The 56455-nt window shown below is 67.6% G+C and carries 52 protein-coding genes, 1 tRNA gene and 2 pseudogenes (1 of these 55 cut by a window edge); 26 read left to right on the top strand and 29 right to left on the bottom strand.

The window, feature by feature from the left end; genetic code table 11:
* A pseudogene (locus F3087_RS46630) lies at positions 1 to 219 on the top strand (hypothetical protein); the annotation flags it as partial.
* Between the two features lie 160 nt (positions 220 to 379).
* Here F3087_RS46630 and F3087_RS19000 read toward each other — a convergent pair.
* The 3 genes from F3087_RS19000 to F3087_RS19010 form a co-directional block, all read right to left on the bottom strand.
* Positions 380 to 781, bottom strand: a complete 402-nt coding sequence (locus tag F3087_RS19000) for a hypothetical protein (RefSeq protein WP_150403343.1) — start codon at positions 779 to 781, stop codon at positions 380 to 382.
* A 136-nt stretch (positions 782 to 917) separates the two neighbouring features.
* Positions 918 to 2360 carry a carboxylesterase/lipase family protein gene (locus F3087_RS19005; RefSeq protein WP_150403344.1) on the bottom strand — a complete coding sequence of 481 codons (1443 nt, stop codon included), beginning with the start codon at positions 2358 to 2360 and terminating at the stop codon, positions 918 to 920.
* A gap of 23 nt (positions 2361 to 2383) precedes the next feature.
* Positions 2384 to 3289 carry an MBL fold metallo-hydrolase gene (locus tag F3087_RS19010; RefSeq protein WP_150403345.1) on the bottom strand — a complete coding sequence of 302 codons (906 nt, stop codon included), beginning with the start codon at positions 3287 to 3289 and terminating at the stop codon, positions 2384 to 2386.
* Positions 3290 to 3424: 135 nt separating this feature from the next.
* Between F3087_RS19010 and F3087_RS19015 the strand changes: the two genes are divergently transcribed.
* The gene (locus F3087_RS19015; RefSeq protein WP_150403346.1) at positions 3425 to 4330 is read left to right on the top strand and encodes a helix-turn-helix domain-containing protein; all 906 of its coding nucleotides are present in this window, start codon (positions 3425 to 3427) and stop codon (positions 4328 to 4330) included.
* Positions 4331 to 4388: 58 nt separating this feature from the next.
* Here F3087_RS19015 and F3087_RS19020 read toward each other — a convergent pair whose 3' ends face one another.
* Complete coding sequence (locus F3087_RS19020; protein ID WP_150403347.1) at positions 4389 to 4748, bottom strand: chitin binding peritrophin-A domain-containing protein; 360 nt, start codon at positions 4746 to 4748, stop codon at positions 4389 to 4391.
* Positions 4749 to 5495: 747 nt separating this feature from the next.
* Between F3087_RS19020 and F3087_RS19025 the strand changes: the two genes are divergently transcribed.
* From F3087_RS19025 to F3087_RS19035, 3 genes are all read left to right on the top strand, one after another.
* Positions 5496 to 6092 (top strand): transglycosylase SLT domain-containing protein, encoded by a 597-nt coding sequence (locus tag F3087_RS19025; protein ID WP_150403348.1) that lies wholly within the window; start codon positions 5496 to 5498, stop codon positions 6090 to 6092.
* A 105-nt stretch (positions 6093 to 6197) separates the two neighbouring features.
* Positions 6198 to 6512, top strand: a complete 315-nt coding sequence (locus tag F3087_RS19030) for a hypothetical protein (RefSeq protein ID WP_150403349.1) — start codon at positions 6198 to 6200, stop codon at positions 6510 to 6512.
* An 83-nt stretch (positions 6513 to 6595) separates the two neighbouring features.
* On the top strand, positions 6596 to 7093 hold the full coding sequence (locus F3087_RS19035) for a DnaJ family domain-containing protein (RefSeq protein WP_150403350.1): 498 nt from the start codon (positions 6596 to 6598) through the stop codon (positions 7091 to 7093).
* A 184-nt stretch (positions 7094 to 7277) separates the two neighbouring features.
* Here the strand turns inward: F3087_RS19035 and F3087_RS19040 are convergent, their stop codons facing one another.
* Positions 7278 to 7745, bottom strand: a complete 468-nt coding sequence (locus F3087_RS19040) for a MarR family winged helix-turn-helix transcriptional regulator (RefSeq protein WP_150403351.1) — start codon at positions 7743 to 7745, stop codon at positions 7278 to 7280.
* Between the two features lie 62 nt (positions 7746 to 7807).
* Between F3087_RS19040 and F3087_RS19045 the strand changes: the two genes are divergently transcribed.
* Together F3087_RS19045 and F3087_RS19050 are read left to right on the top strand one after the other, a co-directional pair.
* Entirely contained in the window at positions 7808 to 8785 is a 978-nt protein-coding gene (locus F3087_RS19045; RefSeq protein ID WP_150403352.1) for a pirin family protein, read from the top strand.
* Positions 8786 to 8919: 134 nt separating this feature from the next.
* Positions 8920 to 9216, top strand: coding sequence for an excalibur calcium-binding domain-containing protein (locus tag F3087_RS19050; protein ID WP_150403353.1), 297 nt, complete (start codon positions 8920 to 8922; stop codon positions 9214 to 9216).
* A gap of 65 nt (positions 9217 to 9281) precedes the next feature.
* On the opposite strand, the gene F3087_RS19055 is transcribed toward F3087_RS19050, so the two are convergent.
* Complete coding sequence (locus F3087_RS19055; protein ID WP_150403354.1) at positions 9282 to 9503, bottom strand: DUF3618 domain-containing protein; 222 nt, start codon at positions 9501 to 9503, stop codon at positions 9282 to 9284.
* A 244-nt stretch (positions 9504 to 9747) separates the two neighbouring features.
* On the opposite strand from F3087_RS19055, the gene bcp reads away from it, so the two are divergent.
* Positions 9748 to 10221, top strand: coding sequence for a thioredoxin-dependent thiol peroxidase (gene bcp, locus F3087_RS19060; protein ID WP_150403355.1), 474 nt, complete (start codon positions 9748 to 9750; stop codon positions 10219 to 10221).
* Here bcp and F3087_RS19065 read toward each other — a convergent pair.
* Positions 10218 to 10964: a TetR/AcrR family transcriptional regulator gene (locus tag F3087_RS19065; RefSeq protein ID WP_223885197.1), complete on the bottom strand. Its 747-nt coding sequence runs from the start codon at positions 10962 to 10964 to the stop codon at positions 10218 to 10220. The two genes, bcp and F3087_RS19065, sit on opposite strands and share 4 nt — an antisense overlap.
* A 99-nt stretch (positions 10965 to 11063) precedes the next feature.
* Between F3087_RS19065 and F3087_RS19070 the strand changes: the two genes are divergently transcribed.
* Complete coding sequence (locus tag F3087_RS19070; protein ID WP_150403356.1) at positions 11064 to 12020, top strand: ATP-binding cassette domain-containing protein; 957 nt, start codon at positions 11064 to 11066, stop codon at positions 12018 to 12020.
* 47 nt (positions 12021 to 12067) lie between these two features.
* A complete protein-coding gene (locus F3087_RS19075; RefSeq protein ID WP_150403665.1) occupies positions 12068 to 12796 on the top strand; it encodes an ABC transporter permease in 729 nt (242 codons plus the stop codon).
* Between the two features lie 87 nt (positions 12797 to 12883).
* Here the strand turns inward: F3087_RS19075 and F3087_RS19080 are convergent, their stop codons facing one another.
* On the bottom strand, positions 12884 to 14125 hold the full coding sequence (locus F3087_RS19080; protein ID WP_150403357.1) for a hypothetical protein: 1242 nt from the start codon (positions 14123 to 14125) through the stop codon (positions 12884 to 12886).
* Between the two features lie 288 nt (positions 14126 to 14413).
* On the opposite strand from F3087_RS19080, the gene F3087_RS19085 reads away from it, so the two are divergent.
* Positions 14414 to 15034, top strand: coding sequence for a TetR/AcrR family transcriptional regulator (locus F3087_RS19085; RefSeq protein ID WP_223885232.1), 621 nt, complete (start codon positions 14414 to 14416; stop codon positions 15032 to 15034).
* Here the strand turns inward: F3087_RS19085 and F3087_RS19090 are convergent.
* Entirely contained in the window at positions 15031 to 15843 is an 813-nt protein-coding gene (locus F3087_RS19090) for an alpha/beta fold hydrolase (RefSeq protein WP_150403358.1), read from the bottom strand. The two genes, F3087_RS19085 and F3087_RS19090, sit on opposite strands and share 4 nt — an antisense overlap.
* Positions 15844 to 15980: 137 nt before the next feature.
* On the opposite strand from F3087_RS19090, the gene F3087_RS19095 reads away from it, so the two are divergent.
* The gene (locus F3087_RS19095) at positions 15981 to 17135 is read left to right on the top strand and encodes a PucR family transcriptional regulator (protein ID WP_150403359.1); all 1155 of its coding nucleotides are present in this window, start codon (positions 15981 to 15983) and stop codon (positions 17133 to 17135) included.
* 9 nt (positions 17136 to 17144) lie between these two features.
* Here F3087_RS19095 and acpS read toward each other — a convergent pair whose 3' ends face one another.
* Positions 17145 to 17576 carry a holo-ACP synthase AcpS gene (acpS, locus tag F3087_RS19100; protein ID WP_150403360.1) on the bottom strand — a complete coding sequence of 144 codons (432 nt, stop codon included), beginning with the start codon at positions 17574 to 17576 and terminating at the stop codon, positions 17145 to 17147.
* Positions 17577 to 17587: 11 nt separating this feature from the next.
* Positions 17588 to 26947: a type I polyketide synthase gene (locus F3087_RS19105; protein WP_150403361.1), complete on the bottom strand. Its 9360-nt coding sequence runs from the start codon at positions 26945 to 26947 to the stop codon at positions 17588 to 17590.
* Positions 26948 to 27334: 387 nt separating this feature from the next.
* Between F3087_RS19105 and F3087_RS19110 the strand changes: the two genes are divergently transcribed.
* Positions 27335 to 27416: transfer RNA gene (locus F3087_RS19110), tRNA-Leu, on the top strand.
* 700 nt (positions 27417 to 28116) lie between these two features.
* Here F3087_RS19110 and F3087_RS19115 read toward each other — a convergent pair.
* The 3 genes from F3087_RS19115 to F3087_RS19120 form a co-directional block, all read right to left on the bottom strand.
* The gene (locus F3087_RS19115) at positions 28117 to 31140 is read right to left on the bottom strand and encodes an ATP-binding protein (protein ID WP_150403362.1); all 3024 of its coding nucleotides are present in this window, start codon (positions 31138 to 31140) and stop codon (positions 28117 to 28119) included.
* A 252-nt stretch (positions 31141 to 31392) separates the two neighbouring features.
* Positions 31393 to 31524 carry a hypothetical protein gene (locus F3087_RS47140; protein ID WP_263407218.1) on the bottom strand — a complete coding sequence of 44 codons (132 nt, stop codon included), beginning with the start codon at positions 31522 to 31524 and terminating at the stop codon, positions 31393 to 31395.
* A gap of 108 nt (positions 31525 to 31632) precedes the next feature.
* Positions 31633 to 31914, bottom strand: a complete 282-nt coding sequence (locus tag F3087_RS19120; protein WP_150403363.1) for a hypothetical protein — start codon at positions 31912 to 31914, stop codon at positions 31633 to 31635.
* Between the two features lie 208 nt (positions 31915 to 32122).
* Between F3087_RS19120 and F3087_RS19125 the strand changes: the two genes are divergently transcribed.
* On the top strand, positions 32123 to 32749 hold the full coding sequence (locus F3087_RS19125) for a TetR/AcrR family transcriptional regulator (RefSeq protein ID WP_191094045.1): 627 nt from the start codon (positions 32123 to 32125) through the stop codon (positions 32747 to 32749).
* 239 nt (positions 32750 to 32988) lie between these two features.
* Here F3087_RS19125 and F3087_RS19130 read toward each other — a convergent pair whose 3' ends face one another.
* The 3 genes from F3087_RS19130 to F3087_RS19140 form a co-directional block, all read right to left on the bottom strand.
* Complete coding sequence (locus F3087_RS19130; RefSeq protein WP_150403365.1) at positions 32989 to 33621, bottom strand: HIT family protein; 633 nt, start codon at positions 33619 to 33621, stop codon at positions 32989 to 32991.
* A gap of 39 nt (positions 33622 to 33660) precedes the next feature.
* Positions 33661 to 34152, bottom strand: coding sequence for an HIT family protein (locus F3087_RS19135; RefSeq protein WP_150403366.1), 492 nt, complete (start codon positions 34150 to 34152; stop codon positions 33661 to 33663).
* Between the two features lie 232 nt (positions 34153 to 34384).
* On the bottom strand, positions 34385 to 34873 hold the full coding sequence (locus F3087_RS19140) for a MarR family winged helix-turn-helix transcriptional regulator (protein ID WP_150403367.1): 489 nt from the start codon (positions 34871 to 34873) through the stop codon (positions 34385 to 34387).
* 78 nt (positions 34874 to 34951) lie between these two features.
* On the opposite strand from F3087_RS19140, the gene F3087_RS19145 reads away from it, so the two are divergent.
* The 5 genes from F3087_RS19145 (at position 34952) to F3087_RS19165 (ending at position 37715) form a co-directional block, all read left to right on the top strand.
* A complete protein-coding gene (locus tag F3087_RS19145; protein ID WP_191094046.1) occupies positions 34952 to 35332 on the top strand; it encodes an antibiotic biosynthesis monooxygenase family protein in 381 nt (126 codons plus the stop codon).
* A 115-nt stretch (positions 35333 to 35447) separates the two neighbouring features.
* Positions 35448 to 35873 carry a DUF4267 domain-containing protein gene (locus tag F3087_RS19150; protein WP_150403369.1) on the top strand — a complete coding sequence of 142 codons (426 nt, stop codon included), beginning with the start codon at positions 35448 to 35450 and terminating at the stop codon, positions 35871 to 35873.
* Positions 35874 to 35913: 40 nt separating this feature from the next.
* Positions 35914 to 36339, top strand: a complete 426-nt coding sequence (locus F3087_RS19155; protein WP_150403370.1) for a DUF2871 family protein — start codon at positions 35914 to 35916, stop codon at positions 36337 to 36339.
* Positions 36340 to 36511: 172 nt separating this feature from the next.
* A complete protein-coding gene (locus tag F3087_RS19160) occupies positions 36512 to 37009 on the top strand; it encodes a hypothetical protein (protein ID WP_150403371.1) in 498 nt (165 codons plus the stop codon).
* A 31-nt stretch (positions 37010 to 37040) separates the two neighbouring features.
* Complete coding sequence (locus tag F3087_RS19165; protein WP_150403372.1) at positions 37041 to 37715, top strand: RNA polymerase sigma factor; 675 nt, start codon at positions 37041 to 37043, stop codon at positions 37713 to 37715.
* 3 nt (positions 37716 to 37718) lie between these two features.
* Here F3087_RS19165 and F3087_RS19170 read toward each other — a convergent pair whose 3' ends face one another.
* The 3 genes from F3087_RS19170 to F3087_RS46635 form a co-directional block, all read right to left on the bottom strand.
* Entirely contained in the window at positions 37719 to 41933 is a 4215-nt protein-coding gene (locus F3087_RS19170) for a serine protease (RefSeq protein WP_191094047.1), read from the bottom strand.
* Positions 41934 to 42088: 155 nt separating this feature from the next.
* Positions 42089 to 42907: a hypothetical protein gene (locus tag F3087_RS19175; protein WP_150403374.1), complete on the bottom strand. Its 819-nt coding sequence runs from the start codon at positions 42905 to 42907 to the stop codon at positions 42089 to 42091.
* 1207 nt (positions 42908 to 44114) lie between these two features.
* The gene (locus tag F3087_RS46635; RefSeq protein ID WP_223885240.1) at positions 44115 to 44276 is read right to left on the bottom strand and encodes a hypothetical protein; all 162 of its coding nucleotides are present in this window, start codon (positions 44274 to 44276) and stop codon (positions 44115 to 44117) included.
* On the opposite strand from F3087_RS46635, the pseudogene F3087_RS47145 reads away from it, so the two are divergent.
* Positions 44248 to 44325: pseudogene (locus tag F3087_RS47145) on the top strand (winged helix-turn-helix transcriptional regulator); the annotation flags it as partial. The gene F3087_RS46635 and the pseudogene F3087_RS47145 sit on opposite strands and share 29 nt — an antisense overlap.
* Before the next feature lie 73 nt (positions 44326 to 44398).
* Here the strand turns inward: F3087_RS47145 and F3087_RS19185 are convergent.
* Complete coding sequence (locus F3087_RS19185) at positions 44399 to 45004, bottom strand: dihydrofolate reductase family protein (protein ID WP_150403375.1); 606 nt, start codon at positions 45002 to 45004, stop codon at positions 44399 to 44401.
* Between the two features lie 54 nt (positions 45005 to 45058).
* Positions 45059 to 46324: an amidohydrolase family protein gene (locus F3087_RS19190; RefSeq protein ID WP_191094048.1), complete on the bottom strand. Its 1266-nt coding sequence runs from the start codon at positions 46322 to 46324 to the stop codon at positions 45059 to 45061.
* Positions 46325 to 46386: 62 nt separating this feature from the next.
* Here F3087_RS19190 and F3087_RS19195 point away from each other — a divergent pair, with 62 nt between their 5' ends.
* Positions 46387 to 46878, top strand: a complete 492-nt coding sequence (locus F3087_RS19195; protein ID WP_150403377.1) for a MarR family winged helix-turn-helix transcriptional regulator — start codon at positions 46387 to 46389, stop codon at positions 46876 to 46878.
* 61 nt (positions 46879 to 46939) lie between these two features.
* On the opposite strand, the gene F3087_RS19200 is transcribed toward F3087_RS19195, so the two are convergent.
* Positions 46940 to 47557 carry a dihydrofolate reductase family protein gene (locus tag F3087_RS19200; RefSeq protein WP_150403378.1) on the bottom strand — a complete coding sequence of 206 codons (618 nt, stop codon included), beginning with the start codon at positions 47555 to 47557 and terminating at the stop codon, positions 46940 to 46942.
* Between the two features lie 121 nt (positions 47558 to 47678).
* On the opposite strand from F3087_RS19200, the gene F3087_RS19205 reads away from it, so the two are divergent.
* Positions 47679 to 48554 (top strand): LysR family transcriptional regulator, encoded by an 876-nt coding sequence (locus tag F3087_RS19205; protein ID WP_150403379.1) that lies wholly within the window; start codon positions 47679 to 47681, stop codon positions 48552 to 48554.
* Between the two features lie 349 nt (positions 48555 to 48903).
* On the opposite strand, the gene F3087_RS19210 is transcribed toward F3087_RS19205, so the two are convergent.
* Positions 48904 to 49710: an alpha/beta fold hydrolase gene (locus tag F3087_RS19210; RefSeq protein WP_191094077.1), complete on the bottom strand. Its 807-nt coding sequence runs from the start codon at positions 49708 to 49710 to the stop codon at positions 48904 to 48906.
* Positions 49711 to 50149: 439 nt separating this feature from the next.
* On the opposite strand from F3087_RS19210, the gene F3087_RS19215 reads away from it, so the two are divergent.
* Positions 50150 to 50932, top strand: coding sequence for a winged helix-turn-helix transcriptional regulator (locus tag F3087_RS19215; protein WP_150403381.1), 783 nt, complete (start codon positions 50150 to 50152; stop codon positions 50930 to 50932).
* A gap of 307 nt (positions 50933 to 51239) precedes the next feature.
* Here F3087_RS19215 and F3087_RS19220 read toward each other — a convergent pair whose 3' ends face one another.
* Positions 51240 to 51419, bottom strand: a complete 180-nt coding sequence (locus tag F3087_RS19220; protein WP_150403382.1) for a hypothetical protein — start codon at positions 51417 to 51419, stop codon at positions 51240 to 51242.
* A gap of 85 nt (positions 51420 to 51504) precedes the next feature.
* Complete coding sequence (locus F3087_RS19225) at positions 51505 to 51996, bottom strand: hypothetical protein (protein ID WP_150403383.1); 492 nt, start codon at positions 51994 to 51996, stop codon at positions 51505 to 51507.
* A gap of 349 nt (positions 51997 to 52345) precedes the next feature.
* Between F3087_RS19225 and F3087_RS19230 the strand changes: the two genes are divergently transcribed.
* Together F3087_RS19230 and F3087_RS19235 are read left to right on the top strand one after the other, a co-directional pair.
* On the top strand, positions 52346 to 52576 hold the full coding sequence (locus F3087_RS19230; RefSeq protein WP_150403384.1) for a hypothetical protein: 231 nt from the start codon (positions 52346 to 52348) through the stop codon (positions 52574 to 52576).
* Positions 52577 to 52771: 195 nt separating this feature from the next.
* A complete protein-coding gene (locus F3087_RS19235; RefSeq protein ID WP_150403385.1) occupies positions 52772 to 53164 on the top strand; it encodes a hypothetical protein in 393 nt (130 codons plus the stop codon).
* Positions 53165 to 53434: 270 nt separating this feature from the next.
* Here the strand turns inward: F3087_RS19235 and F3087_RS19240 are convergent, their stop codons facing one another.
* The 3 genes from F3087_RS19240 to F3087_RS19250 form a co-directional block, all read right to left on the bottom strand.
* The gene (locus F3087_RS19240; protein ID WP_150403386.1) at positions 53435 to 54307 is read right to left on the bottom strand and encodes an alpha/beta fold hydrolase; all 873 of its coding nucleotides are present in this window, start codon (positions 54305 to 54307) and stop codon (positions 53435 to 53437) included.
* A gap of 510 nt (positions 54308 to 54817) precedes the next feature.
* The gene (locus tag F3087_RS19245) at positions 54818 to 55372 is read right to left on the bottom strand and encodes a DinB family protein (RefSeq protein ID WP_150403387.1); all 555 of its coding nucleotides are present in this window, start codon (positions 55370 to 55372) and stop codon (positions 54818 to 54820) included.
* Between the two features lie 129 nt (positions 55373 to 55501).
* The gene (locus F3087_RS19250) at positions 55502 to 55813 is read right to left on the bottom strand and encodes an EthD family reductase (protein WP_150403388.1); all 312 of its coding nucleotides are present in this window, start codon (positions 55811 to 55813) and stop codon (positions 55502 to 55504) included.
* A gap of 179 nt (positions 55814 to 55992) precedes the next feature.
* Between F3087_RS19250 and F3087_RS19255 the strand changes: the two genes are divergently transcribed.
* On the top strand, positions 55993 to 56455 hold the 5' portion of the coding sequence (locus F3087_RS19255; protein WP_150403389.1) for a LysR family transcriptional regulator. Its footprint extends 440 nt past the window's final position; only the first 463 of its 903 coding nucleotides appear in the window; it begins with the start codon at positions 55993 to 55995; its stop codon lies off the right edge, out of view.

The following is a 56455-nucleotide window of genomic DNA, read 5'->3' on the forward strand; positions in this document are numbered from 1 at the left end:
TGCACCGACCAGATCAACTACAGCAACGACCCGCGCTCGAACGCCGAAATCAACAGCATCGGCGAACAAACCGGACAATGCCCGCCACCACAGCCCCCGCCGACCTCACCCGCGAAATGCACCGACCAGATCAACTACAGCAACGACCCGCGCTCGAACGCCGAAATCAACAGCATCGGCGAACAAACCGGACAATGCCCGGACCCGATGGGGTCTTGATTCGGATGTTGTGCGAAACGGCAGCGCCGCCGGGCAGGCCAGGTCGCGGCACAGCCGACACAGCTCCGAACAGGCGACGTCAAAGGGGCATTTGGCGACAGGATGGATCGGGGGGTCGGTGGGGCAGAGTTCGCTCGCCCCACCGACTTCCAGCAGTGGTCTAGCCCAAGGTGACGGTGCCGAAGCGGCCCGCGCCGGGGACGCTGTCGCCGAGACCGTCGACCAGGTCGGTGGCGATCTTCGCGGTATCGCCGTGGTTGAAGGCGCCGGCGCTCGGACTCACCGGGACGTTGACCGTGTGACTCTGCGAGTTGCACGTGGGCTCGACGAAACCGGCGCCGAGCCCACCCGAGGTCTTGTCCTCGATCACGGCCGTCAGCCGCCGGGCATCACTCGACGGATCGCAGCTGTAGGTCACCGAAACGGTCGCGCTGCCGCCGCCGACGGCGGTGGCGCCGTTGATCGCGGTCGACGTGGCGGCGTCGGCCACACCGGTGAACAGCAAGGTGGACGAAGCCGCCGCCGTCAACACGACGGCGCGACCGACAAGCTTGAAGCTCATTTTCGTTCTCCTAGACCGGATTCCCCCATGGAATCCCCCACCCCCATGATCAGCTCGCCGAATGAACACCAGCTGTCAGCGACCGAGCCGTGCGTCGAACACCATGCGCTGCAGGCGGAATCGCCGGTTCGCCGGTCTATTCGTCGCTGCCGCCGAGGATTTCCGGCGCGGGGTGCTCCGGGTCGTACGGCGCCCAGCCGGGGTTTCCGGTGGTGGCGAAGGCTATCCACGCGGCGTGGATCTTGGTTGCCAGGCCGGGTGGGGCGGGGTCGGGGCCGAGGAGGCCGGTTTCGCCGTGCAGCCAAGGCTTTTCGGCTATGTCGAAGACGAAGGGGAGTTCGGTGGTGTGGGTGGCGCCGAGTTGTCCGTTCAGGGCGGTGGAGCGGTGTTCGAACGAGTAGAGGTGGGTGCGGCCGGCGGAGATTCGGGCGTGCGCCTGGGCCATGCGGGCGGTGCCGGCGCCGAACAGTGCGGCGCCGAGGATTGCGGAGCGTAGTTCGCCTGGTGTCGCTTTCGGTTGGGCTGTGCGGTGTTCGGCGAGTTCGGCTTCCGGGTCCGGCGATAGTCGGGCAAAGAGGGTGAGCAGGTCGGCTTCGGTGGTGGACTCCAGGTTGCCCTGCGGTACGACGTAAAGGTTGCCCTCCTCGGTGTTGGTTCCGATCAGTAGATCGATGTCGGGGGCCGGACCATCGGCGAGGCTGTCGGCCGGTTGGGTCGGCAGGACCAGGCTGAATGGGCTCAGTCCGACCAAGGGGTCCGTGGCAGTGTCGGTGCGCAGGTCGAGGCCGGCGAGGGCGGGCAGAATCTCCAGGAAACGCTCGTCCGGAATCGCGGAGAACGCCTCGGCGGTCGGTTCGATGCCCAGCGCGGCGGCTGCCGCTACAGTCACCCGCTGCGCCTGCTCCGGCGTGAAAGCGCCTGTCCCGTTACCACTTTGGATGATCGCCCGACGGAACAGACCTTTTGCCGCGGGCGTCGCGAGCAATGCTCCGACCAGCGTGGCACCCGCGGATTGACCGAAGATCGTGACGTTGCCCGGATCACCGCCGAACGCCGCGATCGTCTCGCGCACCCACCCGAGTGCGGCGAGCACGTCGAGCAACCCGCGGTTGGCCGGTGCGCCGGGCAGGTCGAGGAAGCCGGGGATGCCGACGCGGTAGTTCACCGTCACGAGAACGACGCCGTCGCGGGCGAACGCACTGCCGTCATAGAGGGCGGCGCGGGTCGAGCCGGTGACGAATCCGCCGCCGTGCACGAAGACCATCACCGGGTACTGGCCGTCGGTGCCAGGGGTGCGGATATCAACGGTCAGGTATTCCGCGCCACGCACCCAGCCGGGTCCGAAGTACGGAATCATGTCGAGCCGCCCGAAGTCGCGGGCCGGTTGAGGTGCGGTCGGCGACGGCTGGGTGCCGTCGCGCACGCCGGACCAGCCCGCGTGCGGGCGAGGTGCGGCGAAACGGCGCGCGCCGATGGGAGCCATGGCGTAGGGAATGGCGCGGTAGAACTCGCCGGACTCGTCGCGAAGACCGCGCACGGCACCGGCTGGAGTCTCGACGGCCTCTGTATATATGGGCATGGGAACGCTTCCTCTGAGTGTGGTCAGGACATGCGGGCGAAACCGGCCCAGTCCTTGATCGTGAATTTCGACCCGCTGCGCTCGACCTCCACCGCGCCCTGCCCGCCGAAATGCGCGGGAAAGACGAGCGCGTTGTCCTCGGCCGCGCGACCGAGCAGCTTGTGCCGGGTGGCGCGGGCTTCGGCCGGGTCCTCGCAGAAGCAGGAGTTGGTTTCCGGCTCGACGATTTGCAGCGGGGTGTGCAGCAGGTCGCCGACGAACAGAGCCCGGTCGGTGCCGGATGCCAGGTGGAGCACGGACGAGCCGGGGGTATGACCGGGAGCGAGATCGAGGCGCAGGTTCTGGTCGATCTGGTACGACCCGTCCCACAGATGGGTCAGTCCGGCCTGATGGACCGGGGTGACGCTGTCCTCGAAGACGTTCTGATTGCCGCGCCCGAACACGGTCTCGTGCCCGTTGACCGGGTTCCAGAAGTCGAAGTCGCGCAACGGCATCAGGTAGGTGGCGTTCGGGAAGGTCGGCACCCAGGTGCGGCCGTCGAGGCGGGTGTTCCAGCCGACGTGGTCGATGTGCAGGTGGGTGTTGATCACCAGGTCGACGTCCTCGGGGCGCACGCCGGCGGCGGCGAGGTTGTCCAGGAAGTCGGTGTCCAGGCGGCTCCACACCGGTGCGTACGGGCGGTCCTTGTGGTTGCCGACGCCGGTGTCGACCAGAATCGTGCGGCCCTCGCTGCGCAACACCCAGGTCTGCAACGCGGAGTGGCACTCGCCGGTGTCGAGATTCCAGAAATCGGGGGCCAGCAGGCCGCGGTGTTCGTCCCAGGCGCCCTCGGGGCTGTCCGGGAAGAACTGGTCCGGGCGCATCTCGACGGTGCCGTAGAACTCTCTGACGCGGGTGACGGTGACGTCGCCCAGGGTGATCTGGTCCATGTGATTCGTCCTCTGGTTCGCGATGGGGCGGAACAAGAACGAGCCTGGACATCCGGACGCGGGCCAACCACTCCCGCTTTGTCCTACCCCTGGCAAGGTGTGGCTGGGATCGGCCGCGACTCCGATACTGGAGCAATGGACGGACCCGGCCCCCTCGGCGATTTCTTGCAGGCGCGGCGAGCGCGGCTGCGTCCGGCGGACGTCGGCGTGCCGGACGTCGGACCCCGAAGGCGAGTGACCGGCCTCCGGCGCGAGGAATTGGCCCAGTTGGCCGGCGTCAGCGTCTCCTACTACACGCGCCTCGAGCAGGGCCTGTCCCGCGGCGCGTCCGCCGAGGTGCTCGACGCGATCGCCCGTGCGCTGCTGCTCGACGACCACGAACGCGCGCACCTCGACCGACTCGCCGACGCCGCCCGTCGCGCACCCCGGGTACGCCGCCCACGCCCCGAACAGCTCGCCGACGAGACCCGAGACCTGCTTCGCGCCGTCGACGGCGTCCCCGCGCTGGTCCTCGGCCGACGCACGGACGTGCTCACCTGGAACACCCTCGGACATTCCCTGCTGGCCGGCCACCTGGACTTCCACAGCCCGGACGACTCGGCCCGGCGCCCGAACATGAGCCGGATCGTGTTCCTCGACCCGCACTGCCGAGAGCTGTACTCCGATTGGAAAAGCAAGGCCCGCGCGGTGGTCGGCAACCTGCGCATCGCTGTCGGCCGGCACCCGGACGACCCACTGCTCGCCGAACTCATCGGCGAGCTGACCATGAAAAGCCCTGAGTTCGTTGCCCTTTGGCGCGACCACCGGGTACTCCCCTGCGACGCCGCGGCCTACGACCTGCACCATCCCGTCGTCGGCACGGTAACCGTGACCCAGCAGACCCTCGCGGTCGCCCGTTCACCGGAACAGGTACTGATCGTCTGCACGACCCCCGCAGGCTCGCCTTCCGAAGCTGCCCTCGCGCTCCTCCGGCAGGCGAGCGGCGAGCGGGGATCAGTACCGAGCGTCCCGGCGAAAGTTACTGACCAACAACGTATCTAGGACACATCGGCTACGGCGAATGGCCAGGGGTCCGTTACGACAAGCGAATTCGCCTCTGTCAGCGCCGGTTTCGCGCTACGCAGACCAAGCGTTCGTCGTCGTACCAGCTTTCGTCACCACATCGGAATTGATAGGTGGCCATGTGTCGAGTTCCGGAATGCAGGCACCGATAGAACCCCGCTCGATCTTCGGGATCGGCGTAGTACCCCTCCGCCCTGCCCTGGCAGAAGTCCGATCCGGCGTCGGTGGGCACGACGGCGTACTGCCGAGCGGCGACGTCGCGTCCGGACCCGTCGGGCACATCCACCACAGCCAACGTGCCGAGCGTGAGCGCCGCGACCCCTAACGACGGCAGCACCGCCATCACGGTTCCGGCGGCGAGGACGCCGGTACGACACACCAGGCTGTTCGAGTTCATGAACGGGAGTTCCCTGTCTCCCCGCGGGCGGGGGTCGGCGGCTAGCTGCTCCCCTGTATTCGGTCCCGCGCACCGCCCGGATCGTTTCGGTCACAAACCGCCTGGTCGGGCGGTTGCCAGGGGTGTCTCACGCGTCCCAATCCGGACCAATATCGCGCTCGGACAACCGAAGTCCGGTTTGTTAGCCGAAAACTTCTGTGACGTGTCGCACATTGGGTTTAGCAGCAAACTCCCTGCGTAGGTAACGGTTCGGCAACGGCGCGGGAGGGGTTCCAAGATCGGCAGCACCGTTCATTCATGATTCGTTTACCGTCCGTTCACTTAGTGTGACCATTCTGCGATCAGGTCATAAAGCGACCTGGAGTTTGGTAACACCGAGGAGTTTTTCACCCACATTCGGAAAACGACCGCAATGGCAGGCCCCATGCCCGCCGCGGTCGGCGGATCGGGATCCGGCAAAGGACCCGCTAACCCTAACCTCCGCCGAATGGACGCGCCGAGAGGCCGTTTTTCTCCGCATCGAGATGCGGAGTCCCGCGCGACATCGCGGCCGGGCTCGCAGTTGAGCGCCCCGGCACCGCACCACTGAACGTCGCGTTCCGGGGACTTGTGCGTCCCCCACAACAAAACCCCACAACAGCACATCAGCCCGCACCGGCGAGCGCCCACCACGCGCCCGTCCTGGATCCGTGCTGCCTGCGCGCGCCCGGATCGAAACCAGTCCCCGACAAAGGAACCGATTTCGTCATGCCTGACAGACGCTTTTCTGCTCTCCGCCGCTCGACGCTTCGCGAGGGTGTCACTTTCGCCATCGCCGCAGCCGGCGTCGTGGCCGTTGCCGCCTCTTCCGCGGTGTCGGTGGCCGACGACAGCGTTCCGTCACGCATCGCGATGGTGGCCGAGGTGCAGCAGGCCGCCGCGCCCGCCGCCGAGGTCGCCGCCCCGGCGCCCATGCCCGCGCCGCTGCCCCTGCCGTTGCCGATCCCCGCGCCGGAGCCCACGCCCGCCCCGGCCCCCGTCTACCCGGACAACCTCGACGGCTGGATCCGCCAGGCCCTCGACATCATGCAGGCCAACAACATCCCCGGCAGCTACGACGGCATCCACCGCAACGTCATGCGCGAGTCCACCGGTAACCCGCACGCGATCAACCTGTGGGACTCCAACGCCGCCGCGGGCATCCCGTCCAAGGGCCTGCTCCAGGTGATCGACCCGACGTTCCGCTCGTACCACGTCGAGGGCACCTCCTGGGACATCTACGACCCGGTCGCCAACATCGTCGCCGCCTGCAACTACGCCGCGCGCACCTACGGCTCGATGGACAACGTCAACAGCGCGTACTGAGCCACGCCCGCACCGACGCCTCCCCGCCTGCCCGCGGGGAGGCGTCGTCGCGTCCGGCCCGCCCTCCGGCTAGGGTCGTTCACCACCGACCTTGGGACTTCCGCGATGACCGATTACGCGCACAGCGACACGGCGGCCAAGAGCCGCGCCGAGAAGGCCCGGCGCCTCGCCGGCTATGTCTGGCACCTCGGCATCACCGGACCGGAGCTGCTGGCCATGCCCGCGGCCACCCGGCGCAAGCTCGCCAGGGCGGCCGACACGAACCCGCCGAGCACCGAGGAAACCTGGGTGACGGTGGCCGAGCTGCTGGCCGAGAAGGACGACTGGGCCGCCCGGAATCCGGAGCACCCCGCGGCCCAGCGCGAACACACCGACGAGAAGCTGATGTGGGTGAAGCCGCCGATCACGCCCTGGTCGTGACTCGTTCCCGGACAACAACTTCGGGGACGAACCGGCACATTCGGTAGACTGGCGGCACTGCACCCGCCGTCGAAGGTGACGCGATGACCGAGCGCAAACCAGCCAACCTGGACTTCGAATCGTGGATCGACAAGCAGATCCGCGAGGCGACCGAACGCGGTGAATTCCAGAATCTGCCCGGCGCGGGCAAACCCATTCCACGCGGCAGCGATGACGAGAACTGGTGGCTGAAGGGTTATCTCCGGAAAGAAGGAGTGAGCGGCGACGCCTTGTTGCCGCCCTCGCTGCTGCTGCGCCGGGATATCGAGCGGCTGCCGGAGGTCGTGCGCGAGCTGAATTCCGAGCGAGCGGTCCGGGAGACCGTGCGGGAGCTCAACAAGCGGGTGGTCGACTGGCTGCGCCTGCCGCATGGTCCGTACGTCCAGGTCGCGCCCGTCGATACCGAGCAGATCGTCGCGCAGTGGCGGGCCGAGCGGAAACCGAAGCGGCCGTCCGCGCCGACGCCCGCTCCCACCCGGTCCAAGCCGAACCGAACTCCCGGGCGTTGGCGCGCCCTGTTCCGCAGGCACCGCCCCACCTGAAACGCGGAATCTGCACTCTCACTCGGACCGCAGCCGCACTCGGGACCCGCACTCTCACTCGGACCGCAGCCGGACTCGGGACCCGCACCGACTCTAGGGCCCTAGTTCGAGTGCAGATCGCCAGTGAGAGTGCGGATGTCGGCAATATCGGCCGGCGGGGGCGGGCTGTGCGATCACCGCCGAGTCAGGCGCCGATGGCGGATTCGGTGGATTCCTCTACTGCGACAACGACTTTCTCGGACAACGTCTGCATCGCGTGTGCCTCGGCGGGCGTGATGCAATCGATGAACACCTCGCGCACCAGCCGCACGTGATTCGGCGCGGCGCGCTCCAGCAACCCGCGCCCAGCCGGCGTCAACCGGACCAGCACCCCGCGCGCGTCCTCCGCCACCGGCTCCCGGTCGACCAGCCCGCGCGCGTCCATCCGCGCCAGATGCTTGGACAACCGGCTCTTCTCCCAGCAGACCTCGGCCGCCAGATCCTTGGCGCGCAGGCAGTCCTCCGGCGCGGCCGACAGCGCGACCATCAGCTCGTAGTCCGCCGCGGACAGCCCGTCCTTGGTCAGGCCGGCGGCGATCACCGCGTCCAGCCGCTGCCGCAGGCGGATGTAGGCCGACCACGTCGCCTGCTCGTCGTCATTCAGCCAGTCCATGGGAATGAAGTCTACCCACGGTTGGTTGACATGGACACCAAATGCCTTACCAGGAGGTTCAGATGCCCGCCATCACCGTCCCCGACCTGATGATCCTGCCTCGCCTGCCCCAGCCCACCGAGACCATGCGCGAACGCCCGGTGCGTACCGTGGTCAGCGCGCCGAAGCAGCGCGAGGGCGCGGGCTTCGAGGTGCGCAGGCCGTTCCCGAGCGTCGACCTGCGCACCGCCGATCCGTTCATCCTGCTCGACCAGATGGGCCCGGTCGCCTACGAGCCGCACGAGGCCAAGGGCGCGCCGTGGCATCCGCACCGCGGCTTCGAGACCGTCACCTACGTCATGGACGGCGCCATGGTGCACCACGACTCCAACGGCGGCGGCGGCGTGATCGGCGAGGGCGACACGCAATGGATGACCGCGGGCTCCGGCATCCTGCACGACGAACTGCCGACCGAACAGCTGGTCATGACCGGCGGCTGGTTCCACGGCATCCAGCTGTGGGTGAACCTGCCGCGCGCGCTCAAGTTCGCCGCGCCGCGCTACCAGGATCTGCGCGGCAGCGAACTGACCCTGGTCAGCTCGCACGACGGCGGCGCGCTGGTCCGGCTCATCGCCGGCTCGGTCGGCGGCTTCGACGGCCCCGGCTCCACCTACACCCCGATCGCCTACGCGCACGCCTCGATCAGCCCGGGCGGTCAGCTGGAAACGCCTTGGCCGCAACACTTCACGGCGATGGCCTACATCCTCTCCGGCAGCGGCACGGTCGGCGCCGAGCGCAGGCCGGTGCAGGAGGGACAGCTGGCGGTTTTCGGCCCCGGCGACGCGATCACGGTGAGTGCCGATGCGCGCCAACACAATCGGAGCGGCGACCTGGAGGTGCTGTTGCTCGGCGGGCAGCCGATTCAGGAACCCGTCGTCCAGTACGGGCCATTCGTCATGAATACTCGCGCTGAAATCATCCAGGCAATGGACGACTACCAGGCAGGACGCATGGGAAACATCCCCGCCGAGCACTTGGCGGGCCATCGTCTTGGCGAATGAACGCGGCGCGACGGACATCCCCTAATGCCCTAGTTCTCCGGCGATCCGGTTGACAACCGGCCAACGCGTCACGACAGTGGATGCGGCGTCCGGTCGGACGCCCTATCCACCGCAGCAACTATCTAGAGGAATACATGAACGTTCGTCGGCTTACCTTCAGCGCTGCCGTCGCGGGACTGACCCTCCTTGCGGCGCCGACCGCGCTGGCCCAGCCCCCCACGGGCTCCTCCGGGACCGGCTCGTCGGCCGTCGATACCGGCTCCGCCGCAACCGGTTCCGCCGGTCTGACGCAGACCGGTTCGGCGGGCGGCGCATTCGCCAACTGTGATGATGCCCGCGCGGCCGGACGGGCTCCGCTCTTTCGCGGAGAGCCGGGCTACGGCCCGCACCTGGATCCGGATGGCGACGGGTTCGCCTGCCCCACGGTCTGATATTCGCGAAACAGAAACACCCGGTGTGCCGAGGCATACCGGGTGTTCTGCTGTTCGGGGACCGATCAGCGGAAGATCTTGAGCAGCACCAGCCCGACCACCAGGGCGGCCGCGCCGATCAGGCTGTACTTCACCTTGGGCTCGTTCAGCTTCCGCAGCACGATCTGCTTGCTGTCGCTCGCGATCCGCTGTGGATCCGCGCGCACCGCGAGTTCGTCGAGCGTGCTCGCCAGCCGCATGCGCGCGGCCTCGATCTCCTGCTCGATCCGCTCGGTATCCTTCGCCACGTTCAGGCCTCCTGTGTTTGATGTGCCGCGCCAGGGCTCGAATCGCGGTGCGTGTTCGGCCTTCGCGGGTCACCCTCAGCTCCCGGACGAGTCTATCCGTCCGCGCGGAGTTGCCCGGGGGCGCGCGCTGTTCTGTCGATCCGCACAGCGCCGCGGGCTCGCGCGCGGTGCCGGTCTTGTCGGTCCCTACAGTGTCGTTCGGTAGGTCCACGCCTTGTCCGAGGCTTCGGTTACGGTGCAGGACGTGACCGACAACCAACGACTCTCCCCCGGCGACACCGCCCCCGATTTCACGCTGCCCGACGCCGACGGCAAGGACGTGTCGCTCGCCGACTACCGCGGCCGCAAGGTGATCGTCTACTTCTACCCCGCCGCGAGCACCCCGGGCTGCACCAAAGAGGCCTGCGACTTCCGCGACAACCTCGCCGACCTGGACGGCGCGGGCATCGACGTGCTCGGCATCTCGCCGGACAAGCCGGCCAAGCTGGCCAAGTTCCGCGACGCCGAGCAACTGACCTTCCCGCTGCTGTCGGACCCGGACCGGTCCGTGCTCACCGCGTGGGGCGCGTTCGGCGAGAAGATGATGTACGGCAAGCAGGTCACCGGCGTCATCCGCTCCACCTTCCTGGTCGACGAGGCAGGCAAGATCGAGGTCGCCCAGTACAACGTGCGCGCCACCGGCCACGTCGCCAAGCTGCGCCGCGACCTGTCGGTTTAAGGCTGCGCGTAGGACCGGATGAACTGCTCGTATCCGTCGAGCAGCCGGTCCAGGCCGAAGCGCAGGTCGGCGTCGTCCCACTCGACGTCGTCGTCCTCGAAGGCCTGGGCGGCGAAGGCGCGGGTCAGTGCGGGGAACTGTTGCGGATCGAGTACCTGGCTCAACAAGGCCGGGTACTCGTCGGTCTCGCCACCGTCGGCCATCTCCTTGGCGACCCGCATCCGGCCGATCATGTACAACGAAACATTCAGTACGAGTTGCAGTTTGATCGACTCGGGGACGGCGGTCTCGGCGAACATGCCCAGGCCCGCGTCCAGCCAGGCCATGTTGCACGGCCCCATCGGCGGCGCGGCCAACGGCAGATCCAGGAACCAGGGATGCCTGCGCATCGACGCGGCCACCCCCCACGCCCACGCCTCGATCCCGGCCCGCCAGCCGACATCGGTCGGCAGCTCCGGCGGTAGCCCGATCGCCCGATCCGACACCAGGGTGAGCAGCGTGTCCTTGCTGTCCACGTATCGATAGAGCGACATCGTGGTGAAGCCGAGGTGCTTGGCCACCCGGCTCATCGACAGCGCCGTGACCCCTTCGGCATCCGCCACCTCGATCGCCGCGTCGATGACCTGATCGAGGCTGAGCCCGCGCTTCGGTCCGCGCGTTCCCGGCTCGTCCACACCCCACATCAGTGCGAAGGACTTGGCGATCGCGGATGTGCCCGTGTCCGCCTCCGGCGTGTCCACCACTTTCGACCCCTCTTTTCGATGACCTCTTGCCTCGCACCGAAAACTGTGTACCGTTTAAACAAAGTTTAACCCATACACAGTTTCGATTCGAGGAACCCCATGACAGTCCCATCCACCCCCGCCGTCAGCATCAGCGGGCTGACCAAAACCTTCGGGGACCAGACGGTGCTGGCCGGCATCGACCTGGAAGTCGCAGCGGGAACGGTCTTTTCGCTACTAGGCCCGAACGGGGCAGGCAAGACGACCATGGTGCGCATCCTGGCCACGCTGGCCGACGCCGACCGCGGCGAGATCCGGGTCGGCGGTCACGATCTCGCGCACGAACCCGACGCGGTGCGCCGGCTCATCGGCGTCACCGGCCAGTACTCGGCGGTGGACGAGGTCTTGACCGGCGCGGAGAATCTGCGCCTGATGGGACGGCTGCTGCACCTGGACCGGCCGGAGAGCGCCCGCCGCACGGCTCGGCTGCTCGCGCAATTCGAACTCACCGAGGCCGGCGACGCCCGCGTCGCGACCTACTCCGGCGGCATGCGCCGACGCCTCGACCTGGCCATGAGCCTGATGGGCGAACCGCGGATCATCTTCCTCGACGAGCCGACCACCGGACTCGATCCGCGCAGCCGCCGCGAACTCTGGCAGGTGATCCGGAACCTGGTCGCGGACGGCGTGACGATCTTCCTCACCACGCAATACCTGGAGGAGGCCGACCAGCTCGCCGATCGAATCGCGGTGCTGCACAACGGCAAGATCGTCGCCGCGGGCACGCCGGGTGATCTCAAACAGCTCGCTCCGGGCGGACACCTCCAGCTACGATTCGCCGACCAGCAGGGGCTGGATGCCGCCGCACTGGCCGTACCGGACGCCGAGATCGACGCCGAGCAGCTGACGCTGCTGGTCCCCTCGGACGGCAGCGTCGGCACCATCAAACGCCTGCTCGATCAGTTCGACGATCAGGCGATCACCATCGACCGGCTGGCCATCCACACCCCAGACCTGGACGACGTGTTCTTCGCGCTCACCGGGCACCCCACCACGCAGAAGGCAGCGGCGCTGTGACCATCACCCGCACCAATTCCCGGCTGGCCGTCCAGGATTCGGCCACCATGCTGAGCCGCAACCTGCGCCACACGCTGCGCAGCCCGGACACGATGATCATGTCGGTCGTGGTGCCGATCCTGATCCTGCTGATGTTCGTGTACGTGTTCGGCGGCGCGATGAACGTCGGCGGCAAGTACATCGACTACGTGGTGCCCGGCATCATCCTGCTGTGCGCCGGATTCGGTTCGGCGACAACGGCGGTGAGCCTGGCCACCGATCTGTCCAATGGCATCGTCGACCGATTCCGCACCATGGACATCGCCCGCTCGGCGGTGGTGACCGGGCACGTGGTGGAGAGCCTGCTGCGCAATCTGCTCACCACAACGCTGGTGATCCTGGTGGCCGTCGCGATCGGTTTCCGGCCCACCGGCGATCCGCTGCGCTGGCTCGCCGCCTACGGCATCATCGCGATGTTCGTCCTCGCGATGTCCTGGCTCGCGGCCGCGTTCGGGCTGCTGGTGAGCAATCCCGAGGCGGCCAACGCGTGCATGTTCTTCTTCATGTTCCTGCCCTACGTGAGCAGCGCGTTCGTGCCGACCGAGTCGATGCCGAGCGCGTTGCACCGGTTCGGCGAGAACCAGCCGGTCACGCCGGTGATCGAGACCATGCGCGGGCTGCTCATGGGCACGCCGATCGGCAACAGCGCGCTGCTGGCCGTGCTCTGGTGCGGCGGGATCGCGCTGGCGGGTTATCTCGTCGCGGGTGTGCTGTTCCGGCGCAAGACAAAACACTGACGCGCCATGGGGGCACTGCCCCGGCATAGGTAAAGGTCCGGCTCCGGAGGGGTAGAGCCGGACCTTTACACCGCAGGTGTTCCGGTTCTAGGTGGGCGTGATCTGCTGGGCGGCCCACTGCAGCATCATGCGGAAGTGGTTGTCCCACCAGTTGTAGGAATCCTCGGTGAAGGCCGCCGGGGGCGGCAGCTCACCGGGGAAGAGCAGCGCGCTGTTCGGGGCGCCGACCTTGTTGGTCGCCGCCGGGATGCCCGAGCCGGAGAACAGCGAGGCCGCGGCATTCGTCTCGGTCTCGTGCGCGGATTCGGCGGGCAGCAGCTCGGTTCGCTCCGGCTGACTGCTGCCCCACCGCTGGGCGGAGTACTGCGGCCGGGAATCGGCGGGATCGATGGTGACGATCGAGATGTCCGAGTCCGAAATCGCGACCGGAGTCCGGCGGTCCAGCACCGGGCCGTCGATACCCCGCGGATCGGGCCGCACCTGATCCAGCTTGCCCGCACCCGAATCGCCACGAACGATCTTGGCGTCGGCGGGGCTGTGCGCGTCCTTGAGTGCCGCGCCCGGCAGCGTCCGCGCCGAACCGCCCGCCGCGTACACGCCGCCGACCACCAGGCCGCCCGCGAGCACGCTGGCCGCGGCGAACACCGCGGCGCCGCCACGCACCCGGCGCACCCGCTCCTCGGTCTCGCCGATGCCGTCCACATCGGCCATCGCGTACAGCGCGGCACCGGCCGCGGACGCGGCCGCCGAGGTCTTGCACGGAATCACCGGCGCGCCGAAGGCATCCACCGCCGCGACGACCGCGGGCTTGCCGGCCGCCGAGCCGATCAGCACCACCGCGTCCGGCCGGACCGCCTGCGCCTCGAACTGATCCCAGGCAGCCGTCACCGCGGCGCCCATCGATTCCGCCGTCGCGCCGCCCGCCTGACCGATCGAGGCGAGAATCCGCCGACGGTCGCCGTCTACCAGGGTGAACGCCTGATGCCCCGGCACCACCTCGCAGATCAGCAGATCGTCGAACTCGTCCAGCCAGGTCATCATCCCGGCCACGCTGAGGTGCGCCGATTTGGACGACACGAGCGAGGCGGTATGCCACTGCCCGGACGCCAGGCGGGTGACGATGGCCCGCCGTTCCGCCGCGTCCCGATAGACGACCGCAGCGCCCGCGATGTCATGATCCGGGCCGAGTTCGGTGGCGAGTTCGTCCATCGCCAGCTCGACCGCTTCGGCCAAGTCCGCTTTGCTGTCGCCGGCCGTTCGTTTCACCCGATGCAGCAGCACGCGCTCGGGTAGCCGGGCGCCGGTGTCGGCGAACGCTACCGCGTGCACGGCGCCACGTTCGGTGGAAACGCCGAGTGTTACCACTGATCGAGCTACCACTGGTCACGCCTTCCTGGTCCTTTCGCGCGATGGAGCCACGCGCGCTCGGTATGTGTTCGGTGCCAGATTCGATCTGGATGGGTAGTGAATCGGACAGAAGATGAACACGCAGAAGCCGTGCGCGTGTCGTGTGTGTGTCCATACCGTTAGCCTGGATACGTGGAAGTACGCGCGGAGGCCAGGTCGAAGCAACGTCTGGACCCTGCGTTGGAGCTGCAGGACGACCCACAGGAGCTCATGCCGCGGCGACGGCCGACGCAGGAACGCAGCAAACGCAAGTTCGACGCGCTCTTACAGGCGTCAAGGGAACTACTCGTAGAAGTGGGTTTCGAGTCGTTCACCTGTGAGGAAGTGGCGGCCCGGGCCGAGGTTCCGATCGGCACGCTCTACCAGTTCTTCGCCAACAAGTACGTCATCGTCTGCGAACTGAATCGGCAAGACCTCGTTGCCGTTTCCCGGGAGCTCGCCGATTTCCACGGCGAGATCCCGTCGCTGGACTGGCTGCGGCACATGAACCAGTTCGTCGATCACATGGCGAACCTGTGGATGACCGACCCGTCCCGGCGCGAGGTGTGGCTCGCCATGCAGTCGACGCCGTCCACCCGGGCGACGGGCGCGATCCACGAGAAGGAGTTCGCCGAGGTCGTCGCGCAGATGCTGCGCCCGCTCACCCCGCGCACCCCGCGGCCGCGGCGCACCATGATGGCCGAGGTGCTGGTGCACGTCGTCTATTCGATGCTGAACTTCTCCGTGCAGGACGAGCAGAGCAACGCCGAGGCGGTGTCCGAGCTCAAGCGGCTGATGGTCGCGTATCTGCTGGTCGCAGAGAAGGAGTCCCGCTCGGCCAGCGGGCGCTAGGCGGTCTGCCCGTCGACCGAACGGGTGGGCGTGACGCCGTCGAGGATGGTGTTCGCGATCAGCTCGGGGTTGTCCCACATGGGCATGTGGCCGCAGTCCGGCAGGGTGACCCATCTGGTGTGCGCGGGGAGTTGATCGCGGACCTGGCTGGTACTCGGCGGCAGCATCCGGTCCAGCGTGCCGAACGCGATGGTGACCGGCACGGTGATCGCCTGTCCCCCGTCGAAACGCAGCTTCTTCGCGATCTTCAGCGCGCGCCGCAGGGTCGGCCCGGACCGATCGAGGTCGCGCGCGACGTCGACCGCCTCGGCGGCCGTCAGCCGATCGGGATGGCCGACGGCGGGCCACAGGGTGACAGACCTGGCCCAGCCGAGCATCCGGGCCGCGGGCGTGCGGGTCAGCAGGGCGCCGGCCAGCCCGATCTGGAACTGCGCCCGCAGCGGAAACGGCATCTCCTTGTGCCACAACGCAACCGGCGCCAGCCCGACGAACGAACTCGCCAACCCGCGCTTGGTCGCCTCCAGGCCGATCAGGCCGCCCATCGAATTGCCGACCAGATCGACCGGCGCATCGATGCCCAGGCGCAGCAGTTCGGCGGCCAGCCCATCGACGATCCAGTTCATGTCGAGGTGTACGTCGCGGCCCGGCGCCGGTGTCTGCCCGAAGCCGGGGAAGTCCAGCGCGATCACCCGGCGGTCCGCACTCAGCCGATCGAGCACCGGCAACCAGCAGCGCGCCGAGGCCCCGCCACCGTGCAGCAACACCAGCGGACGGCCTTCGCCCCGTTCGATCCGGTTCCACTCGGTCATCGGCAACTCCTTCAGCGACTCGGCAACCTTCCCGACTCTCCAGTATTACGCCCCGAAATACCAGCCCGCTATGGTGCATTTGCGAAACTCCTTGCGCACCCTTTGTCGCTGACTCCAATCAGAGCTACCCTCCAGCAATGGCTGGTCCACCCCCTGGCGACCGCCGCGCCCTGCTGGCTCGGCTGTTCTCGCACGCCACCGAGCTGACCACCGAGGCGATCGAACGGCTCAGCGCGGAGATCCCCGCGTACGCACAGCTGGACCGGGCCTCGTTGCTGCCGGACGCCATTCGCACCGTGCAACAGATTCTGCGGTCGCTCGCCGCGGGCCGCGAACTGACCGTCGGCGAGCTGGCCGTCTTCACCGCGCTCGGGGAAGACCGTGGGCGCCAAGGGATTCCGGTGACCGAGATGTTCCGCGGCTGGCGGGTGGCGGTGCGGTTCGCGATCGACGAGACCGTCGTCATGGGCCGCCGCCTGGGCATGTCCGACGGCCAGCTGCTGGAGCTCACGAATGACATTCTCGCCCTGACCGACACCGCGATCCTGGCGGTGACCCGCGGTCATCTCGACGCCGAATTCCAAGTGACCCTGCATGATCAGCAACACCGCGCCGACCTGGTCCGCGGCATCCTGTTCGGCACGCTCGCGCCGAGCGAGATCCGGCTGCAAGTAGAGCGCTACGGCCTGGATTCCTACCGCGAGTACCACGCGATCCGGGCCCGCCCGAGCGTCGACCTGCCCGCGGATCGGCTGGTCCGGCTGCTCGAGCCACCGGCGAGCAACCCGGCCCGCAGCCTGCTCGCGGTCATCGACGGCGACATCGCCGGCATCGTCGACGCCCCGCCGACCGCGGAGATCGCGACGGCGGCCGGCATCGGCCCGCCCGCCCGGCTGGATCGGATGGAGCCGTCGTTCCGCCGGGCGACCCGGGCCATGGCGACCGCGGACGCGTTCGAACTCACGGGCGTGCGCGACCTGGCCGGCCTCGGGCTGCTGCCCGCGATCCTGGCCGACACCGAGGTCGGCGACGAACTCGTCCGCCGCTACCTCACCCCGCTCGGCGAAAACGACACCGCCGCAGCGTTGATCGACACCGCCCAGCACTATCTGCGCAACGGCCTGCGCGTCGACCACACGGCCAAATCGATGGGCCTGCACACCAATACGGTGCGCTACCGGCTGCGCCGCTACCAGGACCTGGTCGGGATCGATCTCACCGAACCCGACCGGGCCCTCGAAGCCTGGTGGGCGTTGCAACGCAGCCGGTTACAACGCATCCACCGAGACTGACTGTCCGCCTTACCCTTCGCGGCCTTCGATCAAATCCACCATCTCGCCGGGGTCTTCGAGCACCACCATCGCCGCGGCGGTGTCCCCGTCATGGGTCAGCGACAGGTGAACCCTTGCCCGCGGCAGGAATTCGGCGGCCAGGCCATGCAGCTTGATGCTCGGCCTGCCCCACGCGTCGTTGACCACTTCGATGAGCGGATACGGATTGTCGCCGATCTGCGGGCGGCGAGCGAAACGTGATGAGGCCCAAGCCTTTATCACCGCTTCCTTCGCCGCCCAGCGCACCGCGTAGCTGCGCGCGGGATCGGTCCCCTTGCTCTGACAGTAGCGTCGCTCGCCCGCGGTGAAACTCTCTCGGAGCATCGTGGTTCCGGCGCGTTCGAGCTGTTCGGCGAACTCGGAGATGGTCACCAAGTCCAGGCCGATACCGAGGATCGTCATATGCCGGGAGCCTACGACGTGCTCTGGCGGCCGGTGCCCGAACTGTCCGCAATGTGGCCTGCGCCGCAACCGAAGCCGTCGGCCCGGTACGCGCCGTCCCCACCGAGGCGAGCCTCGGCCGAGAGCAGCACATCCGCTTCCAGCTGCCGCGACTGCTTGGCCGGCGTGCCGTCACCGCCCATGCGCCGATCCGCCGGACGCTCGTACAGCGGAGCCCCGCCGCACATGGCCTCGGTGAACCGCTGCCGCCCGGCGAGCTGACGCTGCTGCGCCCGCTCCTGGTAGGCCGCGCGCCGCTCCGGGTCGATCGCCTGGATGAACGCCTCCGGATGCACCACCGCGAGCAGCCCGTTGACGTGCCCGAAGCCGAGCGAGGTCAGCAGACCGGCCTTCAGCGAGAACTTCTCGCCGAAGCGCAGCGGCTCGCGCGCCCACACCAGGTGCGGGTACGCCTGCATCTTCTCGTCGACACAGTCCAGGCTCCGGTTCGGCGGCACCACACCGTTTTCCAGCACCTGGCACAGGCCGATCAGCTGGAACGCGGCCGCGCCGCCCTTGGCGTGCCCGGTCAGGCTCTTCTGCGAGACGACGAACAGCGGCGCCCCGTCGGAGCGGCCGATGGCCGTGGCCAGGCGGGTGTGCAGCTCGGACTCGTTCGGGTCGTTGGCCGCGGTAGACGTGTCGTGCTTGGAGACGACCGCGATGTCGTCCGGGCCGACGCCGAGCTTGCGCAGGTCGGCGGCGAACCGGGACTCGCGGCCGCCACGCCCCGCACCGAGCGCGCCGAGACCGGGCGCCGGGATGGAGGTGTGCACGCCGTCGGCGAAGGACTGCGCGAAGGCGACCACGCCGAGCACCGGCAGGCCCATCTCCACCGCCACGTCACCGCGGGCCAGCAGCACGGTGCCGCCGCCCTGCGATTCCACGAACCCGCCGCGACGGCGGTCGTTGGCGCGGGAGAAGTACCGGTCGCTGATGCCCTTGGCGCTCATGGCCGCCGAGTCCGCGGTGGCCGACATGTCGCCGAAGCCGACGATGCCCTCGATGCCGAGATCGTCGAAGCCGCCGGCCACGACCAGCTCGGCCTTGCCGAGGCGGATCTTGTCCACGCCCTCTTCCACCGACACCGCGGCGGTGGCGCAGGCCGCCACCGGGTGCACCATCGCGCCGTAGCTGCCGACGTAGGACTGCACCACGTGGGCGAGCGCCACGTTCGGCAGCGCCTCCTGCAGGATGTCGTTCGGCCGGGACTCGCCGAGCAGGTTGTCGACGTAGAGCGAGCGCATCGAGGACATGCCGCCCATGCCGGTGCCCTGGGTGTTGGCCACCAGGCTCGGGTGCACCCAGCTCATCAGTTCGGCCGGGCTGAATCCGGAGCTGACGAACGCGTCCACCGTGCAGACCACGTTCCAGAGGGCAACGCGGTCAACCGAATTCGCCATCTCCGCGGAGATGCCCCAGATGGTCGGATCCCAGCCGGTCGGGATCTGGCCGCCGACGGTGCGCGACAGCTTGGCCCGGCGCGGCACCCGAATCTCGGTGCCCGCCTTGCGCGTCACCGTCCAGTCGGCCGAATCCGCCACCGGCACGATGACCGTGTGCTCGGGGTCGGCCGCGTGGAAGGCACGCGCCTCGGCCTCGCCGCCGACCGTGAAGGTCAGGTCCTGATCGAGGAACACCGACGTCATCAGCGGCGCGCTGTTGTCGATCATGGCGCCGTCGTCGCCGTAGCGGCGCACGCCGCAGCGCGCGATCACCGCGTCGTGGTACTTGTCCGCCAGCTCGGATTCGGCGACGTAGTCACCGGATTCGGCGTCGTACCAGCCGGGCTTGGGGTCGTTCTCCCAGGTGACCAGGCCGGTGGTCCAGGCCAGCTCGAGCACGCCGGCAGCGGAGAGCTGGTCTTCGACCTCCATCTCGAACCGGGTGCGCGCCGAGCCGTACGGGCCGAGCTCGCCGGCTCCGACGATCACCACCATGTCGGCGAGATCGGTGGTGACCGTGCCCCATTCGGGCACCGGCAGCACCGAGGACATGGTCGGCGGGGCGGGCAGCGCCGAAATCGTCGCCGCCGCTTCGGCTTCCACCGCTTCCTCGGCGGCGCGTTCGGCCGCCTGCTTGGCCAGCGCGGGCAGATCCAGCTTGGCCCTGGCCAATCCGCCGGTCAGGTCGATCTGCTGCGGGGCGGTCACGGTGACCTGGCGGGCCCGCGAGGTGCACCACTTGAGCAGCTCGTCGGCCATCTCGGCGGTGGACCAGGTGGTCACGCCTGCCTTTTCGACCGCCTCGACCATCGGGTCGTTGTGGCCCATCAGGCCGGTGCCGCGCACCCAGCCGATCAACGCGTGCACCAGGGTGACCCGGGTCGACCACGACTTCTCGGCCCGCCACTTGGCGACCACCGCGTCGAGCGCGGCCTTGGACTCGCCGTACGCGCCGTCGCCGCCGAAGAGGCCGCGGTTGGGCGAACCCGGCAGCACCACATGCAGTTTCGCGTCCACGTCGTGGTCGGCGCCGATGGTGGACAGGCCACCGATCAGCCGTTCCACCGACCAGAGCAGCACGCGCATTTCCATTTCCGCGCGGGCGCCCGCGTCGGAGAGGTCACCGGCCACCCGCGGCGCCGCGAACGGCAGCAGCATGGTCGGGGTCAGCGCGTCCTTGGTCTTGATCTTCGCGCCACCGGCGTTGTCCACCTGCTCGGTGCCGACCCACTCGATGAGCGCGTCGATGTCCTGGTAGGACGCCATGTTCGCGGGCACCACCCAGAGGGCGGCGCCGTGCCGGGCGTTGTCCCGGTACAGCTTCCGGTAGAAGCTCAGCCGGTCGTCGTTGAGGCTGGACGTGGTGACCACCACGGTCGCGCCGCCGCCGAGCAGCTGCCCGGTGACCGCCGCCGCGATGGAACCCTTGCTGGCGCCGGTGATCACCGCGATGTCCGCGGACCAGACGCCGCGATCGTCGGTGCTCAGCGCCGCCGTACCGATCCGCTCGTAGACCCCGGCCAGCACCGAACGGGCCTCGTGCTTGGCCCGCTCGCGCCACCAGTTGGCCTGCGCGGCAACGGCTTCGCCGGCCCCGAGGTAACCGTTGATCGGCAGTTCCGCGGTCTCGGCGTCGTTGCCGAGCCACAGCCGGGCCAGATCCTCACGGGCCGTGGCCCACCGGTCGTCGAGCAGTACGGCCTTGCGCGGATCGAACGCGGGCGCGACCAAACGCGGCCAGTCCGAACCCAATTCGGCCGAGACCAGGTCGACCAGGGAGTTGTCCGTCGCCTCCGGCGCGGACACCTGCTCGGCCAGGCCGAGCTGCTCCAGCACCACCCGGGCCGCCGTGGCGAGCACGCCGTCGCGGCCGGTGATCTGCTCGGTGAACTCGCCCAGCGCGGCCGCGTCGACGGTGCCACCGCCGCCGCCACCGGCGGACGGCAGCGAGACCGCGACACCGCGCCGCGCGGCGACCGCCTGCACGGCGGTGTCGATGGCCGCGTCGACCGAGGCGGCATCGCCCAGCGCGCCGGAGACCAGCCCGCCGAGGTCGCCGCCGCGCACGCTGGCGCCTTCGCGGGTGCCGAGGGAGACCTCGGCGGTGACGTGGTTGGCCCAGCCGTCGCCGAGCTCCCAGACCTTCTTCACCCGTTCGGCGATCGCGGCCGGACGCTTGCCGGACGGACCGAACACCTTGCGCAGGTGGTCACCGATCGAGTCGGACAGCACCGAGCCGAACGGCTTGTAGGTACGGGCGAGGCGCTCGACCGTGACCGACAGCGCGCCCATGTCCGCGTCCGCGGCACCGTCGATCGCACCGAGCGAGAGCTCGGAGCCGAGGTCGACGAGCAGCTGGTTGCGGCGCGAGGAGACGCCGTCGCACAGGCCCTCGATGGTGTCGACCGGGCCGATCTGGTCCAGCCGCAGCTTGGTCCACAGCGCGATGAGCACGCGGGTGGCGTCGGCGGCGGTGAAGGCGATGTCGTCCGGACGGGGTCCGCCCGAGCTGGCGACCGGCGCGGCAGCCGCTACGGGGGCCGCGGCAGGCGTTGCGGCCGAAGCGGTTTCGACGGTTTCCTCGACCGGCTCGTCCACCGGTGCGGGATCGGTGTCGGTGGAGTAGACGATCCCGGCCTCGCGCTCGAGGTTGAGCACCTCGACCGTCGCGCCGCTGAACGCGGGCAGCTTCAACGTCTGGGTGGCCAGGTTCGCCACGGTAGGCGTTGCGCCCAAACCGATTTCGACGAACCGCTCGACCCCGAGGCCGCCGTGCGCGGCGTCGGTGAAGAGCAGGTCCTGGGTCTCGATCCAGCGCACCGGGCTGGCGAACTGCCAGGCCAGCAGTTCGACCAGCACGACGCGGCACAGCTCGACCGGTCGCGCCGACCAACCCTCGAAGTCGGCGAGCACCGCGGCGAGCGGCTCGGACGGCACCAGATCGGCGATCTCCTGGACGAATTCACGCTCCAGGGAGAACGTCTTCGGCACCAGGTTCGGGATGTAGCGGCCGATCAGGACCTCCGGGTGCAGGTCCTCGGGCAGCAGCTGCTCGAGCTTGTGCCGGAACTCCGGCACGCCCTTGCGCAGCACCGTGGAGTGGAACGGCACGTCAATGCCGGGCACCAGGATGAACGCCCGCTTGCCGCCGAATTCCGCACGGCGGCGGTCGATCTCGGTCTCCAGCGCCTCGAGCCCGGCGACCGTGCCTGCGATCGCGTACTGCGAACCGCGCAGGTTCAGGTTGACCACCTCGAGGAACTCCCCGGTGGCCGTGCCGATGCCGTTGACGAAGTCGATCACCTCGTCGTCGGGCAGCCCGATCTGCGAGGGCCGGATGGCCGCGAGCCGATAGTCGCTGCGGCCCTGGGCATCCCGCGGCACCAGCTCGTGCATGGCGGAACCACGCTGGAACACCACCTCGAGCACCGCCTCCAGCGGCAGCACCCCGGCGGCCGCGGCGAGCGCGTTGTACTCACCGACCGAGTGCCCGGCCAGCATGGCGCCCTCGACGAAGGCGCCGGCCTCACGCAGCTCGGCGACCTGCGCGACACCGAGGACCGCCATCGCGACCTGGGTGAACTGGGTCAGGTGCAGCACGCCGTCCGGGTGCCGGTGTTCGACGCCGCGGGCCTTGAGGAAGGTCGGATTGTCGCGCACCACAGCGAGAATGGAGAAGCCGAGCGCGTCGCGGGTGTGCTTGTCGGCCCGGTCCCAGATGGCCTTGGCGGCCTTGGAGCGGGTCCGTGCGTCCAGGCCCATGCCCTTGCGCTGGATGCCCTGGCCGGGGAAGGCGTAGACCGTCTTCGGGGCGGCGGTGCGACCGGTCGCGGTCATCACCAGATCGCCCGCGGTCCGGCAGGACACCTCGACGATCTCCGCGCCCGCGTCGACCGCGATCCGCTCGACGCGCACGTCGATCTCCGCGCCGGGCCGGACCATGCCGAGGAAGCGGGTGGTCCACGCGGTCACGGTGCGAGCCGGGATCGCGCTGTCCGGGTCGACCGCCGAGACCGCGTGCTGCGCGGCGGCCGAGAGCCACATGCCGTGCACGATCGGGCTGCCGAGACCGGCCAGCTTGGCCGCGGAATCGCTGGTGTGGATGGGGTTGTGGTCGCCGGAGACCGCGGCGAACGCGTGCATGGTGCGCGGCGACACGATGGTCACATCGCGACGCCGGCGACGCGGGGTCTCGGTGGCGTCGGCGGACACCGTGCCCGCCGCGCGCGGCGGATCGGTGAGCTCGCCGGCGCCGTTGCGGCCGCGGATGGCGAACCGCTCGGTGAGGGTGGCGACGGTCGGCATGGACATCCCGGTCTCCGGCCGGTCCAGCATGCCCGCGATGCGCACCCGCACCTCGACGACGCGGCCCAGGTCGGTGTCGAGCGTCTCGCCCGCCTCCGCCCGCACCGCGAGAACGCTTGCGCTGGTAGGCAGTTCGCCGGCCAGCTCGATCTGGTGGTCCAGGTGGACCAGGTCCAGCATGCCCTCGATCACGCTCGCGCCGTCCGCGGCACGAGCCGCGCCCAGCACCGCGAACACGGCGGGCCAGCAGGCGCCGACCAGCACGTCGGGGACGGTGCGGCCGAGCGTGCTCAGCGCAGACGGCAGACCCGAGCCGGTGACGCCGGCGTGGTCGGCGACCAGGTCCGGCGACCAGGCGATGTTCAGGTGGGCGACCTTGCCCTTCACCTCGGGCAGCGACTGCCCGGCGGCGACGGCGATCAGCGCGGTCATCGCGGTGTGCGCGTCGGCCTCGGTGACCACCGGGGCGCCGCCGTTGTAGGTGGCGGTCGGCACGGTGATGCGGATGCGAACCACGTTGCTGCCCAACAGCGGAACGGTCAGCTCGACGTACGCGTTGTCGGCGTCCGGTCCGGTGGTCTCGGTCAGCGTGGCGCCGCTCGGCGGGTGCACGGCGCCCTTGCCGTCCACCGTCCACTCGGCCACGTCGCCGAGCCGGTACACCGGGTTGACCGTGGTGCGGCCGGACCATTCGATGTCCGGCGCGGCGAGCACCGTGTCGATCGGGCCGGTGGTGACGCCGGCGACCCGGCGGCCGTCGATCGCCACCGGCACCACGCCGGCGCGGACCAGCGAGTACGCCGTGTCCTGCTCGAAGCGGTCGAGCAGTTCGCCGACCGGCTCGTCGACCCGGGTGATACCGGCGACCGACACAGTGCCGGGGATGACGCACACCTGATCGGCGGAGTAGCGCGGATCATGGGCCTGCCACAGCGAATCCGAGCGCCACCAGCGGCGCACGTCGCCGTCGACCACCGGCACGAAGTTGACCGGCTTGCCCGGGGTCTTGCACAGCGTCACGAAGAACGGGACGTCGGCCGGGTGCAGCACGGTCTGCTCGGCGACCGGGTACCGCTCCTTGAGCGCGCACAGCGCGCCGACCGGGTTCCCGAAGTCCGCGTCGTCGGCGAACAGCGTCGGGATCTCGCCGCGATCGGCGGGATTCAACCGGGATTCGGTGCGGCGCATCATTTCCGCGAAACGGTCACGCCAGGTGATGTCGAGCCACACCGAACGGGTGGCGTCGGTGATCGCGTCACCGATGTCGCTGCCGCAGTCGAAGTCCTTGCGCCGGTCCAGGCCGACCGCGAGCTCGATGTAGCGCTCCAGCCAGTCCAGGTAGGTCATCGAGGCGACATCGCCGAAATACGGCTTGGCCGTGGCGTTCAGCGCCGCGATGATCTCGTCGCGGCGTTCGGCGACCGCGTCCGCGTCGCCGGCGACCTCGTCGAGCAGCCGGCCGGTGCGCGAGGCGGCGTTGTCGATCTCGTGGATGTCGGCGCCCAATTGGCTACGGCCCGAGGCCATTCCGCCGGACGCGGTGCCCGCGCCGACCCAGTCGGGGGTGCCGGGGGTGTCGACCAGCAGCTGCTTGACCTCGGCCGCGGTGGTCGCCTCCAGCGTCGCCATGGCGGCCGTGCCGACCAGCACGCCGTCCAGCGGCATCACCGGGTAGCCGTGCTGGGCCGCCCACTCGCCGGTCAGGTATTCCGTTGCGCGCTCAGGGGTTCCGATGCCGCCGCCGACGCAGACCACCACGTTCTCGTGGTTGCGCAGCTCGGCGTAGGTCTCCAGCAGCAGGTCGTCCAGGTCTTCCCAGGAGTGGTGCCCGCCGGCCTTGCCGCCCTCGATGTGCATGATCACCGGGTAGTCCGGCACCTCGGCGGCGATCCGCAGCACCGCGCGGATCTGCGCGACCGTGCCGGGCTTGAACGCCACGTGCGAGATGCCGACCTCGGTGAGTTCCTTGATCAGCGCGACGGATTCGTCGAGTTCCGGAATACCGGCCGTGACGATCACACCGTCGAACGGGGCGCCCGCGGTGCGTGCCTTCTGCACCAGCCGCTTGCCGCCGAGCTGCAACTTCCACAGGTACGGATCGAGGAACAGCGAGTTGAACTGCACCGCGCGACCCGGCTGCAACAGCGTCTTCAGCTCGGCGACCCGATCGGCGAAGATCTGCTCGGTCACCTGGCCACCACCGGCCAGCTCGGCCCAGTGACCCGCATTCGCCGCCGCCGCAACGATTTTCGCGTCGACGGTGGTAGGCGTCATGCCCGCCAGCAGAATCGGCGAACGACCGGTCAGCTTGGTGAACGCGGTCTCGACCACGATCCGCCCGTTCGGCAGCCGAACCGGGCGGGGCGCGAACGCCGTCCACGGTGCGGCCGTCTCCGGCGCGGCGCCCGGAGTGAGCAGGCTGCGCTGCCCGGCCCGGGTCGCCGCGGCGACCATGCCGACGCCGGTGCCCTTCAGCGAACCGCCGGTCACCCGGGACAGCAGATCGCCGGGGCCCAGGTCCAGAATCCATTGCGCGCCTGCGGCAACCACGCCGTCGACGATCTCCACCCAGTCGATCGGATCGACCAGGATCTCCTGCGCGAGCGCGCCTGCCAGCGCCGCGTCCAGCCCGCACTGGTTGGCCCAGGAGCTCACCAGGTCCACCGTGTCGGCCAGCGCCGGGTGGTGGAACGCGACGTCGACGAGCACGTCCTCGAAGACCGGCGCGAAGATGGCGCCACCGCGGACCTTGGCGTCGCGTTCGCGCGACTGCTCGTCATGAATCTGTGCGCAGCGCTGGCGGACCCGCTCCAGCTGAGCCGGCGTGCCGGACAGCACCGCGCGCCTGCGTCCGTTGCGAATCGACACCACCGCGGCCGAGGCCGGGTCGGTGCCCTCGGCCACCTGGGCCACCACGGCCCGCAACTCGTCGGGATCGACGTTCGACACCGCGACCATCGGCGAGCGCTCGCCCACCGGCATCAGCCCGCGCCGCCGCGCCACCAAACCGGCGGCCGCGCCGATCAATTGCGCCACCGCCAGGATCTCGGCGTCGCGCTGCCCGCCGGCCTCCACCGCGGTCGCCGCCAGACGGCCCTGCGAGTGGCCTACGATCGCCACCGGCGCGTGTTCGGCCGGATCCAGACCCTGCAACCGCAGCGCGCGCATCGCGGCGATCTGCGAGAGCAGCACGCCCGGCATCGACACGGCGGCCGAACGCAGAATCTGCGCCGACGGGGCCGCGGACACCTCACCCTGGTCGGTATCGACCAGTTCGTCCTCCAGCATCCACCCGATCGGGTCGAAGCCGACCGGACGGACCACAAGCAGTTGTGCCGCAACGGGTTCCAGCAGCGCTTCCGCCTCGTTGACCAATGCGGTCAATTCGGGCTCCAGCGCGCTGTCGCGGCCGATCTCTTCCAGTTCGTCGAGCCACTGGGCGCCCTGTCCGCCGAACGCGAGCGCGTAGGGCGTCCCGTTCAGCAGGCGATCCAGCAGTGGCGATCGGGTCCCAGCCCCCTGGGCCGCACCGACCTTCGCGCTCTGTCCGGTACCGGTCTCGGTGCTCTCGTTGATCGTCAAGACGATTCGACTTCCTTCTCCTGGCGACATGCCCTCCGAGACACGCCGCTCCCTCCGGTGCGCAGGTGTTCCTCAGCGTTGGGGCCTGATAACGGCGAGGATAGCCAGAATCATGAGGAAATCCTCACGTTTGCTCGTCGCCTGGACCGCATACTGCCCAGTATTCGTGTACGTACGTACCAGAACCATGCCAAACATGACCCTTCCTCATGTTTGAACACGCTGGTCTACCGGGTTACTAACACGTAGGAAACATGAGCGCCCCTCATGTTGATGGTTATCTAATCGTTATAATCCCTGGTAGGGTTACCGACCAGTACGCCACGCCCGCCCGGAGCTTCGCGAAGTCGGTCAAGCCCGGTAGAGTTTGCACGGTCGTACCATCACGCGCGAGTGGCGAAATTGGCAGACGCGCCAGATTTAGGTTCTGGTGTCCACGGACGTAGGGGTTCAAGTCCCCTCTCGCGCACCGCCGTCACGCGGCATTTGTGTCACAAATGTCGTGTTCGGGAGCCCCCCCCTCCCACCTCTGACGCAGATGCGCCATACAACCCTCTCCCAGCACACTTCCCGCGTTCAACACGTGCGCATATGGGCATACACGACACACCCGCCCGCACCCACGACCCAGTTGAGCCACGCGAGATATTTGCTGAAACCAACCAGAACCACTCCCCATACCCGACCGAGTGGCCTCATCTGAATAACGGAACGATCGCTGGTCCATCTCGGACGAAGGATCGACGTGTCGGCGTGTCTCACCGAGCCGGTTTCCCCGAACCCATGCGAACCCAGCAACCAAGGTGTAAGAGCACAACAACCGCCCCCACCCCCAAGCACACCCGATCAGCCGCTCCCCCAGCCGGTCACCGCTACGCAGCAGCTAGCGCTTGCGCGGCGCGAGGGCACAATCCCGAACCGAGACTCTGCATCCCGCAGCGGAACCAGCGCTGCCGCCCGAGCCTGCTCCAGCATCCGGAATCGAACGTCCCGGCGTGACGCCACCGCCACCCGCGACACCCCTTTTTCGCGAGCCCGGTGGGCCTGGACCATCAAGCCCGCGGGTCGGCCGCCGTACCGGAAGGCGTCCTGGGCAAGTTTCAGGTCTCGCAGATACCCTGCCGAGACGACGATGGCCTCGAGCACGGGGAGCTGACCGATGGCCTCGGTCAGTAGCGTTGCCGGAATGTCGGTGTCGGCCGGACAGACATCGTCACCGCTTGGGTGAGCGGGCGCCGGGCGGCGAGTTGGGCTTGAATGTCCCGCAGTCGGTCGACGTAGCGTTGCCACCCGAAGCCCGATCTCGCGTACTGGCCGGTGGTCTGTCCGACCAGGACCGCGGCGGTCTCCCAGTCGCCGTGAGCGGCGGCGAGCGCGGCGGAAATGGGCCGGGCGGCCAGCCAGGCGATACCGCCGGGCACGACCTGCGCGTACACGTTGTCCAGCACGGCTTTCGCGGTGACCAGCTCGCCCTTGCGGATCAGCACATCGGCCAAATCGACGTCGGCCGTGCCGATCTCGTTACCGAGATAGGACTGGGCGGCGCGGCAGTGCTTTTCCGCGGCCTCGAGCCGTCCGGCCGCGAGTTCGACAGCGGCACGGGTCAATTCGTTGAGCGAGAGGATCTTTCGGTCCTCCCATCGTTCGGCGCAGCTGTCGGACTTCCCGGCCGCCGCGAGGGCCTCCGCAGGCCGGCCTAGAGCCGCGAGCGCGGTTGCTCGATTGCTGAGTCCGCGGGCGAGTCCGTGCTCGTCGTTCGATTCTTTGTCGAGACGGATCGCTCGGCGGAAGCTGTCGAGACCGGATTCGGCCAGGCCGGCGAACAATTGGGCGGTTCCACCCGCGTTCGCGAAGGATGCCGTGCGGGTGTGGTCGCCGACTCGGCGCGCGTACAGTTCCCCGGCCTCCAGCGTGGCGACGGCAGCGCCGAGCTGACCGCATTCGATGTCGACAATGCCACGGTGGTAGCGGATATCGAGGGACAGCGAGTGGTCGCCGAGGCCGTCGGCGGCTTCGGCGGCCGAGGTCAGCAGGCGCGCCGATTCGTCGAACCGGCCGAGCAGCATGAGATGGAATGCGTAGCTGTTCAACGCATTCGCTCGCTCGGCCGCGGTCGCCGCCGCGGCGATCAACGCCGCGAAGTGCCTGCTCGCCTCTTGATGCCACGCTCTGACGGTCCACGGTTTGTGCATGGCGATCGCCAGTCGCAGGCCTACATGCGCCCACGGGGCATTCGCCGCGTGCTCCAACGCGTCGAGCACGTTGGACCATTCGGCGAAGGCCGCGGCCACCGATGCGGCGGAGTCGAATTCGTCGACCGCGCCCGCAGCACGGATCAAATCCAGGCACCAGGCCACGTGTCTTTGCCGGACGACCGCCGCCTCTCCCGCGTCGGCCAACCTGGTCGACGCGTAGTCGCGCACCATCTCCAGGAGCGCGAAACGACGGTTCGCACCGTCGACCAGGACCGTGGCGAGACCACGATCCACCAGACCCGCCAGCGCCGGTGCGACATCGGCTGTTTCGAGCGATCCGCAGGGCACCACCAGCTCGGCGGCCTCGAGCTCGAAACCGCCCGCGAACACCGAGATCCGTCGGAGCACAGCCTGTTCCGTCGGATCCAGCAGTTCATGACTCCAGTCCAGGGCCGCGCGCAAACTGCTGTGCCGGCCACCACCGATGCCGCGACGGCTGCCCATCCGCAGCCGGATCCGCCCGTCGATCCGTTGGGCCAGTTGAGAAATCGTGAACGTCCTGGTCATACCGGCGGCCAGTTCGATGCCCAGCGGCAGCCAGTCGACCGCCGCGCACACCGCGACGACATCGGATCGATCAGCTGCCATGAGCGGGCACATCGCCCGTTCGGCGAACAATTCGAGCCCGGCAGGGTGGTCCAACGCTGCGATCCGGATCAGGGACTCCGCCGGTAACTCGAGCGCCCGCTGCGAGGTGATCAGGGAGGTCAGCCCGGGTACCTGCATCGTGAGGGCCTCGACGATCGCCCTGACCTCGTCGGTGACGTGTTCGGCGTTGTCCAGCACGAGCACCACCCCGGTCAGGGCGGCGCGGACTGCCTCCGGGCAGCCTTCCGGCGCCGCGTCGACGGCCACGGCGATCGCCTGATTGATGGTGGCGCTGCGTTGTAGTGTCGCCAGCTCGACGAACACGACGGCCCGGCCTGCGGCGGCGACCTTGCGCGCGGCCTCCAGCGCGAGCCGGGTCTTGCCGCTGCCCGGCCCACCGAGGAGCGTCACCACGGCGGGCGCACGCAGGCTTTCCAGCACCGCCGCCAGCTCCTCGTGTCGGCCGACGAACGCGTCCGCAGGCGTCGGACATGTTGTGTCCGTTGGACTGTCGGCGATGTCGATGGTGTGAGTTGGCCGCGGCGGTTGCAGCGAGGGATCGTGACGCAGGATCCGTAGCTCCAGCTCGGCCGTTTCCGGGGTCGGATCGACGCCGAGCTCATCGGACAAGGCTCGGCGTAGTCGGTGCAGCCGATCGAGGGCGTCGGCCTGGCTGCCGGTCCGATACAGGGTGAGCGCGTACAACCGGGCGAGTGGTTCGTGCTGCGGATGCTCGCGCACCAATGTGGCCAGTTCCGTGGCGATTTCGGCGCCCGAACCGAGGTGCAGCGTCGCGTCCAGCCTGGCCACGGTCACCCCGAGCCGCCACTGTTCGAGCCGGGCCGATTCCGCGCAGGCGAACGGCGTGGACATCAGATTGACCAGTGCGGGGCCCCGCCACCAGCGCAAGGCGTCCTCGGCGGCCGAACGCACCGCGGCGTACTGTCCAGCGCGCTGCGCCGCGTGCATCCGGTCCGCGGCTGCCTCGGCGGCGATCAGATCGGCGACGACGACGGTGCTCTGGTAGCCCGACGGTGACCGGGTCACCATCACGCTGTGTTCACCCAGCGCCGTTCGCAGCCGCGAAATCAACACGCGCAGACGGGCAATCGGTCGAGACAGATCCTCCTCACCCCACAGATCGGCCACCAGCCGCCCGTCCGGCACGGGTACCCCGCGCGCCAGCGCCAGCCGGACCAGCGCGGCCTGCTCCAGCGGACGGTCGACACCGAGATCACGGCCGTCGTTCACCACCCGCACCGGCCCGAGGATGTGTACTTCGGCGCCGGCGTTGCCCGGTCCACGGCGCGAACGCCGGACCGGCTCCGCTGCTGCCCTCGGCTCGATCATCACGACGTCTCCCACTCTCGACGGACCATCCGTCCGTCGGTTCGAGTCCGCAGTCGACGCCCACCGCGCGGCGCATCGTGCTCGTTGAATGAGTTGTCCGGCAACCACTTCGACGATCGAAGGGTTGCGTTGAGCCGCCCGGAAACCCGCGGCCCGCCGCCCCGCCGACGCGCACCCCCACGCGTTCGGTCACAGCGATGAACACCCGACACCCTTTCCGGGATTCCCAGGTGTGTAGTCGATAAAACGCCGTCACGCCGCCGCGGCCGCGCCGAGTTGCGTGGCGACGGATGCGCCTTCGAGCCACACGTTCTCGCGCGAGATCCGGCCGTTGCGGACCTCGAAAATGTGCAGCGCAACAGAATTCGCCTTGCCGGTCAGCACCGGGCGCCCGCGGCACTGTGCCGATCTCCATACGGTGACTCCCCCAACTGTGGCGTCGATGCCGTCAAGACTGCCGACCCATCCTGATACCGGCGTTTCACCCACATCTCACGACACCACCATCTCGTCGAGCATGCGCACGCTCACCGATTCGGCGATCACCCCGCCGCGTGCGACCTCCTGCGCCACGCCCGGCCTGGACCGCCACGCCCGCGCCTGTTGCGCGGTCTCGAACCGCACGATCACCAGCACCCGGCCGATATCGACTGGATCAGCGAGCGTCAACACGACTTCCCCGCCCGCCGCGCGGCGGCGCTCGGCGCCTTCGGCGAACGCCTCCGCCCATCGCCGCACGTCCTGAACGCGTTGGTCCACAACGAGATACGCCATTCTGCTACCCCTGCCGTCCTAGAACAGAGACACGCCACTCGAGCCGGTCGCGCAGGACAAAGCCCGCCGTGCCGTCCGGGTGATCGGCCCCCGCCGATGATCGAGTTCCTCCCAGTGCATTCAATGCACTGCTGTGCACTTAATGCAGATGAGTATATTGACTGCACAGCAGGCGCTGTCAAGACATGAAAATGAGGAACCGCGACCGATGACCCGAGCTACCTCCGCAGCCGAAGGGCCGGGGCGCGCAGCCCAGCGACGCCGCACCCGCAATGCCATTGTCGAGGCGACAGCGGCACTGATCAGCAGCGGCGCCGAACCGTCCGTCAACGACATCGCTGCCGCCGCAGAGGTTTCCCGGCGCACCGTTTATCTGCACTTCCCCAGCCTCGACCAACTCATGCTCGACGCGACCCTCGGCCTGCTCAGCGCCGACACCGACGTCGCCCTCCAACACGTCACCTCCACCGATCCCCGCGTCCGAATCGCCGCACTGACCCACGCCATGGGTGTCAACATCGTCGAATCACTGCCGCTGGGAAGACGATTGGTGAAACTCACCGTCGACGCCGCACCACCCGCACCGAACACCCCCCGCCGCGGCTACCGCCGAGTCCGCTGGATCGAATGGGCATTGGCACCGATGCGCGACCGCATGCCCGCGGCGGACTTCGAGGAACTCGTGTCCGCGGTGGCGACGGTCATCGGCTGGGAAGCCTTCATGGTCCTCATCGACATCCGCGCGATGGCACCGGACAAAGCCGTCGATCTGTGCGCACGCACCGCCACCACCCTGGTCGACGCCGCCCTCCGCGCGCTCGACCAAGCCGACTGAAGCCACGAACTACCCCGCGAGACTACGTCTCGACAATGACGGCGGAAGCTGCGCGATTGCCAAATATGCTGCAAGACAGCGGCATTGGCGAACACCCCGCAGGAAGACAGACGGGTGACGCCAGAAACAGCATCACTTAAGGCGGGATGACTGTCAACTCTAGCAACACTCACCAACGAACCCCACCCCGAAGCACACCCGATCAGCCGCTCCCCCAGCCGGTCACCGCTACGCAGCAGCTAGCGTTTGCGCGGTCCGAGGACACAATCACCCATGTTCGATCCACTCGATCGCCCGAGGTCTTGCTCGGCGAGAGCGGTCATGCCGGCTCCGATCCTTTCTGCCAGCTCGACGAGCTCGGCCTCTGCAATGACCAGGTACTCGAGCTTGTCGACTGCGGCGAACTGCTGTTCGCGAAAGGGGATCCCCGGTGGGAGCGGCGCGACGTGCCAGTGCACATGCGCTACGCCCTGCATGCTGCCGAAGCTGAACACGTAGAGGCGTTCGGTGGGCGTGATCTCGGCCAGGACCCGACCGAGGCGATGGATGCGCAGTTGCAGTGCGAGGTAGTCGTGCTCAGTGAAGTCCGACACGACGTTCGTCGTGTGGCGTCGGGGTGCGAGTAGGCAGTAGGCGTAGAGGCGAGGCCAGCGCGGAAAGAACACGACGCAGTGTTCGTCACGATAGGCGACCGTTTGCGCGGGAGTTGGCTGCTCGTCGGCCAGTTCGCAGATGAAGCACCGACCGGCGGCGTTGTCTGCCTGGAGTCGGTCGATGTACGCGCCGGCGTCGATCGTCGCGGTCTGCCTGCCGAAAGCCGCGCTGGCACTGCGTGTTCCAGGGTGTTGTGCCAATGCGTTCTGCGGATCCATAGCTACTGTTGCTCCCTTTCGTGGTGCGCTCCTGCGCGATCAATTCACCAGGGCAGCACGCAGCAGCCGGGCCAACGCGCTGGCCTGCTCCGGCGTCCAAGCCAGCACCCCGTTCTCCGCCATCAGCGCATGGAACTGCTGCTCGTGATACGGCACCCCTGGCGGCAGCGGCGAGATATGCCAATGCACATGGGAATTGCCTTGCTGGCTGCCCAGACTCAGCAGATAGGTACGTTCGACCTCGACCGTCGCTTCCACCGCCCTCGCCACCCGATACACCAGAGCCATCAGCTGGAGGTAGGCGTCCTCGGCGAGGTCCCCGACCACGTGCTCATGATGAATCTTCGGCGCCACGAGAACGTGCCCTAGCAACGTCGGATATTTGCAGAGGAACGCGATGTCGTTCTCGGTATCGGCGACCACCTCATGCCATCCGTCACTGCCAGGGCTGGCGGCCACCTCACAGATAAAGCAAGGGCTCGACCGAACTCGCTGCACATAGGCTTCCACATCAAACGGAATACGTTGCATACCAAACGATTCTGCCGACCCCGCTGAGGTGGGGGCCACTCTTCACTCCCCTGCGGCAGTAACCGGAACCTGCCCCTCCGTTGCCCTGACAACCGCTCTTCGGCAGATCCAGACATTTCAGAAGCGTTGGTGGCCAGCAAGTCTGAGGCCGGCCACCATCCGCTGGGAACGCCCGCTCCGCGGCCATATCGCTCAGTCAAACGTACTGAAGTCAGCCATCAGCGGACTGTGTTCACTGCGGTTCCCGGCGTGCACGGCGCCGTCGTTGCAGGCCGGGGTGTATGCCGGCGGGGAGTTCGGCGTGCGCGGCGATGCGATGGAGCAGCGGAAGGAGCAACGCTCGCTCGGTCTCGTCGAGCGGTGCGAGGATTTCCGATTCCAGTGCGTCGGCCTCGGATTGGATCGCCGCGAGCGCCTCGCGGGCATGATCGGTGAGGTGGACCGCGTGTGCGCGACGGTCGACCGGGTGCGGGCGCCGGGTGACCAGTGCGCGCTTCTCCAGTTCGTCGACGAGTCCGACCATGGCGTTGCGGTGCACCCGAAGTAGATCCGCGAGTTCCTGCTGACTGCGTCCATCGGCGCCGGCCAGGTGACCAAGCACCGCGAAGTGGGCCGGATCCAGATCCAATCGCGCTAGCTGCTCGGTGAACCGGTACGCCACGTGATGACCGATCTGCGACAACAAGAAGACCGCGCGCGAGTCCAACGGCTGGTTCACCATGACCCCACATTAGCAACTCAACAAGACTGCCAACTAACAGGATTGACATCTAAGAATATTGTCACTTACTGTGACAATATGACGAACGCAACCGACTCGCCCCTTCCCGTCGCCCCCGTCACCGACGCCCCCGTCACGGTGATCAACACAATGTCGGTCCCCGCGGCACAGCGGGACCTGTTCCTGCGGCGCTGGCGCGATAGCGCCCAGTACATGGCGGCCGCGGCCGGTTTCCGCCGAACCCGGATGTTCCAGGCAGCCGGTGAAGCGGCCGACGCGGTGTTAGTCAACGTCGGGGACTGGGACAGCGGCACCGCGCTGGGTAATGCCCTCGGCACGCCGGAATGGCGTGAACTGACACTGCGGATGCAGGACGGCCTCGACCTCACCGCACGACCGATGATCTACCACCTCACCCTCGAGCTGGCACCCGGCGAAATGCTGTCCGCCGATCGCTGACTCGAGGATTCGACGCCCGGCCGGGCCGCGCACACGCGCGCCCGGCGGGGCGCACCTCGCGGCAGGGCCGGATGCCCTGCCGGACAACAGGTCTCAATCTCGCAGGAGTACAACCATGTCGCGCAAGACCCTCAATACGGTCCTGGCCACCGCCGTCGTTCTGTTCACCTTCTACCTCGCGATCTCATTCCTCCTGACCCCCGAGAGCGCCGCCCAAGGCTTCGGGCTGCCGAACATTCCCGCCGGCGACGGCGGCGGCATCCTCATCGTGAAAGGCTGCCGCGAACTCGCGATGGGTCTGGGGGCGGGCGTTCTCTTGGTGACCGGCCAGCGCCGCGCCCTGGGCTGGGTCGTGCTGATGACTGCTGCTGCCCCGGTCGGCGACCTGATCAACGTCCTGGCCCACCACGGCTCCACTGCCACCGCGCTCGGCGTCCACGGCCTGACCGCGGCACTGATCGCCGTCACCGGCCTGCTGCTCCTCCGCGAAACCGACACGGCGCCCGCGACCCAGAAGCTCGCCACCCCGGCACCCGCCTGACACCGGCACGCCCACAACATATTTCGCTAACGAGGACTCGATGAAACAGCTCTACTGGGCCGCCGTCGGCTACACCGCACTGGGTTTGTTCTCAGGCCTGCTCTACCGCGAACTCACCAAAACCCACCAATTCACCGGCAAAACCGAACTCGCCGTTGTCCACACCCACCTACTGACGCTGGGAACACTGTTCTTCCTGATCGTCGTGGTGCTCGAACAGCAACTCGCCCTGTCGGATACCCGCGCATATCGCTGGTTCTTCACCGTCTACAACGCCGGTGTCCTCTGGATGGTGTCGTGCATGACCGTCATCGGTGCCCGGACCGTCCTCGGAGTCGGCGAATATCAGCTGCTGTCGCACCTGTCCGGCGGAGCCCACATCCTGCTGACGATCGGATTCGTGCTGTTCTTCCTCACCGTGCACCAGGCCATCACAGCCCGCGGCAAGGAAGTGGTTTCCGCCTGATCCCGCAGGCATTTCCGCGCGTTGGGAAGCCCGGCCGACCAACGGATTTGGACGGCCGACCAACGCCCGGCTCGCGGCATGAACATTCTGTGATGTGCTCCCGGACCCAACCTTTCGTGACCCATGGCGGTTGATCCCTACGAACAGTCAGTTCGATTAGGAGGAATCCGCCATGACGCAGAGCCCGACCACCCCTGACGCCTTTGCCCATTCACACCCGGTGCCCCCGCCCAGTGGTGGGACCGCTGTCACGGCCGGGGTGCTCGCCTGCCTCGGCGGTGCGCATCGGCTGCTGAGTATTCTGGCGCTCGTCGTCGGGATAGCGATGTTGAGCGAGCTCGACGTGGACAGCGAAACCTATTTTCCGCGAATGCTTTTCGCGATCTCGATCCCGATCTTCTTGGTCGACGGTGCACTGTTGCTTGCCGGCGGGATCCAGATGTTTCGTAAGCGGGCCTCGGCCCGCCGGCTGATCATCATCGGCTGTGCGGTCGACTTGGCCTACCTTGTTATCGAGGCGGTGGTCGTGCTTGCCGTTGCCGGGCCTTCCGATGACTACGGTGTGCTCTTCAGCCCGCTGTTCGCCGTAGTGGTGGCCGCCTTCCCGATCGCCACGATCATCCTGACCTCGAGGACATCGACCACTCGCTGGCTCGACTATCGGGCATAAGATACCGAGAGACGACAGGGAGCCAGATCGCATGAGCGCGCCACTCGATCCCGCCCAGGCCCGTGATATTTCCTTTGCCGCCCTGCTGCGTGTGGTGTTGCACGAATGTGCGCAGGCTCCGCTCACGCTGCTCACCGCCGAGACAAAACCGGCCGTCATCCGGATCGCCCGCGGCGGTGCGCAACGGGAGCAGGCGTTCGCCGAAATGCTGGTGGAGGCCTACGAGTCGGCGAGCGAGATGCTGCTGGCCCGCATCACCAAGTTGACGCGCAGCCGGGTCGACGCCGACGACATAGTGCAGACCGCGTTCATGCGCGTGTACGCCCGCTGGCCGGACCACATCACCGACGTCGAAGGGCTACGGAAGTACCTGTGGACCACGGCGGAAAACCTGGTGAAGGATGCCATGGTCCGGGCGGCGAAGGACCGGGAACGGCTGGATTCCGATGGGCACGAACGCCTCTCGGTCCTCGCCGACCAGGCCGGGCTGCCGTTCGATGACATGATCGCCTTGCGCGACATGCTGATCCAGCTCTTGGACGTGTTACCGCCTCGGGAACGCGAGGCGGTCATCATCTACACCTATGAGGGAAACACGTACAAGGAGACCGCTCGGGTCATGGGCGTAGCGGAGGGCACCGTCAAGGGATACGTCCACGACGGGCTCTTACGCGTCCGGAAATACCTCGACGAGCAGGTCGCTTGATCGTCAGCCCCCTCGGCAGGGTGGGGTGCGCTCGGCTCCCACCGGCAGCTGGTCGCGTTCAGCCTGGGTGTAGTCGCGATCACTGATCGCGCAGAGCCGTCCCAGAAGGCCATCGCGGTCGAGATTGATCGAGTACCGTCCCACACCTCCGGCGCCGGCGTACCTACCGGGGTTCAGCGCGTACAGGGTATCTCCGGAGAGATGCCCGTACTGCTGGCCGGAGATCTTCACATCGAAGAGCTTTGCACCGCGATCGAAATCCCAGATCTCCAGTGTTCCGAGGTTGTCGACCACCAGCAGGCCATCGTTGGTCATGCCCACCCCGGTCCCCGACGGAAATGGTTGTGCGGAAGGTGATTCCATACCGCGGTCGAAGTCCTCCACGGTGCCTTCCCCGGAGTCGTAGGTGATGTATATCTGTGGAGCGCTAGGGCTGACGAAGGCATCCTGCCGCTTGCCGCGATCGATCGGTTCGACCGGAACCGTGCGGAGCACTCGGCCGTCATCCAGGCTCCGGACTGTATCGCCGTCGATGTTCTCGGTGACGTACTCATCGTTGTGCGTCGGGATGAGGAACGCCTGCGCGCCGGCCCGCACCATCCACTTCAGTTCGTCGGTGTCGCGCCAAGTCCGCACGGTCTGGCCGAGCTGTTTACCATCGCTGATCCGCCACCGGGTGACCGAGCCCGCATGGAAGACGGCCAGGTCGTCGTCGCCGGGCTGCATGATGGATGTCGGTCGCCGCAGTCCAGGTCCGAGTTCGGGCGGGACCGGTAACGAAATGCTGCGCTCGACAGCGAGTCCGGGCAGCGAGAAGAGGGTGATGGCACCCACCGCACCGGCCATGACGAGGTGCTTCCCGTCGGCAGTGATCCGGAAAGCGGATTCGGGTGGAATCGCCCCCGGCACGGCAAGGGTCAGCGAGATGCGCGCGACTTCCCTTATGGCCGGGGCCATTTCGACAACGCGCAGCGTCGCGTTCGCATCTTCGCGGCCGCATGAGACCTCTACAACGAACGAGCCGTCCGGGCTCCACTGGACAATCCGCTGGACGGTGACCGATCCGGCAAACACATTCGTGTCCGAGATCGCCACGGCCGGCGCGAAGCGCAGCAGGCCACTCGGCGTGAACTGGGTCAGCCTCGGGCCGTCGTCGGCAGGGCTCACCAGTACTACCGCGGCCAACGTGCCCCGGGGGCCGGCCGCCTGGAGGACGAAGGCCTGGCCGCTCCGGAGGTCGACGAGTTGAACGTGGCCTAGCGTATCTTCGGCGCCGATGTTCGTCGACCACGCGTACCGACCGCTGCTGTCGACGGCCCACCGGCAATCCCCGGGCGTCGAGCCCGAGCCGCGTGTTGACCGCAGACGTTCAGCCCCCGTCAGTGCGTCCGAGACGACCAGTTGGTCGTCGGAACATCCGGCGATCAGGCCGGTGGAGGTAATCCTGCCGTCCGGCAATTCCCGGATCGGCTGTCCGGTTGTGGCATCGCGCAGAACATTTCGCGTGCCCGCCGAATTCGACTCGCGCATCACGACCATGGTGCCGGTCGGGTCGACATAGTCCGGAAACTGGGCGAAATCTCCCAGCGGAGGCGGGGACGAGACCAGAACGGGCGCATCCCCCGCCATGTCGTACACCTCCAGCAGGTCGGTGTGCTGAGCCTGCTGGAGGTCTGCCCGTTGGACCTGCGCACGGTTGAGTCGTACCGCGAGCCACCGCCCGGTCTGGTCCCAGCCTGTCGACACGCCGTTGGGCAGCAGCGGCGCGGGCTCCGGCGAATGGACCAGCGCAGGACCGGTGCGGTTTCGGACATTCCATACGGTGACCCCGCCGTCGGCGGTCACTACGGCAAGTGCGGAGCCGCTGCGGCTCAGGTTCAGCGAGGTGACCTTCCCCGCGATCGGCGGAAGTCGCCACGGCGTCGGCTCACCACCGAGCAGGCCTGCCCACACTGTGACGCCGCGTCCCTCGATGACCGCGACCTCGGACCCGTCGGCACTTGCCGCCCCGAAGGTCCCGTCGTGCCACAGGTCGGTCCGGTAATCCGTAACGGACGACATCCGTAACTGCTGGTATAGCAGCGCCGTCCGCACTGTGTCGTCGTCCGGCGCATTCCGCGCTGCCGCTTGCGCGAATTGCAACGCCTTGTCCACGTCGGAGTCGGCCACCCGCATGGATTCCGCCGCGAGGCTGCGTCCCGCCTGCAACCGCAACTGCGCCGCACGAGCCGCACTGCTCTGGTAGGCGAGAACCGCCATAGACGCGGCCACGACCACCAGAACGGTGAGCGTCGCTGCCACCAGCCGCAGGCGCCGCACTTCCCGTCCGCGCAGCCGAAGGCTGGCTGCGATGAATTCCCTATGTGTTTGCGGCACATCGGATTTCCGAGCATCGAGCTGGTCCTTCGCGGTCTCCAGCGCGGTACCGCGCAGCAGCGCGTCGTGCTCGCGACCGCGCCGTTCCCAGTTGTCCAGATCCTGCGCGAGGTGTTGCTGCCAGGCGCGGAAGTCGCGGTCGGACTGCAACTGGTCGTGCAGCCGTTCCCAGTTGTCGATGAGCGCTTGGTGCGCCAGCTCAACGGTGTCTTCGCCGTGCTTGTCGCGGCCGACGACGACCAGGCGGTCGAGCGCCAGCCGCCCGGCCACACCGCGCAGTTCGGGGTACTCCCGCATCGGCAGCACCGTTCGGAGGAACCCGGCGCCGCTGGAGGTCGGCGCCGCGAGCAACGTCAGTAGCCGTTCCACGTCGGCCCGCTCGGCGGGATCGGTGAACTGGTCCATGACCTGTTCGGCCCGCCGGGCGATGGAAACCTCGACGCTGCCGACATGTTCGTAATCAGCGACGGTGATCCGGCCGCCGGTGTGCCGAGCCCACAGGTCCGCCAACACCGACGCCAGCAACGGCAACCCGCCGGGCTGGTCGAAAACACCGTCGATCAGCGCCTGCACCACCGCGTCGTCCAGCGTCACTCCGGCCCGCGCGGCGGGGCGGCTGATCACATCGCGCAGTTGGGCACGGCCCAGCGGTGCCACCGCAACCGTTGTGCGGCCGAGGAATTCAGCGATTTCGGCGTCGAGTAGGTTGTCCAGCGCATCCCAGCGCAACGTGAGTACGATCGCCAAGCGCCCCTCGGTGTCGGCGCGGGCGAGCTCCAGCAACGCTTGCAGCAGCGCTCGGGCCTGCCGCGGGGCGGCTACAGCCAGATCTTCGAACTGGTCGACGAACAACACTGTGCCTTGCGGCGGAAGCTGTTGCAGCAGTGCGGCGTCGGCGTCGGGCGCAGCCTGCTCGAGCAACCAGGTCGACAACGGCTCGTCCGCAGCGATGCCGGAACCCACCACGCGCACACCGGATTCCGACGCGACGTCACCGCTGAGCCGGAATGCGGCGACCTGCCACCCCTGCGGCCGCAATCGCGGTATCACTCCGGCTCGGATCAATGAAGACTTCCCGGTACCGGAACGTCCGACCACTGCGGCGAAACCGCTCTGCCGCAAGGTTTCCCGCACCCGTTCGACATCGTCGTCACGCCCGTAGAAGAAGTCCGCGTGCTCCTCGTCGAACGGCGCCATACCGCGATACGGGCTCGACAGCAGCGCCGGATTCAACCGCAGCACCTCGTCGATGGGAATCATGAACGCGGTGCGGGTGTAGCGGCGGCGGTCGGCGGCGACCGCCATTCCGGTCACGGCATGCGTCTCGATGTCCCACACGGCGGCGCCGCTGAACCCCTCGGTGATCGGCTGTCCGCCGGTCGCTGCCTGCAACTGCACCCAGCCCTGACTCTGCGGGGCTCGGAACTCGCCGGACACCCAGACACCGCCGGGCATCTCGGCCGGAAATCCGAACATCCGGAACTCGCCGCCCCAGGGCTGCCCAGCGGGCCAGAATGGAAGCGGCCCAATCGAATCCGGAGGCGAAACGAGAAGATCCAAGATAGCGAGATCGCCGCGGCCGTCCGCGCGGATCGGGGACCAGTGCTGGATCCGAGCGAGTATCGGATCCGCGCCATCCACCGACGGAAAGTCCACGGCCACAAGCTCTTCTGGCTTTTCGCCGTCCGCCGCTTCCCGACCCAGCGCCGCCGACACCACGTGCGCGCACGTCGCGATAAGCGTGGGCCGCACCAGGAATCCCGCACCGACCACATCGCCGGTGTGCGTCAGAATCCGCACCGAAGCCCCGCCGAGCCGATCGGTTTCCGCTATCCCCTGCACGCGTCGAGCCCCTTGCACGTGTCAAACCCTCCCGGAGAAGTTCGGCAAGCGTAGCAAATTCGCAGATGGCGCGATGGAATCGTCGCCGAGCATGGGCACGAACCGGGGAACGGAATTCCCGCGGACCAAATGACCCTCGGCGCGCACGGAGGACCCTAATGCCTGAACTCCGGTCCCACGATGATGGCCAGTATGACAACGATTCCGATCAGCACGACCGGTCCATGCGTAAACACCACGATCGCCAGCGATATCACTGCGCCGAGAAGGGCGATCGCGACACCGGACGGTGTTCTTCGGACTGACCGTTGGCGCCGCGACGGTGTCGGGCTCGCTGCCACAGGTCTCAGCAGAACAGGGCCCGGGACAGGGCCGGACAGCGAAGTCGGCGACAAGACAGGCCAGGGCGAGGCATATCTCGAAGCGCCACTTTTCGACGAGCCGGCCACGCTGAGGCCAGGATAGGCGCGAACCATATCCTCCAGCTGGCCACACCGCTTGACCCCCGGTAACCCATGCACCACTCCGGGGGTCCGTTCCCACAACGCGACGAGACGCGCCGCCTGCGCTCGCCAACCTGAGACACCCTCGACCACTCGGCCCTCGAGCGCAACCACACCGACGATCGCGGCGGACTGCGAATACTGCTGCCGCAGGCGGTTCAGATCTCGGAAGCTGTACACGCCACAGGTACAGCCGTCGGCCGGAACTTGATGCCGTTCGCCCCTATTGCACTCGGCGATACACGTTCCGTCACCCCACGCAGTGCTGCCATTCCAATCGAACACCGGCCGCAGCGTGCCTCGGTCGAGGGTGAACGTCCGGAGCCCGTAAACGCCGACGAGCGGCTCGGCGTCGAACGCCTCCTGGCCGGCGTCGGAGGCTTGCACGGAATCGACAACGCGAAGCACGTCCTGGATCGGGATCATGGAGGCGGTGCGGGTGACCGATCGCCGGTCGGAGATCGTCGCCATACCGATCACGGTGTTCGCTCCGCTGCCCCATACCGGGGCGCCACTACAGCAGTCGGAGATCGGTGGTGTGTCATGCGCGACTTCCAGCACTACCACGCTGGTCCCCGATGCCGGAGTCCGAAAGTCGCCGCTTACAGCAACAATTCCGAATTCGTTGTTCCTTGATCCGAGCATCCGAAATCCGGTGTCAGGCATACCATCGGTCCCTCGCATCGAGGGTGGACTCGCTGCTGCCGGTGGTGCGCCGTCGAGTTCCAGCACAGCGATATCGCCGCACCCGTCGCCATACTCCGGCACCCAGCCACACACCCGGGCGGTCATCCGGCTGAGTGCCGCACACCACGGGAAATCCACTCTGACCGGCACACGGGGTCGCAGCAAGCTGTGTGGATCGCCGCCTATCGCCGTCGCGACACTGTGCGCGCAGGTGGCTACCAGCTGTGGACCGACGAGGAACCCAGTCCCCACCGGCCGATCGGAGGAGTCCAATATCCGCGCCACCCTGGTCCGGTTCCGCGAGTCCTGTGCGGTGTTCATGAATCATTCCTGCGCGCAAACAGACTGGACATCAAGCGGTTTCACCGTGCGGGGGCGGGTTCGCGCGCCGGTGCGGCCGGTCCCGGCACCGCTGGTCGCACCGGAGTCTCCGGTCGGAGTGGAACCGGCAGTACCGGTGGAGTTTCCGGAATCACCTCGATGCGCCGGCGAACCGGCCCGATGTCTCCCATATCTGTCCCTACCCGTCCGTCTCGGAAACGTGCTGACAGTGGAATCAACCGTGTCGGGATGGAAAAGGTTGGGGCGGGCGACCATTCGGCCCCCATCAGAGACGACGAGCGGGACCAGAAACCTAATTCAGCGAATACAGGCGCAAACAGGGGCATCATAGAATCTGCGCCAGGGCCAACGACACGACGGGCGACGGGCGACGGGCGACGGAATCAGGCGATCCGGACCTGACACCTCACATCGGAGGCCGACGCACCAAGGAGATTTGGTGTTCCGTCGAACGAAACAGCGAGATGCCGACGAGCTCGGCCCGTTGATCTTCCGAGCGAGCCGCATGCGTGGGACCGCGCGATATGCGGCGGGTCAGAGCTCAGGCGAGGCGAACCTCGAGCACGAGCACGACTGATGTCGAGATCGAGGCGGCAATCGCGAAGGGCGGGAACCAGATACCTCCGAGGAGGCCGACCGCCGCGGCGCTCTACAGGCTCCCGAGCACGACGAGCTGGGAGGTGGTGAGGTGGACCGCTTCGGCGAATCGGCGTATCCACGCGGGGCGAACGAACTTCATCACGCCGGACTGGAGCATCACCAAAGCGAGCAGGACGGACAGGATGTGCCGCCTGCAGAGCAACGGGCTCATCGACCGACAGCGATACGCCGAAGCTCCCCCACGGGTGGAATACAGCCTGACCCCGCTCGGCCGGACACTCCAGGAGCCGATTGCGATGCTGACGCAGTGGGCACAGACCCGCTGGTTCCGCGTCACGCGGGGGCACCGAGCGGGGGGTGCTCGAGGACGCGGGGCTTGTACTCGACCAGCTGGATGCGGCCGTCGAAGGTGCGGTGCTCGATCAGCTCGAGGGCAACGTCGGGATAGCCGTCGTAGATACGTTCTGCGCCCGTGGCGCCGGTGATGACCGGGAACATCACGACCCGGAAGCGGTCGACGAGTCCGGCACGCAGCAGGGACCGGCACAGGCTCAGGCTGCCGATCGTGGTGAGGAGCCCCGAACCACTCGATTTCATGGCGCGGACGGCCTCGACGGCGTCGTCACGGACGAGCGTGCAGTTGGCCCAGGTCAGCGGCTCCTCGAGGGAGGAGGAGAACACCACCTTGGACGCTTTGGTGAGCCCGTCGACGGACGCCTCTTCTTCCGGCCGGAACTCGTCTTGACCATCGGGGACCTCGCCGGCGGCGAAGCCCGGCATCAGGCGGTAGGTGTTGGCTCCCATCAGGTGGGTGGCCTCGGGCTGCTCGCCGAGCCAGGCGAGATACTCCGGGCCCTCGAGACCCCAGAACCCGGGCCAGCCCGCTCCCGATGCGTAGCCGTCGAGGGAGGTGATGAAGTCGACGAGAAGCTCCGACATGGCGGTGTCCTTTCCTAGGGTGTCATCAGCTTTGACCGGCCGGGAGCCACAAACTCATCGGTCGAGCCGCGGAAGTACCCGGCCCCGATGGATTATGGCCGCGCGGGCGGCCGGGTCGGACAGGGCGCGCAGATCCGCGAGCGGGTCACGGTCGAGCAGCAGCGCGTCGGCCACCGAGCCGGCCGTGATCGTGCCGGTGTAGCCAGGCATCGCGATCCGTTCGGCGGCGTGCCGGGTTGCCGTGACGATGATCTCGGCCGCCGGCAGCCCGGCCTTGGCGAACAGCTGCAGTTCGCGCAGCAACGCCAACGGTGGCGACGGAATCGTCAGCGAGACATCGCTGCCTGCAACGATTTTCACCCCTGCCGCGTGCATGATCGGCAGCGTTCGCATCCCGTACCGGAAACGCGTCATGGATTCCGCCGCGGGGTGGTGCGGGAACGGTTGCCCGAATCTCGGATGCACCGCCACTGCCCGCGCCTCGGCTTCGTCGATGATTCCGTCGACGAGCAGTTCCTGGAGGTAGCCGAGGTCGCCGCCGTGTCCGAGTTGCTCCCAGGTCACCAGGGTCGGGCAGTAGTAGGTTCCGGAATTCGCCAGTAGATCGGCGAGTTTCCCGGCTTCGGCGAGATCGTCCGACGGCAAGGGTGCGTGTTCGACGCAGTCCGCCCCGGCGGCTACCGCGTCTTCGATGTCGGCGTGCGTGCGGATGTGCACGAGCGCCTTCTTCCCCGCCTCGTGCGCGGCCTCGACCATGACGTGCAAGGCGCGGCGGGACAGCTTGTCCGGAGCTCCTGGTTCGCCGTCGTAGATGAATTTGACGAAGTCGACGTCCTCGGCCAACTCGAGTACCAGCCGGCGACCGTGGTCGGGATCGCTGACCTGAAGGGCCATCGCCGGGTTGCCGTGTGCCTGCAGTGGCCAGCCCTCGATCCCGGTGAACACCGGGCCGGCGTAGAAGAGTTTCGCCGTCTCGCCTGAATCAGCTTGCCGCACAGCGTGATCGATGGTCAGTGAGCCACCCAGGTCCACGACCACGGCGATCCCCGCCGCGCGGAAATCGGCCAGTGCCCGCAGGACGAAGGGGACCTGCTCCGGTTCCGGCAGGGTGGCCGCGTAGCCGGCCAAATGCGTGTGGCTTTCCCACAATCCGGGGATCAGGTAGCCGCCGCGGCCGTCGATGACCTCACCGTCGGCCGGCGTCGCGTCCGATGCGCTGGGCCGGACCTCGGTGAACCGTTCGCCGGTGACGACGACTTCCACGTCTTCGATCGGCGCCGCGCCGGATCCGTCGATGACTGTCACGTTTCGAATGATCATGCAAGCAAAGTACATCGGACCCGATATAAAATCTAGATCGGATCCGATGTATCTTGGACGGCATGACGGAATGGCGCCCCGAATCGGCACCCGCCCAGCTGATCAACCATGCGGCCAGGCTCTTCGCGCTGCTCCACGACAGTCGCCTGCGAGCACTGGGCATCACGGCCGGCCAGATCCCGGTCCTCGGCTCGCTGGCGGACGGATCTGCCCTGACCCAAAAGGAATTGGCCACGCGCTCCAGCGCCGGGCAGCCCGCCATGGCCGAACTGCTGGCCCGCATGCAACGCGATGGCCTGATCCAGCGCACACCGCATCCGAACGATCGGCGCAGCAGCTTGGTCGCGCTCACCGACCAGGCGAAGTCGCTGCTGCCCGAGGCTCGGGAGGTGTTGGCGCGAGGCCACGCGGACGCACTCACCGGGTTCGACGAGAGCGAGATTCAGCACCTCGCGGCTCTGCTGACGCGGTTGATCGCGAACTTGGAGGAAGCGGTGTCGTCAGCCGATGACAGCCGAAAAGACAGCACGCCAACGAAATCCGACTCGGACTGACTCGGCCGGGCGCGAGGCTTCATAGCTCTCCGCCCAGAGTGCTCCGATGCGCCCTTCCGGATCAGCGCAGCACGCGATAGGTCAGGTGCGTGACCGAGTTCGCTGCCCGCGACTCCACCTGCTGCAGATTGAGTGGCGCGACGCCGTCGAACAGCCGCGTGCCGGCGCCGAGCGTGAGCGGCACGATGTGCAGCCGCAGCTCGTCGATCAGTCCGGCGGCGAGGTACTGGTTGACGGTGGTCGCGCCGCCGTGGATGGAGATGGCGCCGTCCCCGACCGCTTCGCGTGCGCGTTTCAGCGCGGATTCGATTCCGTCCGTGACGAAGTGGAACGTGGTGCCGCCGTCCATCGGCTGCGGATCGCGCGGGTGGTGAGTGAGCACGAAGACCGGGCCGTGGTACGGCGGATTGTCGCCCCACCAGCCGTTCCACTGCCGGTCCCACTCGCCGCGCACGGGGCCGAACATGTTGCGCCCCATGATGAATGCTTTGGCCGCGGTCCCCCGGTCGAGCTCGACCCGGTTCTCCTCGGCATCGGCATACCAGGCGTGCAGCTGGTCGCCCCAGCCGTCTCCGCCGTCGTCGCCGAACGGTCGTTCCTCGCTCTGGTTGAGCCCTGCCGAGTATCCGTCGACCGAAATCGTCAGATCGCAGGTCACCCTGCCCAGCCGTGTGGTCATTTGCGTCGTCCTTCTCGTGGCAACCTGCCGCCTTCGCGGTCCCATCACGTGCCAGCATGGTCGTCACATCGCATGACGTCTAATGTCAATTCTGCCGGAAAAACATCAATATTCTTGATCTATGCTCAACCTGATCCACCTCAAGGTTCTGGCCGCGGTAGCCCGACACGGCTCGGTCACCGACGCAGCAGCGGAGTTGCACTACTCCCAACCGTCGGTGAGCCACCACCTGGCCCGCCTGGAAGCGGCCATCGGCGTCAAACTCGTTCAGCGGATCGGTCGCGGGATCCGGCTGACGCCGGAAGGGCAGTTGCTGGCCAACCGGGCCGCCGAGATCCTGGGCCGAGTCGACGCGGCGACCAACGAGCTGGCCGCCCAGGTCGGCCTGCAGGCCGGGCGAGTCCGGTTGGCCGCCAACGCATCCGCGCTGAGCACCATCGTGCCTGCGGCGGCCGCCGGGTTGGCCCAGGCACACCCAGGACTCGAGCTGAGCCTGTTCGACCGCCACCCCGTCGAAGCGCTGAACATGCTGCGGCACGGCGAGATCGACATCGCCCTCGTCTACCGCCACGCCGACGCCCCCGTCGAGGATGACGGATTCCGCCTCCAACACCTCGGCGACGACCCGATCTACCTCATCAGCCGCAGCCCCGGCGACAGCCTCGCCAACCACCGCCACTCCGCCTGGATCGGCGGTTGCGATCGATGCCAGAACGAACTGAACGCCGTGTGCCGGCACGAGGGCTTCACTCCCCGCATCGCCTCGCACAGCGACGACATGGTCGTCGTGCAATCCCTCGTCGCCGCCGGCCTCGGCGTCGCCACCCTGCCCGGCCTCGCGCTCCGAGCCCACCGCCGCCCCGACATCCACGCCACCGAACTCACCGGCCGCCACCGCCGGATCTACGCCGCCACCTACGGCGACCCACCCGACCCGCCCGCCGCCACCGCCGTACTGGCCGCCCTCGCCGACGCCACGCCGGCCACCTCTGCGTGACCGCTTCGCTCAGCGCGCACAGCGGCATGAGCGGATGTTCGTGCCGCTTAGCAGGTGGGCTGAGAATCGATTGGTTCGCGACATAGCCACCACCCCCGCAGGTCTGTGTAAACGAGGGCGGCGGCTCCGCTGACGCCGGGCCAGGCGGTGTCGGCCAGAATCAGACTCGGCCGAGGTGGGTGAAGGCCGTTGGGCCACAGTCCCGGTGGGTCCGTTCGACCCAGTGATCACGACGTGATGGGGGCGAGACTCCGGAACTCAGGAGCCGCCGCTCACCGACCGATGCTGACGTGGCCGATGGGCCTGCGTTCCGAAGCGACCCACGGTCGCGACCTGATCAGTCGACGGGTTACTGGTTGAAGAACGTCTTCAGTACACGGGCCATGAGTTCGGGGTCGACGACATGCCCCTGTCCGTCGAGCGTGTGTCGTTCGGTCTGGGGGATGGCAGCAACTATCGCTTTCGCGGCGCGGTCGAAGAAGTCGGTCGGGAGGCCTGCGAACTGGGGCTGGGTGGTCGGACCCTCGGTGGTCGCCAGGACCGACTGAGTGATGCGGGCAAGTCGGTTTGTGGGGATCTTGTAGTCATTGAGGACCGTGGCGTCCTTGACGAGCGTGTGGGCGAGCGCGACGGACGAGGCCCAGAGCGGGTGCTGTTTGCCAGCCGCGATGTCCGCGTCGGGTCCGCCGGTAAGCCTCATGAACAGTTCCAGGAGCTCCTCGTCCCGGCCGGCTTTGTATGCCTCGTGGGTGTCCGCGATGTACTGGTTGAACCTCGGCCACAGATCGTCCCCGATCACGTACGGCACATCCCACACCGCGATCTTGTCGATCGCCGAACCTGCCGCTGCTGCCTCCAGCGCGAGGGCGCCGCCAGATGAGGCGCCGTATACGTGAGCCGAGCCGCCGGCTGTCGCAATCAGCGCGTCGAGGTCTTCCACCTCCCGCGCCACGGCGTACGGCGGTGTATCGCCGCTGTCGCCCCGGCCGCGCCGTGCGTAGTTGTAGACCGTGAAATGGTTGGCAAGGAGCCGGGCCAGCGGCGCGTTCTCAGCGCCGTCGTCTAGGGTGCCGCCGACGAGGATCACCGCCGGGCCAGTGCCTTTCCGGTCGTAGGCGATCCTCGTACCGTCGGCGGACGTCACACGAAGTGTCATCTCGTTCACTGCTTCTCTCCATTTCTCGATGCGTGGTCGTCACCGTCGAAGAATGTCGACCGGGATTGAGTGATGTGGGCGGCCCGCACTTCGGGCCGGTTTCGGGGAGTTCCGGGCTCGGTACGGGTGATCGCGTTGGCCGAGTGGGCCGGGTTGTCAGAGTTCTTCTTCAACCCTCTCGTCTCGATCGCGAGCTTTCCCATGGGTTCGATTCCTTCTCTCGGTGTTGCGAACGGATTAGTTGAGCACGGTGCGCGGCCGGCGCCTCGGCGCGTGGGGCGTTCTCCGTTCCGTCGTCGAGACCGCCGCCGACCAGCACCACCCGGGGCCCTATCGCCGTGCCGTGTGCAGCCGATGACGGTGCCGCCGGCTGAGGTCACGGGGTTCGTACTCCTAATTTAGTAGTATTCACACCTGTTGCGCAAGTACAATCGGGGGCATGACAAAGAAGCGGCTGTTCGACGACCCCTGCGGCATCGCGCGAGCGCTGAACGCGGTCGGCGAGCGGTGGGCGTTGCTCGTCGTGCGGGAGCTGGTGTTCGGCCCGAAGCGCTACTCCGACCTGCACCGCGGGCTGCCGCAGATGAGCCAGAACGTCCTCGCGCAGCGGTTGCGCGAGCTCGAAGCCGACGGCCTGGTGCGGCGAAGGCGCCTGGGACCGCCTGCGCCCGCCGCCGTGTATGAACTCACCGAGCGCGGGCAGGAACTGGAGCCCGTGCTCCGCGCGCTCGCCCACTGGGGCAGCCGCGCACCGCTACCCGAGGACGGCGCGGCGGAACTGAGCGTCGACGCGCTCCTGTTCGCCCTGCGCGCGACCTTCGATCCGGCACTGGCGGGTGAGCTGTCGCTGCGCTGCCAGCTGGACGTCGCGGGCGACCGGTTCCGCATCACCGTTGCGGGCGGGCACCTCGAGTTGGACCGCGGTGAGCACGCCGAACCCGATGCGTGGCTGACCGTGCCGGAGGCGGCGACATTGCGCGATCTGGTGTTCGCCGGTGCGGCGCTCCAGGACGCCGTCGAGCGGGCAGACACCGAGGTGGCGGGCGATACCGCGCGGCTCGCCGCCCTGCTGCGCTGCTTTCCCGCAGCCGTGCGGTATCCGGCGCCACAGGACCCCGGGCCACCGGATCCCGTGTCGCCGGGCCCCGTTTCACCTGGCCCCGGGTCACCGAACGCCGAACGCCCGGATCCCGCCGTCAGCGCAGGAAGTCGTCGGGGGTGAGCGGCAGTCCGCGGACCCCGGTGGCGAGGTTACGCCGGCCGACAGGTCAGACTCCGCGGGCTCACGGAACTCATCGCCGAGACGACGACGCACCACTTGGATAGCGACCCGCAGCCCAACGCCTGGCGCTGGGTCCACGACCGAGCATGATCGACTTGTTGCAGTAGCTTCGAGGTCGGCGATTGCCTGATTGCTGGATTGCGTTCTGCGCCTGCGATTTTATGCGCTCGCGGTGCGAGCGTACTGACTAACGGACTACTTCGAATAGCCAGCCTCGCTGCGTGGACCGGTATCCGGGTTCGGTACGTCACGTGCTCGCGGCCGCGAGGTAGTCGGCCCAGTTCGATCGCGCGAGTTCGGTCCACTGTTCGGCGGTGTTGATGTGAATTCCGAGCAGCTCGCTCATGACGGCGGCGGGCACGTACGCCGCGGTTTCGATCATGGCCGTGTTGCGGGCGGCGAGCGTTCGCAGGCCGTGTCGCGTCAATGCGTTCGTGATCGAGTTTTGTGTTCGCGGGCGTCCAGGTTACAAAACGTGGCAACACCCAGCTGCCAGCTGTGTCGTCGCCGCGCTAGCTCGTCGCGGGCTCACTCGCCTCGGGCCGGTGCTGCCGTTGGCTCAGCACGAGCGCGCCCGCTGCCAGCAGGTAGAACGGCGACGGGAGCAGCAAATCCCATCCCGCCGTGTCGTTGTGCTCGAGCGCCTTCATCCCGAGATATCCGTCTACCGTGCCGAGAACAGCCAGAATTCCTGCGGCCCAGCGCGTTCCGCGCCGGACCAGCCTGCGCGGCAGCGCGAAGACGACTGCGGGCAACAGCACCACGAGGCCGGACTCTACGACGAATACGAGCAACTGCTCGAACAGCGGCCGCGCCGGCAGGTAGCCCACCCCGACGACGGTCTCTGCGAGGACCACCGCGGCCTCGTCGTGGACCGCCCCGGCGTTACTGTCGGGCAGCTCCGGGAAGTGCGCATATAACACCCGCGGTAATGCGACCAAGACCAAGCTCACCACGCGCCAGCAGGTGACACAGCGCCACCACCGCCACAGCGACACCACCATGGCTCCATCCCCTCCGGCCGAGCTCTACGCGGGCGACGCTACCCGCGCAGCCCATCCGCAACGAAATCCGGCAGCGCCCTCGACCGGAAACCTACAGGCCGACAACGGATCCCGCCTGAAGGCATGCCGGGATGACGAAAATGGAGTGCTGCAGACCGCGAACACCCGGGACACCAGAGCTACGGCACCCGGAGCTGACAACGAGAACTACGGGATCATCCCCGACATCCGGTATTCGGCAATATTGTGCGTTGGCTGGGCGCGCCCAGCGGCAGAAGAGTGCGTTCGATCGGGCGCTTCCATGGTGTTGCGCGCGGCCGTGTGCGCCCGGGACAACTAGGTTCGCTGCGTGAGAGTGCGCATACAAGCGGGCGACAAGCCGATAACTATCACCTATGAGATCCAGGGCGACGAGCAGCCGCTCGCGGCCGGTGACCACGTCATCGTGGAATACGACGTCGTCCCCGACTGCGTCAAGGACGACGTGGCTGTACAGCACGACGAACGCGGCATCACCGTCTACATTCCCACGGCCATCTGGCGGGTGTGGTCATCCGACGGAGCCGATATCACTCCATAGGATTCGCGCGACATACGGCAAGTACTCGCGTTGAGAAGCCGCATCGACTACGAATCCGGACGGCCGAAGGCTCAACCTCGAAACAGCCTTCCTCCGATACCTGCACAGTCCGGGCCGGTCTGTTCCCCGCGTCGCGTACCAGTTCGCTGTGTTGAGAAGATCTCCCGTGCCGGGGATCACCTCGGGAGAAGGGACATGTCCATGCGAGGAACAACTCTTATCGTGTCGGCGCTGATGGTCGTCGCGTGCGGACTCACCGCGGTTGCCAGTACTGCGGGAGCGGTGGACGACAAGGCGACGTGCGCGGCCTTCAACGGGGCCTGGACCGACTTGAACAACCGGCTCGGGGCACTCGGCGGCGCGGACTCGTTCTCCGAGCTGCGGAAGATCTACCTCGACACCGCGGGGGACCTCCGCGTCGTGGCAGACAACGCTGACCCGGGCGCGCTGAAAGACGCGCTGAATACTGCTGCGGCACACCTGAGTCGGCTCGAGACCGCGACGAACCTCGACGATTTCGACAGGGTGATGGGGGATCCCGCTCTCACCGCTGCCTTGGACGTGGCCGGCACGCCCTGCGGTCTCTGATCTCGCCCGGCGGCGGTGAGCAGTGCCGACCACGGTCACCACCTCATGACCCTTACCCGCGAAACCGCCGATCACATGAAACTTCGCGCCAGCCGGGAAGATCTTGTGGCTGCACGGTTCAGCGTTGGGACCCGACTCCTTGTATGGGTAAGGCAACAACGACGCGACCACGCACCAGTCGGGCCGAACCGCGGCATGTGAGTGTGTTGGATCGAGCCGCCGAGGTGCCTCTCCCGCAGATCTAGCCGACCTTGTTGGATGAAGAGACGTTCATCGTCCCAGTGCCTTCGCCAGGACGCCCGCGCAGCGTTCCGCGCCGCGGTCGGTCATGATCAGCGCGGCGTGGTCCACGCGCTGGACAAGCTCGGTGTGGATCAATGACGGTGTGCGCTTCGAGAGGGCCGCCACGTGGTCGGGCGGGTACATCGGCGCGCTGCCCTCGCCTGTGGACCATTGGGCGTGCAGCAGCCGAGTCGGCGCCTTGACCTGGGCCAGCGCGGTGATCGGACGCTCAGAGGCGAGCACGCTGACCGCGTCCTCGACCTCGGTGTCGACGTCACGGAGCACGGAACCCCCAGCTGTGCCATCTCGCAGTTCATGGGCAAGCATCGCGACGAACCGCGGATCGGCGGCGTCCACCAGCGGCGTTTCCGTGTCGGCTTGGTGGCGTGCATACGCGGTCGCGTCAGGCCAGTCGGGCTGTTCACGGTACTTCGCGCGCAGTACCCCGGCGAGCTGTTCAGGTGCCATCGTGGCCGGGGTGGGTAGTCCTCCGTCGATCAGGGTAACCGAACGAACCCGATGTGGGTGATGCGCCGCCAGCTCGACCGCGATGAACCCACCCAACGACATCCCGATCACGTCGGCGGTCTCGACGCCGAGTGCGTCGAGCAGGGCCGCCAGTCCGTCAGCGTGGGTTCGGGCGGACGAGGGCCGAGTCTGCCTGGCGGGAGTCGCGCCCCTGCCGGGCAGGTCGGGCGCCAGGAGAGTGGCCCAGGGCGCGGCCTGATGCAACCAGGTCCAGAGCCGGTTGGTGCTGGAGAGACCATGGACGGCCAGGACCGGGTCGCTGTCCCCAGGCCAAGTCAAGACGTTGAACGGTCCGCTGACAGTGTCGATCGGTTGTTCTTCGGGGAGTGTCATCGCGCTCCTTCGATCGCTGGCGGTCAGGTTTGGTTCATCTTGTGCGATGACGACCGCGAAACCCACCAGGACACAACATCAATCCCGGTATCACCTACAACACCGGGATACCGGCTCGGCCTGGACAACCGGCCACCTCGCGCGTAGGTGGGGGTGCTATCGCTGCTATGGCCGAGAAAGGTGATCCCCTCAGCACTGTTCGCATTTTGGTGCGTTGGGAGGTGGCCGGCAGCGAGACCACGGAGTCAGCTCGATCCGCCCGCGCAGCGGTATGAGCGGAGCTTCTCGACAATGCCGACGACCCAACCCGGCAACAAGAAGGCCGAACGCCGTGTGCGCCAGGGCTTTCGGCGGGCGACGTTTCGATTTCTCGGGACCCTTTCGTGTTATGGGTCTTCTCGGTCATGTGGGTGTACAAGCTGGGTCAGGTCGGAGGGGACGGCCAGATCCGGCCATGGTGGTACTTCTGGACCGTAATGGCGCTCACTGTTGTCGGGCTTATCGCGCCGATCAAGGAGATCGACGCGTTGTTCGAGGGTGATTCGGCGGTACGAATGTTCTGGAAATTTTTGCGTTGACCAGCTGTTCGCGCAGGATGTCGGCGTGCCCGCAATGCTGCGCGAGCTCGCGCAGCACGTGGAGGTACACCCAGCGCAGTGGGAGCGGACCGCGTCGGTTGCCGTGGACCATGTCGTCCAGTCGCAGAGATGAGGTCGCTTGGCGTGATGCGTCGCATGCGTTGCGGTGCGCTCGCTGGACAGTCGCGATGGTGTCGTCATTGTCGAGGAGGAATGACTCGTCCGGTGTCATGGGGATGCCGATCTCGGTGCGCGACCGGCAGGTGACTGCTTCATCGAACCAGACCTTCTCGACGAAGGTCGCGTGCTTCACCAGGCCCAGCAGGGTAGTCCGAGACGGCACCAACGATCGGCGCACCTGTTCCTCGGTCAGTCCGTCCAAGCAGCTGTTGAGGGCACTGCGGTGCTCGTTGAGGAACGCCTCGAACTGGGCCCGAACCGGCTGGTCGATGACATCTTCGGTGGATGCTGTCGGGGGCGTGGACATGTGCGGGAGTATCCCAGATCGTCGTTCAGGAGCGATCAGAGCGAATCGGCATGTGTGCGGCGTCGAGCGATAGATGTGGACGGCCGACCAACGAGCGCCTCGCGGCAGAAGAGTGCGTCCCGGAGCGGCTCAGCCGATGCCGTCCTGTACCGGATAGTGGATGACGATCGCACCGCCGGTGGCGTAGTTGGCGACGTCGGCGGCGGCCCGCCGGCCTTGTGCCGATGCCTGCGATGCGGCCATCGCGGCGGCGTCGGCGAAGTCGGCTTCGAAGACGGCGAAATACGGCGGTTCTCCGTTTGCCGCCGCGACGTCGAAGCTGTAGCGCCAGGCAAGCAGGCCGGGCATTTCCATCACCAGTGGAAGGTGGTTGGTCACATAGTAGTGGCGGAAATGGTCGGGGTCGGCGGGCTTGGGATACAAGACCATCAACTTATGCATGACTGCCTCCTGCATCGCTGGTTGCGGGACATAGGGATTCGGGCGAGAACGGAGGCTGGCCCGTTACCGCGGTCGGTCGAATCGTCATATGCGCAGGTTAGGGCCTGATGTGCGGCCGGGGGAAAGACCGGGACGGGATAGGCTCAGAACGGATCGTTATCAATCGTGGGGAGGGGCATATGGCACCGGACACGGTGAGCCTGCGGTACTTCCTGGTGCTGGCACAGGAGTTGAACTTCACCCGCGCGGCCGCACGAATCGGTATCGCGCAGCCCGCACTCAGTGCCCGGATGCGCCGATTGGAAGCGGAACTCGGTACGAGCCTGCTGATTCGGGACACGCGCAGCGTCGTATTGACCACGGCCGGTGCAGCTTTGGCGGAATCCGCGCCGCCCGCGCTGGCAGCGCTGGACCGGGCATGGGACATCACCCGGAATGCGGGGTCCGGTGAACTGGGCACGCTGCGCATCGGATACAGCCTCAGCACCGGGGCGGAGACGACACCGGCCTTGGTGGACAGGCTTATTCGCCGCAGCCCGGGACTCGAGGTCAGCGCAGTCCCGATGGCGACACCGGAGATCTCCCCCGCCGTCGCCGACGGCCGCATCGATGCGGGCATCACCCGCGGTGAACAACCGGGTC

The organism is Nocardia colli, from assembly GCF_008704205.1.
In the GTDB taxonomy this organism is placed as follows: domain Bacteria; phylum Actinomycetota; class Actinomycetes; order Mycobacteriales; family Mycobacteriaceae; genus Nocardia; species Nocardia colli.

Bases quoted from the DNA above. Each gene is read 5' to 3' on its own strand.
- F3087_RS19135 (WP_150403366.1), bottom strand. From the start codon at position 34,152: ATGCAACGTATTCCGTTTGATGTGGAAGCCTATGTGCAGCGAGTTCGG.
- F3087_RS19235 (WP_150403385.1), top strand. From the start codon at position 52,772: ATGTCCATGCGAGGAACAACTCTTATCGTGTCGGCGCTGATGGTCGTC.
- F3087_RS19025 (WP_150403348.1), top strand. From the start codon at position 5,496: ATGCCTGACAGACGCTTTTCTGCTCTCCGCCGCTCGACGCTTCGCGAG.
- F3087_RS19205 (WP_150403379.1), top strand. From the start codon at position 47,679: ATGCTCAACCTGATCCACCTCAAGGTTCTGGCCGCGGTAGCCCGACAC.
- F3087_RS19145 (WP_191094046.1), top strand. From the start codon at position 34,952: ATGACGAACGCAACCGACTCGCCCCTTCCCGTCGCCCCCGTCACCGAC.
- F3087_RS19015 (WP_150403346.1), top strand. From the start codon at position 3,425: ATGGACGGACCCGGCCCCCTCGGCGATTTCTTGCAGGCGCGGCGAGCG.
- F3087_RS19050 (WP_150403353.1), top strand. From the start codon at position 8,920: ATGAACGTTCGTCGGCTTACCTTCAGCGCTGCCGTCGCGGGACTGACC.
- F3087_RS19240 (WP_150403386.1), bottom strand. From the start codon at position 54,307: ATGACACTCCCCGAAGAACAACCGATCGACACTGTCAGCGGACCGTTC.
- F3087_RS19115 (WP_150403362.1), bottom strand. From the start codon at position 31,140: ATGATCGAGCCGAGGGCAGCAGCGGAGCCGGTCCGGCGTTCGCGCCGT.
- F3087_RS19185 (WP_150403375.1), bottom strand. From the start codon at position 45,004: ATGTCGGAGCTTCTCGTCGACTTCATCACCTCCCTCGACGGCTACGCA.
- F3087_RS19000 (WP_150403343.1), bottom strand. From the start codon at position 781: ATGAGCTTCAAGCTTGTCGGTCGCGCCGTCGTGTTGACGGCGGCGGCT.
- F3087_RS19165 (WP_150403372.1), top strand. From the start codon at position 37,041: ATGAGCGCGCCACTCGATCCCGCCCAGGCCCGTGATATTTCCTTTGCC.
- F3087_RS19120 (WP_150403363.1), bottom strand. From the start codon at position 31,914: ATGGCGTATCTCGTTGTGGACCAACGCGTTCAGGACGTGCGGCGATGG.
- F3087_RS19155 (WP_150403370.1), top strand. From the start codon at position 35,914: ATGAAACAGCTCTACTGGGCCGCCGTCGGCTACACCGCACTGGGTTTG.
- F3087_RS19005 (WP_150403344.1), bottom strand. From the start codon at position 2,360: ATGCCCATATATACAGAGGCCGTCGAGACTCCAGCCGGTGCCGTGCGC.
- F3087_RS19045 (WP_150403352.1), top strand. From the start codon at position 7,808: ATGCCCGCCATCACCGTCCCCGACCTGATGATCCTGCCTCGCCTGCCC.
- F3087_RS19070 (WP_150403356.1), top strand. From the start codon at position 11,064: ATGACAGTCCCATCCACCCCCGCCGTCAGCATCAGCGGGCTGACCAAA.
- F3087_RS19085 (WP_223885232.1), top strand. From the start codon at position 14,414: ATGCCGCGGCGACGGCCGACGCAGGAACGCAGCAAACGCAAGTTCGAC.
- F3087_RS46635 (WP_223885240.1), bottom strand. From the start codon at position 44,276: ATGAGCCCGTTGCTCTGCAGGCGGCACATCCTGTCCGTCCTGCTCGCT.
- F3087_RS19175 (WP_150403374.1), bottom strand. From the start codon at position 42,907: ATGGCGACGATCTCCGACCGGCGATCGGTCACCCGCACCGCCTCCATG.
- F3087_RS19160 (WP_150403371.1), top strand. From the start codon at position 36,512: ATGACGCAGAGCCCGACCACCCCTGACGCCTTTGCCCATTCACACCCG.
- F3087_RS19125 (WP_191094045.1), top strand. From the start codon at position 32,123: ATGACCCGAGCTACCTCCGCAGCCGAAGGGCCGGGGCGCGCAGCCCAG.
- F3087_RS19130 (WP_150403365.1), bottom strand. From the start codon at position 33,621: ATGGATCCGCAGAACGCATTGGCACAACACCCTGGAACACGCAGTGCC.
- F3087_RS19040 (WP_150403351.1), bottom strand. From the start codon at position 7,745: ATGGACTGGCTGAATGACGACGAGCAGGCGACGTGGTCGGCCTACATC.
- acpS (WP_150403360.1), bottom strand. From the start codon at position 17,576: ATGACGATCCTCGGTATCGGCCTGGACTTGGTGACCATCTCCGAGTTC.
- F3087_RS19150 (WP_150403369.1), top strand. From the start codon at position 35,448: ATGTCGCGCAAGACCCTCAATACGGTCCTGGCCACCGCCGTCGTTCTG.
- F3087_RS19035 (WP_150403350.1), top strand. From the start codon at position 6,596: ATGACCGAGCGCAAACCAGCCAACCTGGACTTCGAATCGTGGATCGAC.
- F3087_RS19200 (WP_150403378.1), bottom strand. From the start codon at position 47,557: ATGACCACACGGCTGGGCAGGGTGACCTGCGATCTGACGATTTCGGTC.
- F3087_RS19020 (WP_150403347.1), bottom strand. From the start codon at position 4,748: ATGAACTCGAACAGCCTGGTGTGTCGTACCGGCGTCCTCGCCGCCGGA.
- F3087_RS19225 (WP_150403383.1), bottom strand. From the start codon at position 51,996: ATGGTGGTGTCGCTGTGGCGGTGGTGGCGCTGTGTCACCTGCTGGCGC.
- F3087_RS19210 (WP_191094077.1), bottom strand. From the start codon at position 49,710: ATGACACTTCGTGTGACGTCCGCCGACGGTACGAGGATCGCCTACGAC.
- F3087_RS19215 (WP_150403381.1), top strand. From the start codon at position 50,150: ATGACAAAGAAGCGGCTGTTCGACGACCCCTGCGGCATCGCGCGAGCG.
- F3087_RS19075 (WP_150403665.1), top strand. From the start codon at position 12,068: ATGCTGAGCCGCAACCTGCGCCACACGCTGCGCAGCCCGGACACGATG.
- F3087_RS19095 (WP_150403359.1), top strand. From the start codon at position 15,981: ATGGCTGGTCCACCCCCTGGCGACCGCCGCGCCCTGCTGGCTCGGCTG.
- F3087_RS19140 (WP_150403367.1), bottom strand. From the start codon at position 34,873: ATGGTGAACCAGCCGTTGGACTCGCGCGCGGTCTTCTTGTTGTCGCAG.
- F3087_RS19190 (WP_191094048.1), bottom strand. From the start codon at position 46,324: ATGATCATTCGAAACGTGACAGTCATCGACGGATCCGGCGCGGCGCCG.
- F3087_RS19250 (WP_150403388.1), bottom strand. From the start codon at position 55,813: ATGCATAAGTTGATGGTCTTGTATCCCAAGCCCGCCGACCCCGACCAT.
- F3087_RS19195 (WP_150403377.1), top strand. From the start codon at position 46,387: ATGACGGAATGGCGCCCCGAATCGGCACCCGCCCAGCTGATCAACCAT.
- F3087_RS19030 (WP_150403349.1), top strand. From the start codon at position 6,198: ATGACCGATTACGCGCACAGCGACACGGCGGCCAAGAGCCGCGCCGAG.
- F3087_RS19090 (WP_150403358.1), bottom strand. From the start codon at position 15,843: ATGACCGAGTGGAACCGGATCGAACGGGGCGAAGGCCGTCCGCTGGTG.
- F3087_RS19010 (WP_150403345.1), bottom strand. From the start codon at position 3,289: ATGGACCAGATCACCCTGGGCGACGTCACCGTCACCCGCGTCAGAGAG.
- F3087_RS19245 (WP_150403387.1), bottom strand. From the start codon at position 55,372: ATGTCCACGCCCCCGACAGCATCCACCGAAGATGTCATCGACCAGCCG.